The 57,671-nt window shown below is 43.7% G+C and carries 44 protein-coding genes, 1 pseudogene and 1 riboswitch (1 of these 46 running past the window's edge); of the genes and pseudogenes, 19 read left to right on the forward strand and 26 right to left on the reverse strand.

Going from position 1 to position 57,671, the window contains the following annotated elements; all coding sequences use genetic code 11:
• Positions 1–52 precede the first annotated feature (52 nt).
• Together AB6E08_RS03530 and emrD are read right to left on the reverse strand one after the other, a co-directional pair.
• Positions 53–1,924, reverse strand: a pseudogene (locus tag AB6E08_RS03530) (S9 family peptidase); the annotation flags it as partial.
• A gap of 331 nt (positions 1,925–2,255) precedes the next feature.
• Complete coding sequence (gene emrD, locus AB6E08_RS03535; protein ID WP_371707376.1) at positions 2,256–3,461, reverse strand: multidrug efflux MFS transporter EmrD; 1,206 nt, start codon at positions 3,459–3,461, stop codon at positions 2,256–2,258.
• Between the two features lie 513 nt (positions 3,462–3,974).
• On the opposite strand from emrD, the gene AB6E08_RS03540 reads away from it, so the two are divergent.
• Positions 3,975–6,092 (forward strand): methyl-accepting chemotaxis protein, encoded by a 2,118-nt coding sequence (locus AB6E08_RS03540; RefSeq protein ID WP_017097702.1) that lies wholly within the window; start codon positions 3,975–3,977, stop codon positions 6,090–6,092.
• A gap of 144 nt (positions 6,093–6,236) precedes the next feature.
• Here AB6E08_RS03540 and AB6E08_RS03545 read toward each other — a convergent pair whose 3' ends face one another.
• The 5 genes from AB6E08_RS03545 to dinG form a co-directional block, all read right to left on the reverse strand.
• Complete coding sequence (locus AB6E08_RS03545) at positions 6,237–7,370, reverse strand: cupin domain-containing protein (protein ID WP_102248925.1); 1,134 nt, start codon at positions 7,368–7,370, stop codon at positions 6,237–6,239.
• A 57-nt stretch (positions 7,371–7,427) separates the two neighbouring features.
• On the reverse strand, positions 7,428–7,598 hold the full coding sequence (gene rsmS / locus AB6E08_RS03550) for a pleiotropic regulatory protein RsmS (RefSeq protein WP_009846328.1): 171 nt from the start codon (positions 7,596–7,598) through the stop codon (positions 7,428–7,430).
• Positions 7,588–8,136, reverse strand: coding sequence for a primosomal replication protein (locus AB6E08_RS03555; RefSeq protein WP_009846329.1), 549 nt, complete (start codon positions 8,134–8,136; stop codon positions 7,588–7,590). The genes rsmS and AB6E08_RS03555 overlap by 11 nt, the downstream gene beginning before the upstream one ends.
• A gap of 23 nt (positions 8,137–8,159) precedes the next feature.
• A complete protein-coding gene (locus tag AB6E08_RS03560; protein WP_009846330.1) occupies positions 8,160–8,939 on the reverse strand; it encodes a TSUP family transporter in 780 nt (259 codons plus the stop codon).
• A 128-nt stretch (positions 8,940–9,067) separates the two neighbouring features.
• Positions 9,068–11,143, reverse strand: coding sequence for an ATP-dependent DNA helicase DinG (dinG, locus tag AB6E08_RS03565; RefSeq protein ID WP_102248924.1), 2,076 nt, complete (start codon positions 11,141–11,143; stop codon positions 9,068–9,070).
• A 513-nt stretch (positions 11,144–11,656) separates the two neighbouring features.
• Here dinG and AB6E08_RS03570 point away from each other — a divergent pair.
• Both AB6E08_RS03570 and AB6E08_RS03575 read left to right on the forward strand, forming a co-directional pair.
• Positions 11,657–12,607, forward strand: coding sequence for a porin (locus AB6E08_RS03570; RefSeq protein ID WP_102248923.1), 951 nt, complete (start codon positions 11,657–11,659; stop codon positions 12,605–12,607).
• Positions 12,608–12,702: 95 nt separating this feature from the next.
• Positions 12,703–13,365, forward strand: a complete 663-nt coding sequence (locus AB6E08_RS03575; protein ID WP_102248922.1) for a DUF2057 domain-containing protein — start codon at positions 12,703–12,705, stop codon at positions 13,363–13,365.
• An 80-nt stretch (positions 13,366–13,445) separates the two neighbouring features.
• Here AB6E08_RS03575 and AB6E08_RS03580 read toward each other — a convergent pair whose 3' ends face one another.
• Positions 13,446–14,174, reverse strand: a complete 729-nt coding sequence (locus AB6E08_RS03580) for a pseudouridine synthase (RefSeq protein WP_102248921.1) — start codon at positions 14,172–14,174, stop codon at positions 13,446–13,448.
• A gap of 339 nt (positions 14,175–14,513) precedes the next feature.
• On the opposite strand from AB6E08_RS03580, the gene AB6E08_RS03585 reads away from it, so the two are divergent.
• Positions 14,514–16,739, forward strand: a complete 2,226-nt coding sequence (locus AB6E08_RS03585) for an NADP-dependent isocitrate dehydrogenase (RefSeq protein ID WP_009846335.1) — start codon at positions 14,514–14,516, stop codon at positions 16,737–16,739.
• A 360-nt stretch (positions 16,740–17,099) separates the two neighbouring features.
• Here the strand turns inward: AB6E08_RS03585 and cspD are convergent, their stop codons facing one another.
• Positions 17,100–17,321 carry a cold shock domain-containing protein CspD gene (cspD, locus tag AB6E08_RS03590; protein WP_009846336.1) on the reverse strand — a complete coding sequence of 74 codons (222 nt, stop codon included), beginning with the start codon at positions 17,319–17,321 and terminating at the stop codon, positions 17,100–17,102.
• Between the two features lie 589 nt (positions 17,322–17,910).
• On the opposite strand from cspD, the gene clpS reads away from it, so the two are divergent.
• On the forward strand, positions 17,911–18,231 hold the full coding sequence (gene clpS, locus AB6E08_RS03595) for an ATP-dependent Clp protease adapter ClpS (protein ID WP_009846337.1): 321 nt from the start codon (positions 17,911–17,913) through the stop codon (positions 18,229–18,231).
• 39 nt (positions 18,232–18,270) lie between these two features.
• Positions 18,271–20,544 (forward strand): ATP-dependent Clp protease ATP-binding subunit ClpA, encoded by a 2,274-nt coding sequence (clpA, locus tag AB6E08_RS03600; RefSeq protein ID WP_012603605.1) that lies wholly within the window; start codon positions 18,271–18,273, stop codon positions 20,542–20,544.
• A 244-nt stretch (positions 20,545–20,788) separates the two neighbouring features.
• Here the strand turns inward: clpA and infA are convergent, their stop codons facing one another.
• From infA to aat, 3 genes are all read right to left on the reverse strand, one after another.
• Positions 20,789–21,007, reverse strand: a complete 219-nt coding sequence (gene infA, locus AB6E08_RS03605) for a translation initiation factor IF-1 (RefSeq protein ID WP_001040192.1) — start codon at positions 21,005–21,007, stop codon at positions 20,789–20,791.
• An 81-nt stretch (positions 21,008–21,088) separates the two neighbouring features.
• Positions 21,089–21,787, reverse strand: a complete 699-nt coding sequence (locus AB6E08_RS03610; protein WP_029223914.1) for an arginyltransferase — start codon at positions 21,785–21,787, stop codon at positions 21,089–21,091.
• Positions 21,787–22,497 carry a leucyl/phenylalanyl-tRNA--protein transferase gene (aat, locus tag AB6E08_RS03615; protein WP_102248920.1) on the reverse strand — a complete coding sequence of 237 codons (711 nt, stop codon included), beginning with the start codon at positions 22,495–22,497 and terminating at the stop codon, positions 21,787–21,789. The genes AB6E08_RS03610 and aat overlap by 1 nt, the downstream gene beginning before the upstream one ends.
• A 53-nt stretch (positions 22,498–22,550) precedes the next feature.
• On the opposite strand from aat, the gene AB6E08_RS03620 reads away from it, so the two are divergent.
• Positions 22,551–23,006 carry a glycine zipper 2TM domain-containing protein gene (locus AB6E08_RS03620; protein WP_012603608.1) on the forward strand — a complete coding sequence of 152 codons (456 nt, stop codon included), beginning with the start codon at positions 22,551–22,553 and terminating at the stop codon, positions 23,004–23,006.
• Positions 23,007–23,168: 162 nt separating this feature from the next.
• Positions 23,169–24,449, forward strand: a complete 1,281-nt coding sequence (gene aroA / locus AB6E08_RS03625; protein WP_102248919.1) for a 3-phosphoshikimate 1-carboxyvinyltransferase — start codon at positions 23,169–23,171, stop codon at positions 24,447–24,449.
• A 78-nt stretch (positions 24,450–24,527) separates the two neighbouring features.
• Here aroA and AB6E08_RS03630 read toward each other — a convergent pair whose 3' ends face one another.
• The gene (locus AB6E08_RS03630) at positions 24,528–24,773 is read right to left on the reverse strand and encodes a YciN family protein (protein WP_009846345.1); all 246 of its coding nucleotides are present in this window, start codon (positions 24,771–24,773) and stop codon (positions 24,528–24,530) included.
• A 439-nt stretch (positions 24,774–25,212) separates the two neighbouring features.
• On the opposite strand from AB6E08_RS03630, the gene topA reads away from it, so the two are divergent.
• From topA to AB6E08_RS03650, 4 genes are all read left to right on the forward strand, one after another.
• Positions 25,213–27,843: a type I DNA topoisomerase gene (topA, locus tag AB6E08_RS03635; RefSeq protein ID WP_012603610.1), complete on the forward strand. Its 2,631-nt coding sequence runs from the start codon at positions 25,213–25,215 to the stop codon at positions 27,841–27,843.
• Between the two features lie 552 nt (positions 27,844–28,395).
• Positions 28,396–29,625: a glucose-1-phosphate adenylyltransferase gene (gene glgC, locus AB6E08_RS03640; protein WP_080518005.1), complete on the forward strand. Its 1,230-nt coding sequence runs from the start codon at positions 28,396–28,398 to the stop codon at positions 29,623–29,625.
• Positions 29,615–31,069 carry a glycogen synthase GlgA gene (gene glgA / locus AB6E08_RS03645; RefSeq protein WP_372065308.1) on the forward strand — a complete coding sequence of 485 codons (1,455 nt, stop codon included), beginning with the start codon at positions 29,615–29,617 and terminating at the stop codon, positions 31,067–31,069. The genes glgC and glgA overlap by 11 nt, the downstream gene beginning before the upstream one ends.
• A 281-nt stretch (positions 31,070–31,350) precedes the next feature.
• Positions 31,351–32,148 carry an alpha/beta fold hydrolase gene (locus AB6E08_RS03650; protein WP_017097713.1) on the forward strand — a complete coding sequence of 266 codons (798 nt, stop codon included), beginning with the start codon at positions 31,351–31,353 and terminating at the stop codon, positions 32,146–32,148.
• Positions 32,149–32,277: 129 nt separating this feature from the next.
• On the opposite strand, the gene AB6E08_RS03655 is transcribed toward AB6E08_RS03650, so the two are convergent.
• The 5 genes from AB6E08_RS03655 to torD form a co-directional block, all read right to left on the reverse strand.
• Positions 32,278–32,595: a DUF2007 domain-containing protein gene (locus tag AB6E08_RS03655; RefSeq protein WP_102248916.1), complete on the reverse strand. Its 318-nt coding sequence runs from the start codon at positions 32,593–32,595 to the stop codon at positions 32,278–32,280.
• A gap of 62 nt (positions 32,596–32,657) precedes the next feature.
• A complete protein-coding gene (locus tag AB6E08_RS03660) occupies positions 32,658–33,338 on the reverse strand; it encodes a TVP38/TMEM64 family protein (protein WP_009846351.1) in 681 nt (226 codons plus the stop codon).
• Positions 33,339–33,492: 154 nt separating this feature from the next.
• On the reverse strand, positions 33,493–34,083 hold the full coding sequence (locus AB6E08_RS03665; protein ID WP_004736448.1) for a TfoX/Sxy family DNA transformation protein: 591 nt from the start codon (positions 34,081–34,083) through the stop codon (positions 33,493–33,495).
• Between the two features lie 127 nt (positions 34,084–34,210).
• A riboswitch (cyclic di-GMP riboswitch) is annotated at positions 34,211–34,296 on the reverse strand.
• Between the two features lie 170 nt (positions 34,297–34,466).
• Positions 34,467–35,471 (reverse strand): HTH-type transcriptional repressor PurR, encoded by a 1,005-nt coding sequence (gene purR, locus AB6E08_RS03670; RefSeq protein WP_065204902.1) that lies wholly within the window; start codon positions 35,469–35,471, stop codon positions 34,467–34,469.
• A 316-nt stretch (positions 35,472–35,787) separates the two neighbouring features.
• Positions 35,788–36,435 carry a molecular chaperone TorD gene (gene torD, locus AB6E08_RS03675; RefSeq protein WP_004736450.1) on the reverse strand — a complete coding sequence of 216 codons (648 nt, stop codon included), beginning with the start codon at positions 36,433–36,435 and terminating at the stop codon, positions 35,788–35,790.
• Between the two features lie 285 nt (positions 36,436–36,720).
• Here torD and torR point away from each other — a divergent pair, with 285 nt between their 5' ends.
• Complete coding sequence (torR, locus tag AB6E08_RS03680) at positions 36,721–37,434, forward strand: two-component system response regulator TorR (protein ID WP_372065301.1); 714 nt, start codon at positions 36,721–36,723, stop codon at positions 37,432–37,434.
• Between the two features lie 91 nt (positions 37,435–37,525).
• Here the strand turns inward: torR and elyC are convergent, their stop codons facing one another.
• Positions 37,526–38,332, reverse strand: a complete 807-nt coding sequence (gene elyC / locus AB6E08_RS03685; protein ID WP_032500870.1) for an envelope biogenesis factor ElyC — start codon at positions 38,330–38,332, stop codon at positions 37,526–37,528.
• A gap of 115 nt (positions 38,333–38,447) precedes the next feature.
• Between elyC and cmoM the strand changes: the two genes are divergently transcribed.
• From cmoM to mukB, 4 genes are all read left to right on the forward strand, one after another.
• A complete protein-coding gene (gene cmoM / locus AB6E08_RS03690; protein ID WP_372065298.1) occupies positions 38,448–39,233 on the forward strand; it encodes a tRNA uridine 5-oxyacetic acid(34) methyltransferase CmoM in 786 nt (261 codons plus the stop codon).
• A 125-nt stretch (positions 39,234–39,358) separates the two neighbouring features.
• Positions 39,359–40,696 (forward strand): chromosome partition protein MukF, encoded by a 1,338-nt coding sequence (gene mukF / locus AB6E08_RS03695; protein WP_009846358.1) that lies wholly within the window; start codon positions 39,359–39,361, stop codon positions 40,694–40,696.
• On the forward strand, positions 40,677–41,483 hold the full coding sequence (mukE, locus tag AB6E08_RS03700) for a chromosome partition protein MukE (RefSeq protein ID WP_135383949.1): 807 nt from the start codon (positions 40,677–40,679) through the stop codon (positions 41,481–41,483). The genes mukF and mukE overlap by 20 nt, the downstream gene beginning before the upstream one ends.
• Entirely contained in the window at positions 41,480–45,934 is a 4,455-nt protein-coding gene (gene mukB, locus AB6E08_RS03705) for a chromosome partition protein MukB (RefSeq protein WP_372065294.1), read from the forward strand. The genes mukE and mukB overlap by 4 nt, the downstream gene beginning before the upstream one ends.
• A gap of 317 nt (positions 45,935–46,251) precedes the next feature.
• Here the strand turns inward: mukB and AB6E08_RS03710 are convergent, their stop codons facing one another.
• From AB6E08_RS03710 to AB6E08_RS03740, 7 genes are all read right to left on the reverse strand, one after another.
• Positions 46,252–48,144, reverse strand: a complete 1,893-nt coding sequence (locus AB6E08_RS03710; RefSeq protein ID WP_372065291.1) for a methyl-accepting chemotaxis protein — start codon at positions 48,142–48,144, stop codon at positions 46,252–46,254.
• Between the two features lie 364 nt (positions 48,145–48,508).
• Positions 48,509–49,468, reverse strand: a complete 960-nt coding sequence (locus AB6E08_RS03715) for an alpha-L-glutamate ligase-like protein (RefSeq protein ID WP_012603623.1) — start codon at positions 49,466–49,468, stop codon at positions 48,509–48,511.
• 3 nt (positions 49,469–49,471) lie between these two features.
• Complete coding sequence (locus AB6E08_RS03720; protein ID WP_009846363.1) at positions 49,472–50,977, reverse strand: inactive transglutaminase family protein; 1,506 nt, start codon at positions 50,975–50,977, stop codon at positions 49,472–49,474.
• 17 nt (positions 50,978–50,994) lie between these two features.
• Positions 50,995–51,735: an ATP-dependent zinc protease gene (locus AB6E08_RS03725; protein WP_009846364.1), complete on the reverse strand. Its 741-nt coding sequence runs from the start codon at positions 51,733–51,735 to the stop codon at positions 50,995–50,997.
• A gap of 265 nt (positions 51,736–52,000) precedes the next feature.
• Positions 52,001–52,972, reverse strand: coding sequence for a tRNA 5-methoxyuridine(34)/uridine 5-oxyacetic acid(34) synthase CmoB (gene cmoB, locus AB6E08_RS03730; protein WP_009846365.1), 972 nt, complete (start codon positions 52,970–52,972; stop codon positions 52,001–52,003).
• A gap of 182 nt (positions 52,973–53,154) precedes the next feature.
• Entirely contained in the window at positions 53,155–53,883 is a 729-nt protein-coding gene (cmoA, locus tag AB6E08_RS03735) for a carboxy-S-adenosyl-L-methionine synthase CmoA (RefSeq protein ID WP_009846366.1), read from the reverse strand.
• 139 nt (positions 53,884–54,022) lie between these two features.
• Positions 54,023–54,928, reverse strand: coding sequence for a DUF72 domain-containing protein (locus tag AB6E08_RS03740; protein WP_372065286.1), 906 nt, complete (start codon positions 54,926–54,928; stop codon positions 54,023–54,025).
• A gap of 314 nt (positions 54,929–55,242) precedes the next feature.
• On the opposite strand from AB6E08_RS03740, the gene aspS reads away from it, so the two are divergent.
• Together aspS and ruvC are read left to right on the forward strand one after the other, a co-directional pair.
• Positions 55,243–57,021, forward strand: coding sequence for an aspartate--tRNA ligase (gene aspS, locus AB6E08_RS03745; RefSeq protein ID WP_122046860.1), 1,779 nt, complete (start codon positions 55,243–55,245; stop codon positions 57,019–57,021).
• Positions 57,022–57,190: 169 nt separating this feature from the next.
• Positions 57,191–57,671 carry the 5' portion of a crossover junction endodeoxyribonuclease RuvC gene (gene ruvC, locus AB6E08_RS03750; protein WP_009846369.1) on the forward strand. The gene runs 41 nt beyond the window's last position, so 481 of the gene's 522 nt are visible here — the first part of the coding sequence; the start codon lies at positions 57,191–57,193; the stop codon falls past the right edge of the window.

The following is a 57,671-nucleotide window of genomic DNA, read 5'->3' on the forward strand; positions in this document are numbered from 1 at the left end:
TTTATCGCCCAAACTGGTTAAATTTTAACAGTGACAACTATCCTGCCAGAGGGGGGTAGCTTTGATCCTTCACATTGTCATATGGTGAGTAACCTAGCATGTAATCGTAATAGGTTTTATCGTTCGGGTTGCCCCATTCATCATACTCGTTGGTGGTGAGAGGAATCGATTCGTCAAGCATGGTTGTGACAACGTCTACAAACGGAACATGTGCTCCGATGCCACGGTACAGTTCTGGTGCTTGGTTGATGATTACGCCCATCAATAGACCGCCAGCAGAACCACCAACGGCGAACACTTTATCTTGTGCGCCGTAGCCTTCTTCAACCAGCCCTTTGGTCACATCGATAAAGTCGTTGAACGTATTTTGTTTGGTCAGTTTTTTGCCATCTTCATACCAAGGGCGACCAAGCATTTCTGAACCGCGGATGTGAGCTATCGCAAAAACAAAACCTCTATCCAGTAGGCTTAGGCGAGTTGAGCTGAAGGTAGGTTCAATCGTAGAGCCGTAAGAGCCATAGCCGTATTGGTAGATTGGGTTAGTGCCGTCTTTCTTGAATAAGTCCTTACGATAAACCAGAGAGACAGGTACTTGCTTACCATCGCGAGCCGTTACCATGATTCGCTCTGATTGGTAGTTATCCGCTTCGAAATCACCCAATACAGGTGTTTGTTTCATGACTTCGGATTCTCCTGAACTTAGGTCGAAATCATAGTAAGTACCTGGCGTGGTTAAGCTGCTGTAATAGACGCGAACTTTTGAGTTATCTAATTCATAGTTACTTGTTAGGTAAGCAGCAAAAGCAGTGTCGTTAAATTCGAGTGGGAACTCTTTCCCTGTTGAGAGTTGACGAACTTTCACTGTAGACAAGCCATTCGCACGTTGCTCGTAAACCAGATGGTCATCAAACAGCTCGAAGTCAACAAGCTGAGTATTCTCGTCAGCAGGAATGACATCGACCCACTTAGAGCGGTCATGCATCTCTTCAGCAGTGACTTTCATTAAACGGAAGTTGACCGCTTGGTAGTTGGTGTAGATGTAGTACCAATCACCTAGCTTAGCGATGCTGTACTCGATACCCGTTTCTCGTGGGTAGAAAGCTTCAGCTTTAGCGTTTGGGTTGTTGGCATCTATGACTGAAACACCGCTGGTTTCTGTACTCGAGTGCCAAATGTAGACCTGTTCACCATCTTTGCTTTTGCTCAAAGAGGTGTAGTAAGCGCTGTCGGTTTCTTCGTAGATTAACTCATCGCTTGTCTGAGGTGTGCCCAAAACGTGACGGTAAACTTGATAACCAAGTAATGTTTGTGGATCTTTTTTGATGTAGTAAAAGGCTTGGTTGTCGTTTTGCCATGCAATCGCGCTCGAAGCCCCTTCAATTTCATCTGTTAGGTATTCACCTGTCGTGAGGTCTTTAATCTTGATGGTGTAAATACGGCGGCTCAGCGTGTCTTCGCCATAGGCCAACAAGTTTTCGCTTGGGCTGATCGTTAAGCCACCAATACTGAAAAATTCATGGTCTTTTGCTAGTTCGTTAATATCTAAGATGACTTGCTTGTCTGTACCTAAAAAGTCATTTTCACGCAAGTGAACTGGGTATTCGTTGTCACCTGTGACTTCATTCGAGTAATAGTAGCTGCCTTTGCGAACTGGAACCGAATGGTCGTCTTTTGCGATTCGGCCTTTGATCTCTTCAAATAACTGTTCTTGTGATGCTTCAGTGTGTTTCAGCACGGCCTCTGCGTACTGGTTTTCTTGCTCAAGATGCTGCAAGATCTCTGGGTCTTGGCGCTCATCATCACGCATCCAGTAATAATCATCGATTCGGGTATCACCATGAATCGTCATTGCATGAGGGACTTTCTTAGCTACGGGAGCTTGGGTTTGATGTGCGATGAGTTGCGATGGAGAGTTGTGGTCCATGGTTGTTATTCCTTGATTGCTGCATCCGGCGACAAGTGCGGCCGATACGGCTAATGTGGTTAAAGCGAAACGCATCTGTATATCCTATTGTGTACCTTACTCGTTTTAATGCCAGCATCCTTTAGTGGTTAGTTTTCTTCAAGTGATGTTATTTATAATTGGATTCTGGATTGGTACTTTCAGCGTAAGTGTCTGTTATTGTTTTCAATAAATCAAAGTAATGGTTAATGGAATCGATGGTAGATGTGAGCTGGGGGAAAACGTGCAATGAAAAAGGGACACACTTTTCAGTCTGTCCCTCTTCGTTGTTTGAGCTGAGGTAGAGTTTACTTTAGATAGCCAATGGCATTTCGTTTGAATGGTCAGGTTTACGATTAACCCAACGTAAACCAAGCATGGCGATGAATGACATTGCAATCATCAAGCAACCGAGCGGAAGTTGGTCTTGAGCTGGGAAGAACGAGGCCAGTAGTGTTGCGATGCCAGCACCTAGGTTTTGCATACCACCCAAAATCGCACCTCCAGTACCTGCGTGGTACGGGAATGGCGAAAGCGCCCCTGTTGTTGCCGCCGGGAATAAGATACCAGCGCCCAAAAAGTAAATCGTAGCACCACCAATCAAAGTTAATGCTGTTGTTTGACCAAATAGACCTGGTATCAACACCACGGTAGACCCTACCAAGATAGCAACTAGTCCAACATTCAGAGCGCGACGCTCAGAGCGACGTTGTGCGATGTAACTGGATAGGCCAGCACCGACTAAGTAACCTGGAATAGGTAATACAAACAACAAGCTTACTGTGGTTGCAGGCAAGCCAAGTACACCGCCAAGCAATACACCTGCCGCAGCTTCAAATACCGCTACACCTGCAAATGTTGCGACCAATACCAATAAGAAACCTTGAAAACGTTTGTCAGATAGAACGAATTTGTAGCTGTTGGCAACCGATTCATGTTTGCGTCGTTCTTTTGGCAGAGTTTCCATCATGCTCGTCATCATGGTGATCACCACTGCGATACCAAACAGCGCCAGGAACAAGTAGCTAGAACGCCAACCGAAAGCTTCTGTTAAGTACCCACCTAATACAGGAGCCATCAATGGTGAGAAAATCACACACATGCTAATTAAGCTGTTTGCGCGGTGCAGTTCTGCGCCTTCAAAACAGTCGCGAGTCAATGTACGAGACATCGCACCACCACAACCGATGCCCAAACCTTGTATAAAGCTACCTGCTAAAAACCATTCATATTCGTGAGCAAACAATGCCACCAAAGTACCGATGATGTAGATGAACAAACCGACGACGATGATTGGTTTGCGACCTAGGCGATCAGAAAGTGGACCGTATGCAAATTGCGACAGACCATAAGGGATCAGGTAGCACGCCATCACAGCTTGAAGCGAAGATGCTGAAACCAAGAACTCACCCGCCATATGACCGATAGAAGGCACGTACATCGTTTGAGTCATTTGACCCACGGCAGTCAGGATAGCGATTAAAAAGGTAAGTTTCGCTAATGGAAACGTGGCGGACATTTGCGTATCTCTCCAAAAATTAGGACGTAAAAAGCCTTGGCGTTCCATTAAGGAGAGCCAAATAAGTAAAGTAACCTGGGAATCTAGGCGCGAGATATTAGAGATTGAGCGTCTACTTAGCAACCAAAAAGTGTGAAGTTGATCAAGATAAAAATCTATAGCTTGGATTATAAAAACTAATCCGAATTTATTGAGGTTATAAAATAAAAAGGAGTCATTGGCTTCCTTGAAATGTTGCAATTGCTCTGAATCAATTTGCGTTATTCATGACCGGAAGCTTAGGCACAAAGAAGCCTAAGTCTGACAAGCTGAAAGCTCTTGAAATCAAAGCAATAACAGACAAAATACACGATTTATTAACATTTCTATAAACTTTCGTTTTATATGCACGTAATTTGTGCTGTAATTATCCGCTAAGCTATTCGTCTAACTCATTCACATTGTGCATAGCAGTTTGTTACTAATGTGATGGTTACGGTTATGGAAGTCTTTTGGCTTAAATAAGGATATTAAATGCGCTCTCTATCAGTACAGTGGAAAATAACCCTCTTAGCAGGTTGTTGTTTAATCATTACGTCACTGTCTCTCATTGGTTTCTCGATCTACAACGCGACGAGCAATCAACAGGTCATAAAATCTCAAAGCTCAGAATCAGTGATTAACAAAACTCAACAGTTGTTGGCATCCGTTTCTCAGCTTAATGCTCAGGAAACTCAACGTTATGTCGATGAAGCTATTTATCGAGCAGAAATGTTGGCTTCTAGTGCTCAGTTTCTAAAGAACAACGCAGACGAAAACTTTACCCCAAGTGAAGAGCTTCGTACTGCGTTAGATGAAATGGTTCGTCGTTCTGTTTTGAACTTTGATTCTATTCAAGGAGCTTACCTAGTCTTCAAGCCCGATTTACTTGATGCTGAAGATGCGAATTATGTCGATGCGGATTATGTCGGCTCGAATGAAAGAGGGCGTTTTGCTCCTTATTGGAAGGTCGCAGATAATGGCGAGAACGTTCTTCCAAACGTGTTATCAGAATCAACATTGAGTGATAACAGCAATAGCGAACGCTTTTTCTGTCCTTTGTCATCTGGACAAACGTGTATTAGTACGCCAAGAGTTGTGAGTAGCGGTGGTCAAGAACTGCTTACGTCTTCGATTTCGGTGCCTATCATCGTTGATGATGTGGCGATTGGTTTCTTGGGCATCGACTTAAGGCTCGATGGTTTAACCAATGTTGTCACTCAATCGGATCAAAGCTTGTTTGAAGGTGCAGGCGCGGTTTACGTCGTTAGCTTAGACGGTTCCGTTATCGCTTCTGATGATCAAAGTATTGCGGTTGGTTCGAGTTTTCAAAGCAACAATACAAGTAGTGATCTAATGACGGACTTTATCTTTGGTGGCGAAGTCACGACTCAATGGAGTGAGAATGGTGAGTGGTTACTCGCATTTGCACCTGTTGTTGCCGCCAACCAAACTTGGGGTGTGCTGTTTGAGATTCCAAGAGAGAGTGTGGTTGCTGACGCGAATCAATTGGATGCCATTATTAGTACTAAGCTAAGTGAAGGTATTAAGACTGAAGTGATTGCGGGTATTAGCTTTATTCTTTTCGGTCTAGCGATCATCGCTTTTGCTTCACTGTCCATTGTTAAGCCTATTCGACAGGTGGTTGAGAGACTGAACGATATTGCTTCTGGTGAAGGTGATTTAACGCAACGCTTGGAAGTGAAATCTCAAGACGAAATTGGTCAGTTGTCACAAGGGTTTAACCTGTTCTTAGACAAGCTTCAACACACGATTAAAGAGGTGATTCAGACCACTGAGCAAGTGGCGAGCACGACAAGTCAAGCGAAGGCCTCGGCATCAAGCACTCGTGAAAGTAGTGAGTCTCAGTTTAAAGAAGTAGATCTTGTGGCGACCGCGGCAGAAGAGATGACTCAGACTTCGGGCTTAGTGGTACAAAATGCTGAAATAGCTGTTGATGCGGCTTGCGAGGCAAATCGTTCTGCTCAGCAAGGCCAACAGGTTATCGAGCTTTCTGCCGGTGAAATGAGAAAGCTGGTGGATCGTATGTCGAGCGCCGTGCCTATTGTTGAAGAGTTGGCTAAAAATAACGGTAACATCACTGAGATCTTAAGTGTGATTGAAGGGATCTCTGAGCAAACCAACTTACTGGCATTGAATGCCGCGATTGAAGCGGCTCGTGCAGGTGAGCAAGGTCGAGGTTTTGCCGTCGTTGCTGATGAGGTAAGAAATCTCGCAAGCCGCACACAGTCATCGGTTGGTGAAATCAGAGCGGTGATCGACAAAGTCCACGCGGGCACTCAAGATGTCGTTGAAGCGATACAAGAAGGTAATATTCTCGCTAACGACACGGCATTACATGTTCAAAAAGCGGTCGAAGATCTGGGTTCGATCTTTACTTCTATAGAAGCGATCAGTGATATGAACAACCAGATCGTGAGAGCGGCAGAAGAGCAACAATCGGTTTCCGGTGAAGTGAACCAAAGTGTCGTTAATATCCGTGATTTGAGTGCGAAGATCTTGGATCAAGCCGCAGCTTCTGAACAAGTGGGTAGCGAAATTGACCAACTGTCCCAACAGCAGCAGAAATTGGTTAATCAGTTCAAGGTTTAGTCTAGTTGTTCACTGTATAGCTTTTAAGCTTAGTTAACAATTGAATAGAAAAAGGGACAAATGAAAATTTCATTTGTCCCTTTTATTTTTCTTGGGTTCTAACGCTCTAGGGCTTGGCGATATCCGCGAAACCGATTAACGAAGTTAGTCTTCGATAAACCAGTAACCTTTATTCACCAATTCCGTCACGACGGTTACACCTGAAGGAGAAAGATTAGTTGTTGAGTTAATTACCGAATCATCACACAGTACGTTTAGTAGCGAAGAATCAGCCTGTTCAACTTTAACGACTTCTCCATTGATGTAAGCTGTGTTGCTTTCATTCTCATGGTATAGCGCCTTTAACCCCGATACTCGACAGATCTCGCCTTCTGACTCTAAGTGTTGGGCGATCTCTTCTTCTGTCCATAATGGATCAGGAGCGACGATATCTAGCTGGTGGCGTGATTGGCTTAGCAGACACCCCATGAATTCACTGATGGTTTCAGGTTGCTCTAGTGCAGATTTCAACATGTCAGTGAGATTGCTTAAATCCGATGAACGAATTTTGCCGTAGCCTTCTTGCGTTTTGAACTCTGGATCATGCAGGTGAACATCACCCATATCATGAGCAAGTACAAAGTCGGCAAAGTTGCTGATCAGCTCTTGTTCTTTAGGGGAGCGGTAGCCAATAGAGTAGCTCATTGACGGCTCTAAAGTATTCCCTTCATGCGGGAAACCTGGTGGGATATAAAGGATATCGCCTGGCTCTAAAGTTTCATCAATGATCGGGTCAAAACCTTTGATTTGACGAAGTGCAGAAGCTTGAACGGTCTCTTTGTATTGGCCAATATCTTTTGCGCCGACTTTCCACTGGCGTTTACCTTGGCCTTGAATGATGAATACATCGTATTGATCAATATGGGGGCCTACGCCGCCTTCTGGTGCTGAATAGCAGATCATTAGATCGTCGAATAACCAGTTTGGTAACGCTTGGAACGCTTCAGTCAGCTGATTGGCACCCTGATGCCAGTGGTTAGCCGCTTGAACGATCAATTGCCAATGTGTTTCAGTGAGTTCGCCAAACTTCTCTTCTGAGAATGGACCATGTTCTGCAGTCCATTGATTGTCGAGGTTAGAGACAAAGCGAGAATCCACTTCTTCTTCCATCGATAAACCAGCAAGTTCTTCCGGCGAAATTGGGTCGACGAAGTTTTGGAAGCCACCTTTCAAGATGGTTGGTTTTTTATGCCAGTAGTTTTCAAGAAATTCGGGCATAGAAAAGCTAAGTTGGTACATGTGAATCCTGTATGTTTTTATGCTAGATGCTAGATGCTAGATGCTAGATGCTAGATGCTAGATGCTAGATGCTAGTTTGGCTTGTAAATCTTGTTGGACAATCTTAATTGCTTCTAACGCAACCTTTGGGTCGATTTCGTTGCTTTCGAGCAGATAGATCAGGTCGACAGCTAACTTAACTTCTTCTGGGGCGTTATCCAGTGGTGATGATGGGTTATCAGTGTTCATTTCGCTTGGGGTTCTCTAAGTTAATCAGTCTCTCAATATTTTTCATTGAGTCTTCGCAGCGTTCTAATCGTTCTTTTGCTAATTGCCAAGCCTCGTCCGCTTTTTTCTTACTGTGGCGAGGCGCAGAATCAAACGCTAACTTGCGTACTCGTACTAAATCGACCAGTCGCTTTTGCCAATCCTGGTGCTGAGCGAGTTCGTTGTATAGGTCGTTAAGGTTTTTTCCTGACTTACTTTTTCGATCTAACCTTAAATCATGGTTGGCTAGTTCTCTTTGGATTGCAGCTATCTGATTAGTGAGTTTTTCTGTCAGGTAGTTGGCCCGAGAAGCAGTAAGTTGGTTTGTCGCTTGTTCTCGAACAATAGTGTTGTACGTTGCCTGAGTTTCGAGTGCGTAGGGCAGTAAAATAGAAGAGCTGCACTTAAACAAGGTTCTATCGAACAAGGCTTGATGATAAGCCCCTCGAGATTTATCAACCTGCGAGCAATGGCCAATTAAGGTATCAATGACGCTTTTTAATTTAGAGAAATGATTCATTTTACTTACCTTGGGCGACTGGGCTATAAGGTTACAAACCACGCTTCGTAAGCCAGCTTAATCGCAAGTACGCTTACAACAGTAACAAAAACAGGTCGTATAAATGTAGCACCGAAACGAATAGCAGAATGTGCCCCAACAAATGCTCCAGCCATCAAACAAAGACCCATAGTTAAACCAAGAACCCAATCAATATGACCAAGAATTGCGAAGGTAACCAAAGACGTAAAGTTACTGGTAAAGTTCATGGCTTTAGATAGACCTGAAGCAAGTAAGATATTGAGACGATAAAGCGCCATCGAGCTCACAGTCCAAAAAGCGCCGGTTCCTGGGCCTGCAACACCATCATAAAAGCCGAGAATGAATCCTTGGTACTTTTGCTTTCTCTTGAGTACCGGGCACGGTTTAGGAGACACATTATGGCTCACATCTGGAGTCTTATGAAAAATGGTATAGACAGCAGCGGCAAGAATAACTAATGGCAATACCTTCTCTAACCACTCTGTACTAATGGCATCAACAGTCAGGGTGCCGATTGTTGCACCTATTAAAGTAGATATGAAAGCATTGACCCAACATTCGGGTTTGAACAGCTTCTTGCGATAGTAAGTAAAAGCGGCTGTTGATGAGGCGAATGTTGCGGCCAGCTTATTAGTACCGAGTGCAATGTGTGGTGGTAAACCAAGCGATAGCAAAGCTGGTACAGTTAACATTCCTCCGCCACCGGCGACAGCATCAATAAAGCCTGCAGCAAATGCAACCAAGGCAAGTATGACCAACATGGTTGGCTCAATCATTTCCATAAATAGCTAGTGTTCTCGTTATCGGCTGTTCGGGCAGCCACATGAAGAATCGAGGGATTAGTCATGCTGGGTTGTGAATGCAAGGGCCTAGTGATGGCAGGCCCATAACTACCACGAGGGTAGGAAAATTAGTATTTTATTGTTCTTTTAAAAGGCGGTAGCGAATCGAGTAGGGACTTTCCGTATCGCTTCGTGACTATGCGTCTATCAAGGATCGTGACTTTACCAGAATCTCGTTCTTTACGCAGCAATCTACCCACAGATTGAATAAGCTTTTTACTCGCTTCTGGAACAGTAATCTGCATAAAAGGATTACCGCCACGAGATTCAATATATTCTGAATGTGCCCGCTCTACAGGTGAGGTAGGAACACCAAAAGGGATCTTGGTAATAACAAGGTTTTCAAGTAGCTCGCCAGGCAGATCAAGACCTTCAGAAAAGCTACCCGTTCCAAAAAGAACGCTGGTTTTACCTTGGTCTATGAGCTTTTTATGTTTTTTTAGGATTTCAGTTCGTGAGGTATCCCCCTGAACCTGTAACGCCCACGACTTTTTAACGAAATCTGTTGCCAAAGCTTCTGCCACTTGGTTCATTTGCCAATAAGAAGAGAATAGAATGAGATTGGCTTTGTTGTCTTCTATTACCTTAGGCAAAATTTCAATAAGATATTCGGTAAACTGAGGTGCTTGTGGCTCGTACTTCATTGCTGGCACGATTAACTCCGCTTGGTTCTGATAATCAAACGGCGATGCCAAAGCAAGAAATTGTACGCCATCTTCTGCTTTTTGACTGATACCTGATTGATGACAAAAAAAGCTGAAAGAGTTGAGTGCTCTCATGGTCGCAGATACTAACACTGCACCAACACAACGACTCCAAATCTGTTGGTCCAGTTGCCAACCGACTTCTAATGGTGAGACATTAACAACAAAGTCTCCCTCGCTTTCTTTGCTTAATTCAAGCCAACGAGCCAAAGGCGCCCCTTTTTCTCTCTTAGGTTCAGCCATTAATCGCCAAACTTGAGCAAGGTTTTCTGTTCTTTGTATATAAAAGCCAATTTCGGCAAGCGCAGGCTCTGCAAGCTTTGCTGAAAGCTCTCCGTCTTTAACTCGTTCTGCAATCAAGTCTGCAATTTTTGCTACGGCTTGGCTCGCCTTTTGCGTTAATTGTTTGAGATCTTTCGATTCGCTTTCTAACCATTCAGGTAAGTCACCATGCTCGAAGCGATACAAGCCATCTTCGAAGTGGCTAGCGTCAAACTGTTTGCTCATTTTAGTCAGAGTCGGGATCAGTTGTTGTACTGAGTCTTGCAACTCATTTCTAAATCGATGAACACGTTTCTCGTCTGCTAGCCCCGAAAGCTTAGTGATCGATTGATTCAAACGCTCTAACCAAGAGGCAGCACCTTTTAAGCTTGCGGCAGCAGAGGAGTGATCTCTCGCTACGTGTGGCAAGTGGTGAGCTTCATCAAATATATAGATGCTATTTTCTGGTTCTGGCAGTATCACACCGCCGCCTAGGTCCGCATCAGCCATCACTAAACTGTGGTTGGCGATAATCACGTCGGCTTTATCTAGCTCTGAGCGCGCTTTTTGGAAAGGGCAGTCTCTGTGCGTAGGCATACTGTTGTTACAGCTGTGCTTATCACTGACAATCATCTGCCAAATCATGTTGTCGATAGGTTTTGGCCACGAATCACGGTCACCATCCCATTTACCTTGGGTGAGGCTGCGGTACATGGTTTGCAGTTGCTCGATGTCTTTCTTTTTTGGTTTGGACTCGAACATCGCCATTTGACCACCATCAACCCCACACGCAGCGGCCAACTTCTCTGTACAACAATAACGCTGCCTTCCTTTCGCTAAGATGAAAGAAAACTCTCTATCAGTAAGTCGTCTATATAGAGGGAGATCTTTATTGACGAGTTGTTCTTGTAGCGCAACGGTCGCTGTTGAAATGACGATTTTACGATTGTTGAGCACGGCGACAGGAATTGTTGCCATTAAATAAGCCAGTGACTTCCCGATCCCGGTACCTGCTTCAGCAACAATCATGCGATTACTTTTGTGGTATTGACCACAAAGTGTCTTCGCTATTTCTGCAACAAGGTAATTTTGAGCACGTCGAGGTACAAAGTTATCCAACTGATCTTGGAGGTTTTGATAACTGGTGCGTATAGAATTTTGAATTTTAGTAGTTAGCATACTGTGACCTACGTAACGGAGCGAGGATAGTAGCACATATCACTAGTCGGTACATTTACCGCAAAATAGCTTGCTTTTGAATCAAAGGTAGATCTCGTTCACAAAAAAAAACTGAACCTTCAGGAACTTAACGATTTTATTTATGTTACGAAATATATATATTAAAAAATCGCACGATGCAGGCGTTAAGTTCTGTTAATTACGATTTAAACCTAAATTAGTGGAGTATTATGCTGAGTTGTTCTTTATTTGGGCTATTATATTTCCCTTTAAATTTAAGGGTAAGTTGCTCGTAAAATGATGAAAAAAAATGTAAACCTATGATTTTTATGTATTTTTGTTTTTTTTAGGTTTGTTTTTAGTTTATTTGACACGCAGGATAATCTTTTGCAATCTAGACCACGAAATTTAGTGGCGGTGATTAACTACCAAAGAGTAGTAATGACCAGTCATAAAAAATAAAAGGGAACCGGGCAAGGATCTCCCATTCTTAGAAAAGGCAGTGGATTTATTATGAAAAAGACTCTATTAGCTCTAGCAGTTATGACAGCAGCTGGTTCTGCAAACGCAGCAATCGAACTTTACAACCAAGATGGTGTAACGGTAAACCTGAAAGGCGACATCGAAGTTGTTTACAAGAACTCTCTAACGACTAGTTCAATGGAACAAAGAATCGAAGACGCTGATTTCGGTTTTGACATTAAATACATGGTTAATGATGAGTGGAAAGTTGGCGCTTACTGGGAATTTGACGGTTCTCCGTCTACCAACTCAAAGAAAGCTCAAAGCGGCGATGCTTATGTTGCGGCATACCACAATACTATGGGCTCTATCAAGTTTGGTCGTACATGTACAGCTGTCGATGACCTAGGTATCGGTAAAGATGAAGCGTTTGGTATTGCAACACTTTTAGACGCAGCAACAAATGAGTGTGCTGACGAAGCTATTCGTTACGATTACGACAATGGCGACCTGTACGCGACATTAGGTTACGTTCAAGATAAAGTTGATAACGATACGAAGAAAGATACTGCAGCGACAAACAACACATATTACGACGTTCGTGTTGGTTACCGTTTTACTGATATCGACCTTTCTGCTTTCGTTGCTAACCTGGACGCTGACAAGGCGAATATGGATCACCAAGGTTACGGTGCTGAGCTAGTATTCTCTGGTATCGAGAACGTTTACCTATCTACAGCATACTACGGTGTAACGTCTGATAAAGCTAACGATGACACTTCAACAATCGCATTTGCTGCTGGTTACACTATGGGTCTTTGGGGCTTCAACACTGGTTACTCAATCGGTGACCATGATGATAACGCTAAGGACGCAGATGTTTGGTTTGTAAACTCAACTTACGCTGTTGCGCCTAACACTAAAGTGTACGCAGAAGTGGGTGGCTCTGATGTTAAAAATTCAAAGACTGGTTTAGCTCTTGGTGTTGAAGCATCATTCTAATTGACCTAGTCATTTAGCCTTAGAAAAAAAGCCACCTTAGGGTGGCTTTTTTGTTAGGATAAAGAGCAGTTTATTCGATTTGAAAGAGAGATATGATGAAGAAAGTAATGTTAGCTTTGGGCTTGCTTACAAGCGTTATTGGCAGTGTAAGTGCGGCAACCCTAACGCCTCAGAAAGGCGTATCAATTCTGTACATTAATGGCCAAGCTGCTCAAAATAAAATCAGCGAAAACCAGATTAATGAAGGTTTTAACCAGGTTTTAGTTCGCTTTGATAAAAAATTTGGTAACAGCGGCGTTTACTCTTCGGCCCCTTATGTTTTGAATTTTGATGTTACTGGTGAAGAGGTTGAAATTAAGTCTCCAAAAGTACGTAGCTATATGGAAGCTGAGAAAATCTTTGAAGCTGTGAATCCATCATGGGTCGTTTTGCAGGATGAAGTCGCCATTAAATATCAACAAGATGTTATTAAACGTAAGCCCGGTTTTGCGCCGCTTGGCGGGCTAGAGTCTCGACTGGCTGAGCACAATGAAAGTAAGGCAGTATATTTCAAAGATGGTGTGTTACTTGATAAACCAGCGGAAGCTGTGGTTTTAGCTTCTGTGGTAAACGATACGGCCGCACAAACAAGTAGCAAAACTCAGAAACCAGTGAAACTGGCTGACACACATAATGTTGAGCAATTGCAGGCTTGGTATATCAAAGCTTCTAAGCAAGAACGCAAAGAATTCCGTAAATGGATGATTGACCAAGAGTAATCAATCTTCATCTACAAAAAAGCGAGACTAATAAGAGTCTCGCTTTTGCTATATTAGTACTTTTTCTGTATCAGTAAGAGCTAAATCTCTTTCCATTCACCTGGCTGAAGCTGACCCACGTTCATATTGCCCATTGAGTAGCGGATTAGACGCAGGGTAGGGAAGCCTATGTTTGCCGTCATTCGTCTTACCTGGCGGTTACGTCCTTCGATGATGGTAATCGCTAACCATGTTGTTGGTATCGCCGCTCTGAAGCGCACAGGAGGAGTTCTTTCCCAAACCTGAGGTTCTTGCATCACTTCTACTTCTGCAGGTAATGTCATACCATCTTTTAGCTCAACACCTTTTCTCAATTTATCTAAATCTTTCTCAGAAGGCGCACCTTCAACCTGTACCCAGTAAGTCTTGGTCGATTTTGAGTTCGGCTGAGTCAACTTAGCTTGAAAGATGCCATCATTGGTCAAGACCAATAAACCTTCACTATCGCGGTCTAAGCGACCAGCAGCATAAACATCTTTTACGGGAATAAAATCCGCTAGCGTTTTTCTACCTTCGCCATCAGTGAACTGGCTGAGAGTATCGAAAGGCTTATTGAACAGAATTACTTTGCGATCTTCGGGTGCTACCTTAGGCTTTGCGTTGGTAGGTTTGCCTTTATATCGGTGTTTGCTGGAGTGCGGTTTTTTGTGTGAACTGCCAGTGTCATTTTTGCCACTGTGTTGATTCTGTCTATTACCGCTTTGTTTTAATGTGGTACCAGAACGAGCCGGTTTGTCTGAACGAGATGCGCTGCGTGAGCGAGTAGACATGTTAACTACCTTGCAAAAATGTAAACGAAGTGTGCCGAAAAGTTTTCATAGAAACGGAATTGAGCTATCATTTGCGCGCCTAAAAGACACAAAATAGAACAAGTTGATGGACTCTTAAGCCTGATTTGTTTAATTATACCTTCGTGTCTTATTATAACTGGCTCTTTTATTAAAACAATGCACTCACGGATTTGGCTCATGCTGTCGTCAAGATTGCATGAAAAATAAGATAGAGTACGACTATCGAGTAAGCAGTTTTCACTCTTAGAGTGGCTTACTGGTCAATTTATAACACTCTCACTGCTTTAAGTGAGCTTGTAAGAACTATAGGGAAATTTCATGCCTACTGAAAAACCAACGATCATCTATACCATTACTGACGAAGCTCCAGCGCTAGCAACTTACTCTCTGCTGCCTATCATTCAATCTTTTACGGCTTCTTCTGGTATTAACGTTGATACTCGCGACATTTCACTTGCAGGGCGCATTATTGCCAACTTCCCTGACTACCTGAACGAAGAGCAACGTATTGGTGATGCATTAGCAGAACTAGGTGAATTGGCTAAGACACCAGAAGCGAACATCATCAAGCTTCCAAACATCTCTGCATCGGTTCCTCAACTTCAAGCAACAATCAAAGAGCTTCAGTCAAAAGGTTACGCACTTCCTAATTACCCAGAAGAAGCAAACACTGACGAAGAGAAAGCCGTTAAAGCGACTTACGATAAAATCAAAGGCAGTGCTGTAAACCCTGTGTTACGTGAAGGTAACTCGGATCGCCGCGCTCCACTTTCTGTTAAAAACTACGCGAAGAAGAACCCACACTCAATGGGTGCTTGGTCTGCGGATTCTAAGTCGCACGTTTCAAGTATGGACGACAAAGACTTCTTCGGCAGCGAAAAGTCAGTAACAATTGAAGGTGCTACAGAAGTTAGCATTGAATTCGTTGGTAAAGATGGTGCGAAGAAAACTCTGAAGCCCGCTTTTGCATTGCAAGATAAAGAGATCATTGATGCGTCAGTGATGAACAAGGCCGCTTTGGTTGCGTTCTTCGAGAAAGAGATCGCATCAGCTAAAGAGCAAGGTGTACTGCTTTCTCTTCACATGAAAGCGACGATGATGAAAGTATCTGACCCTGTGATCTTTGGTCATGCAGTTAAGGTTTACTACAAAGACGTATTCGCTAAGCACGGTCAACTGTTTGAAGAGCTTGGTGTTGATGTAAACAACGGCATCGGCGATGTATACGCAAAAATTGCTGCGCTTCCTCAAGAGCAGAAAGAAGCTATTGAAGCTGACCTACAAGCGGTATACGAGACTCAACCACCACTAGCGATGGTTGATTCGGATCGCGGCATTACTAACCTACACGTTCCAAGCGACATCATTGTTGATGCATCTATGCCTGCAATGCTGCGTTCTTCAGGTCAAATGTGGGATCCAGAAGGTAAGCAGAAAGACACGAAAGCTATGATCCCTGATCGCAGCTACGCAAGCATCTACCAAGCAGTTATTGATTTCTGCAAAGAGAATGGTGCTTTCGACCCTACAACGATGGGTAGTGTACCAAACGTTGGCTTGATGGCTCAAAAAGCCGAAGAGTACGGTTCTCACGATAAGACTTTTATCCTTGAAGCTGCTGGTCAGGTTCAAGTTGTTGACGCTTCAGGCGTTGTGCTTCTAGAGCAAGACGTAGAGGAAGGTGATATCTTCCGTATGTGTCAGGTTAAAGATGCACCGATTCAAGACTGGGTTAAGCTAGCGGTAACTCGTGCTCGTGCTTCGGGTGTTCCTGCAGTATTCTGGCTAGACGCGTCTCGCGCGCATGATGCTCAGCTTATTAAGAAAGTTGACGCTTACCTTCCTGAATATGATACCGATGGTCTTGAAATTAAGATCCTTGCTCCTTTAGAAGCAACTCAGTACTCACTGGTTCGTATCAAAGAAGGCCTAGATACTATTTCGGTTACAGGTAACGTATTACGTGATTACCTAACGGATTTGTTCCCGATTCTAGAGCTTGGTACGTCAGCTAAAATGCTATCGATTGTTCCACTTATGAACGGTGGCGGCCTGTTTGAAACAGGTGCTGGCGGTTCTGCGCCTAAGCATGTTCAACAAGTAGAGAAAGAAAACCACCTGCGTTGGGACTCTCTTGGTGAGTTCTTGGCACTAGCGGCATCTCTAGAGCACCTAAGCGTAGTAACGGGGAATGCTAAGGCACAAGTTCTCGCTGACGCGCTTGATAAAGCGACGGGTGAATTCCTAGATAACAACAAGTCCCCTTCACGTCGAGTGGGTGAGCTTGATAACCGTGGTAGCCACTACTACCTTGCAGCATACTGGGCGAAAGCGCTGGCTGAGCAAACGGTTGACGCTGACCTTGCTGCTGAGTTCGCAGGTGTTGCAACTCAATTGGCTGAAAGTGAAGAAGCTATTGTTGCTGAGCTGAATAACGCTCAAGGTCCAGCTGGCGACTTAGGCGGTTATTACCTACTTGATGATGCATTGGTTTCATCACTAATGCGCCCAAGCTCAACGCTAAACGCATTTATTGACGCATAGTGATTGGACTCATCGTTAGTAAGTCATGAACATGATTTACTAACGAGTTGCTTGGTCTGGCAGTTAAGTCACAGATAAAGTCAAAACGAAAGACGCTTTAATGATAACGTTAAAGCGTCTTTTTTTATTCATAATGCTTCCTAGACCTAGACCTAGACCTAGACCTAGACCTAGACCTAGACCTAGACCTGCTAAAGGGATCTCTCGGACGATTTGTACTGGTGAATAGCTTTTAGCTCTCAGATCGAAAAACCGCCCATTTAAGCCTGTATTACAGGTATGAAATGAGCGGTTTCAATGTTCTGCTTACCTGACAGTCGTTTATTAAGACTGATAGAGGTCTACATGTTTGGCAATCGCCTATTTTACGGCGCTGCCTTCTACAGGAACAACGGAGCTAGCATGGGAGCCTTTAGGTCCACTTTCTACTTCATAATCGACCTGTTGACCTGCCTTTAAGGTTCGATAACCTTCCATTTGTATTGTGGAGTAGTGCGCGAAAATATCGCCATCTTCACCTTCTGGACAAATAAAACCAAACCCTTTGGCATTGTTAAACCATTTTACTGTACCTGTAGCCATGCTATACATCCCTCATGCATTTTGTTACTAACGTTGTTATATCAAATCAATGTAAGTTCGATTGATATTATTCCTATCAACTAAACAATTTCAGCTGATAGCTTGAATCTCATACATTGCTTACGGAAATTAACGCTACCCTGCGTAATTATTCCTTATTATAAATTTTTAACGCTTATTACTAGGTTTAGAATCGTGTTACGAAGTTGTATCAGAAAAACCTTTTAGCTCCAATGTAGCTAATGATTGAGTACAGTCAATAGCAAATTGGTATAAAAATGATCAATTTTAATAACAAATCACATTCGAGATTGGCTGCATACTATTAACTAAATAGTAACTTAACGACGATCTTATCGTCACCATCAATAGTTGTGGTGTCTTTTTAATCAATCACATATGTTAATCCTGTTAATCGAGATCTTTTATTTGCAGCGATGGAAATGGTGGATTAGGCTCAGTATAGAGGAATATTTTTTGGTACTGTTTCTTGGTGCAGTTTCTTAGTACACCGTAATGCGTGAATGTGGTAAATTTGAGTTAACTAAACATTCACGACTTCCGAAAAATAACCCTTAGCAAAGCTAATATGAGCAGAAACTTTGAATGGGCATCTCCAGGCTCAGATTTACTGGAGAAAGAGAGAACTAAAGTAAAGCCACCGGCAATGTATAACGTTGTATTACATAACGATGACTACACGCCCATGGACTTTGTAATCGAGATCCTAGAGCGATTTTTCTCACTAGATATCGAAAAAGCAACGGAAGTGATGCTCAAGGTTCATTATGAAGGTAAAGCTATTTGCGGCACATACAGTGCTGAAATAGCGGAAACAAAGGTAGCGCAGGTAACGATGTACTCAAAGGAAAATGAGCATCCGCTACTATGTACAATGGAGCAAGTGTAAATTGCTCGAACAACACTGTTGTTCCCTTAGGAGGTACTTATGCTAAATAAAGAATTAGAGACGAGTTTAAATGGCGCATTTTCTCGTGCGCGAGACAAGCGACATGAATTCATGACTGTCGAACACCTCCTACTAGCATTATTAGAAAATGATGCGGCCAAGGAAGCGCTCCAAGCTTGTCAGGCTGATCTCGATGCTCTTCGCAATGAGCTCGATATTTTTATCGACCAAACGACCCCACTCATCCCTGAAAGCGACGAGACTCGTGAAACCCAGCCCACGCTGAGCTTTCAACGAGTACTTCAGCGCGCTGTTTTTCACGTTCAATCTTCAGGTCGCAGCGAAGTAACAGGTGCAAATGTACTTGTGGCTATTTTTAGTGAGCAAGAATCTCACGCGGCATATCTTCTTAAGAAAAACGACATCAGCCGCTTAGACATAGTGAATTTTATTTCACACGGTATTACCAAAGGCAGCAATGAAGGCGATAGCGGTTCATCTCCTGATTCATTTGGTGGTGCAGAGAATGCCGAAGAAGCTAACTCAGAAGATCGTCTAGAAAATTTTGCGACCAACCTTAACGAAGTAGCGAAGCAAGGTAACATTGACCCACTAATCGGTCGTGACAAAGAGCTAGAACGTACCGTTCAAGTTCTGTGTCGTCGTCGTAAGAACAACCCTCTATTAGTGGGAGAGGCGGGTGTGGGTAAAACTGCTATCGCTGAAGGTCTTGCATGGCGCATCGTTGAAGGCCAAGTCCCTGAAATCATTCAGAGCAGCGTGATTTACTCTTTGGATATTGGTTCATTGCTTGCGGGAACGAAATATCGTGGTGACTTTGAGAAGCGCTTTAAAGCGATTCTGAAGCAACTCGAGAAAGAAGAAGACGCTATCCTGTTCATCGATGAGATCCATACCATTATTGGTGCGGGTGCAGCATCGGGTGGTCAGGTGGATGCGGCAAACCTAATTAAACCGCTATTAAGCAGCGGTAAATTACGTTGTATTGGCTCAACCACTTACCAAGAGTACAGCAGTATTTTTGAGAAGGAGCGTGCTTTATCTCGTCGCTTCCAGAAAATCGATATTGTTGAACCATCGCTAGATGATACAACCAAAATTCTGATTGGCTTGAAGCCAAAATACGAAGCTCATCACGAAGTACGTTACACCAACAAAGCGTTACGTGCCGCTGTGGAGTTGTCTGCTAAGTATATTAATGAACGTCACCTTCCAGATAAGGCGATTGACGTTATTGATGAAGCGGGTGCTCGTAGTCGTTTGGCGCCTGCAAGTCGTCGTAAGAAAACGGTAAGCGTGGCTGATATTGAGTCAATGGTTGCGAAAATGGCGCGTATTCCTGAGAAGTCAGTATCGTCTTCAGACAAAGATACGCTGCAGAAACTGGATGACCGCATGAAAATGTTGGTATTCGGACAAGACCCAGCGATCGATGTATTGAGCGAAGCGATCAAGCTAACTCGTGCAGGGTTGGGAGCAGACAATAAACCTGTTGGTTCATTCTTGTTTGCTGGCCCTACTGGTGTCGGTAAAACAGAGGTGACTGTTCAACTGTCTAAATTGATGGGTATTGAGCTTCTGCGCTTTGATATGTCTGAGTACGGTGAGCGTCACTCGGTAAGCCGCTTGATCGGTGCGCCTCCTGGTTATGTTGGTTATGATCAAGGTGGTCTGCTAACCGATGCTGTTATCAAGAACCCACACTCTGTTGTGCTACTTGATGAGATCGAGAAGGCACACCCAGATATCTTTAACTTGTTATTACAGGTGATGGACAACGGTACGCTAACCGACAACAACGGTCGCAAAGCAGATTTCCGCAATGTGATCCTAGTGATGACGACCAACGCTGGTGTTGCAGAAACCGAGAAGAAATCGATCGGTTTGATCCAGCAAGATCATGCGCCAGACGCAATGAGTGAAATTAAGAAGGTATTTACTCCTGAGTTCCGTAACCGTCTTGATAATATCATCTGGTTCAACAGCCTTGATCCAAGTGTGATCAGTCAAGTTGTTGATAAATTCATTGTTGAGCTTCAGGTCCAACTGGACGCTCGTGGTGTATCTTTAGAGGTTTCTGAGGATGCTCGTCATTGGTTAGCTGAAAGAGGCTATGACAAGACCATGGGCGCTCGTCCGATGGGACGAGTGATTCAAGAGAAGCTTAAAAAGCCTCTTGCTAATGAGTTGCTGTTCGGAAGTTTGGTTGACGGCGGTACGGTTAAAGTATCTCTGAAAAAAGACGAACTGGATTTCATCTATGTTGGTGCGAAAGAAGAGGTTATGCATTAGGCATACTTCTTAAACACTAACGGCTTATAAAGAGCACTGGGTACAGTTAATTACGATATTAAACGCATGACTTCGGTTGTGCGTTTTTTATGCTTGCTAGATGCTAGATGCTAGATGCTAGATGCTAGATGCTAGATGCTAGATGCTAGATGCGAGGTTGGTGTTGTTGGAGTGGTAAAAAGTTCAGGCGATAAAAAACGGAGCCTTGAGGGCTCCGCTTCTTATCGTATTCGGTAATTAAAAATTAACGAGCACGGAAGACGATGCGGCCTTTAGAAAGGTCGTATGGAGTCATCTCAACAGTTACTTTATCACCAGTAAGAATACGGATGTAGTTCTTACGCATTTTACCAGAGATGTGTGCTGTCACTACGTGACCGTTTTCAAGCTCAACACGGAACATTGTGTTTGGTAGAGTATCAAGGACAGTGCCTTGCATCTCGATTACGTCTTCTTTAGCCATCTAATCCTCTTTCGAAATTTGGCGGTTTTCAACGGCTTGATTGTGCCGTTAAAATCAAAATATGTAAAGTTGTCGCGTATTCTACCCTCGCCACCGCTGATTTACTAGCCTTTGATGACGTTGAAATCGTACTTTATAGTTCATCGCAGGGCATTCATCGATTTGATAACCCAAATATAACCATTGTTTTTGTTCTTTCTGGGCATGTTGGATCTGGAATAGAACGCCAAGAGTTCCCATGGAAATGTCGATATCAGGGTCGAAGAAGGTATAAAACGCGCTCGTACAGTGAGACATGATGTCTGTAACGGCAATGCCGACTAACTGCCCCTCATCATAGATGTGCATGAACTTTGTAGCAAGCCATTCATTTTTAGAGAAATGCAGAAACTCTTCTTTCTTCGGTGGATACATGGTTCCCGAACGGTGGCGAGCGGTTATATAGCGGCTATACAAGTCAAACCAGTTGTCATCCATTTCATCTTTCAGCTCCCAACGCAGCGCTTTGGCCTTGTTGAGTATTCGTCGTTGGCTCTTGGAAAACTTGACCTCGGGAATCGACAGTCGAATCGCTTGGCACGATGAGCAATTATCGCAATGTGGTTTATAAATGGTTGTTCCACTGCGGCGAAATCCATTCGCAAGTAGAACTTCATAGTTATCTGCGGTGTGCATGTGTTCATCAAGCGTGACTGCCACTCTTTCTTCGAGGTGGGGTAAGTAACTGCAAGCGTGATTGTCTGTTAATCCAATTCTGATTTGTTGTAAATCTGGATTCATTAAGGCATTTCCTTTAGCCATTGTTTTTTAAAACATGCATCGTTAACGGACGTTTCTTTGAGTAATCGAAGAGAACTCAGGAATTCATCCCTATCAACCTCGATAGCGCCCAAGGATTCCAAGTGTGGGTTCATGACTTGGCAATCAATGAGTTGTCCGCCGAATTGTGTAAAGTGCTCGCAAAAGTACCATAGCGCAATTTTAGAGGCATTAGTCTTCAGGCTGAACATCGATTCACCGCAAAAGACTTGGCCTCTTTGTAACCCGTAAAGTCCGCCGATCAGTTCATCATCTTGCCAAACCTCAACTGAGTGGCAGAACCCTAATGAAGCGAGTTCACGGTAGGCTGCTTGCATGTCATTGTTTAACCAAGTTTCCTCTTCGGGTCTCAGTGAAGAGCAATAACCAATTATTCTGTCCGTCGCTTGGTTGATGCTGACACGGTAATTATGCTTTCTTTGAAATTTTTTAAGACTTTTTGATGGTTCGAATGTCTTAGGATTAAATACCGCTCGCGGTGCAGGGCTCCACCAAAGTATAGGCTCTCCTGGGCCATACCATGGAAATATACCTTGGCTATAAGCGTTCAAAATTCGCATCGGTGACAAATCACCACCGAACGCGAGTAGACCGTTGGGTTCATCAAGCGCGTCGAAGGGCGAAGGAAACTCTATACTAGTAGTATCAAGTTCGGTTAGGTATATAGTCATAAGTACCGCATTACAGATTAATCACTGACCAAGAGGTCTTTAGGAGTTTTACCATGAAGAAGTTGCTTTGGATTTTACTTGTTTTGCCCATGTTGGCAAATGCAGCTTACAACAGAAACCAAGCCAGACCAGTGAATGAGGTCGTTTACGGTGAGGTTGATACGGTCAGGTACATTACCCAACAGGAGATCGTAGAGTCGAAAGCGAATGGTTGGGAAACCTTGTTGGGTGCGGCAATTGGTGGTTTGGTTGGTAATCAGTTTGGTGGCGGCACAGGTAAAGAAGTCGCAACGGCGGTTGGTGCTGTAGCGGGGGCGGGGATCGCTCGTAATCGCGGCAATACGCAATATCGGGTGGAATATAAACTCGTTGAATTATTGGTTAAAACCAAGGATGACAATCTGGTTAACATCATTCAAGACGTTGACAATTCGATGTTGTTCAATAGAGGTGATGATGTGCGGATTCTCTATTTTTCGGATGGCGTTCGAGTTGATCTAGCGTACTAGTATGCAAATGTGTTTGGTTGGCTAATTAATCGCCTTTATCGAGGGGATTAGCTCTGGAGTTCGTTGGAAAAGTTCGTTAGTCTGCAAGTACGAAGAATTATTCATCACCCGAAAATAAATACGCGCCAGTGACTTCGGGTGGTACAAGGACTATAAGAACTAATGGAAAGCCTTACGTTACAACCAATTCAGAAAGTGAGCGGGGAAGTTAACCTACCTGGCTCAAAAAGTGTTTCTAATCGTGCGCTTCTTTTGGCTGCACTTTCAACGGGAACAACTCGCCTAACAAACTTACTAGACAGTGATGACATTCGTCATATGTTGAATGCATTAACACAGTTAGGTGTTGATTATCAGTTGTCTGCAGACAAAACAGTTTGTGAAGTGACAGGTGTTGGTGGTGCATTTTCAAGTGACAAAGCCCTAGAGCTTTTCTTAGGTAACGCGGGTACAGCAATGCGTCCATTGGCTGCTGCACTTTGTTTAGGTCGCGGTGAATACGTTCTTACTGGTGAACCACGTATGAAAGAGCGTCCAATTGGTCACTTAGTGACTGCACTGAGAGAAGCCGGTGCCGACGTTGAATACTTAGAAAACGAAAACTATCCACCATTGAAGATCACAGGTACCGGTCTGAAGAGTGGTACGGTTTCTATCGACGGTTCTATCTCTAGTCAATTCTTGACGGCATTTTTGATGGCTGCACCTTTAGCTGAAGGCGAAGTAACCATCAAAATCGAGGGTGAATTGGTTTCTAAGCCTTACATCGATATTACGCTGCATATCATGAAGCAATTTGGTGTGGATGTTATCAACAATGACTACCAAGAATTTGTGATTCTAACCGGGCAATCTTACACAGCACCCGGTGATTTCTTGGTTGAAGGTGATGCATCATCTGCGTCATATTTCCTTGCAGCCGCTGCTATCAAAGGTGGCGAGATTAAAGTGACAGGTATTGGCAAAAACAGTATCCAAGGTGATATCCAATTCGCTGATGCACTTGAGAAAATGGGTGCTGAAATTGAATGGGGTGATGACTACGTTATCTCTCGTTGTGGTGAGCTAAAAGGCATTGATATGGACTACAACCATATTCCAGATGCGGCGATGACAATTGCGACAACGGCTTTGTTTGCTAAGGGAACAACCGCAATCCGCAATGTTTACAACTGGCGTGTGAAAGAGACGGATCGCTTAGCGGCAATGGCAACAGAACTACGTAAAGTAGGCGCTGAGGTGGAAGAGGGTGAAGACTACATCATTGTTAACCCTGTGGCTGAACTGACGCACGCGGCGATTGATACTTACGATGATCACCGCATGGCGATGTGTTTCTCATTGGTTGCTTTGAGTGACACCCCGGTGACGATCAATGATCCAGGTTGTACATCCAAGACATTCCCTGACTACTTCGATAAGCTGAAAATGCTGAGTCTATAAAAATACTAAGTCTATAAAAATGATAAGTATATAAAGGTCCAGGAACAAAAAAGCTTGCCTAGATGGCAAGCTTTTTAATTATTGCTGAATTGTAAATTCTTTCGAAAGGTGATGCGCCAAGTACTTAAACATGTTAAATACCGCGGTTGTATTTTCTGTCGGCATTCCGTTGTTGTCTAAGAAGTATTCACCTTTGAAAATGAGTACATCGTCTTTTTCTACTACGCTGTTTGCGCGCATGCCTTCAATGTAGTCATCATGTGATTGGATAATTTGGTTTGCGATAAGCAGTAAATCAAATTCTGCTATTACTTTCTTTGTCATGAGTTTATCTCTGATAACTGAATATATCGTTGAGTTTATGGTGTCGAACTAGAAATTCAATGATTTCACAACCGATTAAGAGAGTCTTTTCAAACATCCACAATTTATTTTGTGATTTATGACAAAAATAATTGAATGGGGCTCGCGTTAGATTCGCCGACAAGCTTAGTATGAGCGCGTTTAGACGTAATGCCTGATGAATAGGCTCTTGCAAGTATTCTTAGTGAGTACTTTATAGCTTCTTTATATTGTGACTCTTTTCTCTATGAGTCGTCGAATTGTCGAGCGATCAGATCCAATTTTGAAAAAAGCGGTTGATCTTCTAGTAATCTCGCACAATAGTAAAAAAAGAAGCAATGAATTTAGAATATCATGCGTAAAAGCCCACAAGTAAAATTGTTGGTGTTGAAGCATCGTGATTAAGGACGTTAGAGTCAATATGGGTAAATCGCTCGTTATAGTGGAGTCGCCAGCCAAGGCTAAAACTATCAATAAATATCTTGGCAAAGACTTTGTCGTTAAGTCGAGTGTAGGTCACGTTCGTGATTTACCAACGGCGGGTCAAAGTACAGGTCAGAAGGCTGCTGCAGTTTCAACCAAGGGTATGAGCCCAGAAGATAAAGCTCGTATCAAGAAAGAAAAAGATCGCAAAGCGCTTATTAAAAAGATGGGTATCAACCCTTATCAAGAGTGGGAAGCGAATTACCAAATCTTACCGGGCAAAGAAAAAGTCGTTGCTGAATTGCAAAAACTGGCTGAGAACGCAGACCATGTTTATCTCGCAACCGATTTGGACCGCGAAGGAGAAGCTATCGCATGGCACCTTCGTGAGATCATCGGTGGTGATGAAACGCGATACAAACGAGTGGTTTTTAACGAAATTACTAAAAATGCTATTCAGCAAGCTTTCGAAACTCCAGGTGAGCTAAATATCGACGGCGTAAACGCACAACAAGCACGACGTTTTATGGACCGTGTTGTTGGCTTTATGGTGTCACCACTGCTTTGGAAAAAAGTAGCACGAGGCCTATCCGCTGGCCGTGTTCAATCTGTAGCTGTAAAACTACTGGTTGAACGTGAGCGCGAGATCAACGCTTTTATCCCTGAAGAGTTCTGGGATGTGCATGCTGATACCAAAACGGCAGAGAAAACAGATTTCAGACTGCAAGTCGCTCAAAAAGACGGTGTTGCGTTTAAACCTGATAATGAAGCGCAAACACAAGCTGCAGTAAGCGTTTTAGAAAAAGCGCAATACGAAGTATGTAAACGTGAAGACCGCCCAACTAAGAGTAAGCCGTCTGCACCTTACATCACGTCGACTCTGCAACAAGCGGCGAGCACACGTCTTGGTTACGGCGTAAAGAAAACCATGATGTTGGCTCAACGTTTGTATGAAGCGGGTTACATCACTTATATGCGTACTGACTCAACTAACTTGAGTTCAGAAGCTGTAGAAGCCGCTCGTGAATATATTGGTTCTGAGTTTGGCGCACAATACCTTCCACCGAAGGCGCTTGTATACGGCAGCAAAGAGGGCGCACAAGAGGCTCACGAAGCGATTCGTCCTTCAAGTGTAGATGTTAAGTCTGAAGACCTAAACGGCGTAGACGCAGACGCACACAAGCTTTACTCGCTGATTTGGAATCAATTTGTTGCATGTCAAATGACACCTGCGCAGTACGATTCAACGACGGTAAGCGTTAAAGCGGATGAGTACACGTTAAAAGCGAAAGGTCGTATTCTTAAATTTGATGGTTGGACTCGCGTTCAACGTCCAATGGGTAAAAATGAAGATACGATTCTTCCTGCTGTACAGGTTGGTGAAAAGCTAGACCTAATCGCATTAGACCCTAAACAGCACTTCACTAAGCCGCCAGCCCGTTTTACTGAAGCGGCGCTAGTTAAAGAGCTTGAGAAGCGTGGTATTGGTCGTCCTTCAACGTACGCATCAATCATCTCTACGATTCAAGACCGTGGTTATGTAAAAGTTGAACAGCGTCGTTTCTATGCTGAGAAGATGGGTGAAATTGTTACTGACCGTCTAGATGGCAGTTTCAATGACCTAATGAACTATGACTTTACGGCTCGTATGGAGCAGAAGTTAGACCAAATTGCAGAAGGCGAAGCAAGCTGGAAAGGCGTGCTAGATAACTTCTTCGAAGACTTTACAGGCGATTTGGAAAAAGCCGATTTAGATGAAGACGCTGGTGGCATGAAGCCAAATCATATCGTTGAAACCGATATTGAGTGTCCAACTTGTAGTCGTAAAATGGGTATTCGTACAGCTTCGACTGGCGTATTCCTAGGTTGTTCTGGTTATGCACTTCCACCAAAAGAGCGCTGTAAGACAACCATCAACCTTGGCGATGAAGACGGTATTATCAACGTTCTTGAAGAAGACGTTGAAACCGCAGCACTTCGAGCGAAAAAGCGTTGTCCGATTTGTGAAACGGCAATGGATGCTTATCTGATCGATGATAAGCGTAAGATGCACGTGTGTGGTAACAACCCTAACTGTGAAGGTTATGTGGTTGAACACGGCGAATTCAAAGTGAAAGGCTATGATGGTCCGCTTGTTGAGTGTGACAAATGTAGTTCTGACATGGTTTTGAAGAATGGTCGTTTCGGTAAATACATGGACTGTACGAGTGAAGATTGTAAGAACACTCGGAAGATTCTGAAAAATGGTGAAGTAGCGCCACCGAAAGAAGACCCAGTGCATTTCCCTGAACTCCCATGTGAAAATTCAGATGCATACTTCGTACTTCGTGACGGGGCTTCTGGTCTGTTTATGGCCGCGAGTAATTTCCCTAAATCACGTGAAACACGTGCACCATTAGTGGAAGAGCTGGTTCGTTTTAAAGACCGTATTTCACCTAAATTCCAGTATCTGGCATCAGCACCGGTTGCTGATCCTGATGGCAAGCCGACAGTAGTTCGTTTTAGTCGTAAGACAAAAGAAAACTACGTTCGTACCGAAGTGGACGGTAAACCTTCAGGTTGGACCGCTTTGTACATCGACGGTAAGTGGGAAGTTACGGATAAGCGTAAAAAGCCTAAAGAGAAGTAACTGAATGTGTGACCCGATCTGATATGGGTTGGCATTTTATTGATGAAAAAGCAGCCATTAGGCTGCTTTTTTTTGATCTAAATATGACTAATTATGCTGTCTCTCGATCGTCGGCCTTACCTGTGTCTATTTGTTAAATTCAGGTCATGAAATAAATGAAATGGATAATAATCTTTAATTATGCAACTTTAATGTGATTGTAACTTAATTAAAATATTGTAAGTCACAGATCAGGTTTTAGTTGTATACCTGATGTATTCCGAGTGTTAACTTAATGTTTCATAAAAACAGTGTAATGTGAGCTGCTTTAAGTCTTAGGAAAGCAATCGGCTTACATAACACAGAATGGCGTATTAAAAATTGAAATCGGCCGGAAAGTCGATAACGTATATAAAACCAAGTGCAAACAATAGTGCACACTTAACAACGTTTGGCTTAGGATATTTTCACTGCATGTGAATGGATATTCGTTAAGTACCGAAATAAGTGTTGGTGCTCATCCCCCAGAGGAAGATACCTCTTAGAGCACTAACATCGACAAGCTATAAATATATGGAGAATAAAATGGCTGGTGTATTGGGAATGATTCTTGCTGGTGGTGAAGGCTCTCGCTTAAGACCTTTAACTGAATCTCGCAGCAAACCCTCGGTTCCTTTCGGTGGTAGTTACCGCTTAATTGATTTCGCTCTGAATAACTTCGTTAATGCTGATCTAATGAAGATCTACGTATTAACACAGTTTAAGTCACAATCACTGTTCCATCACATGAAAAAAGGTTGGAATATCAGTGGTATAACCGACCGTTTTATCGACCCAATCCCTGCGCAAATGCGTACAGGTAAGCGTTGGTATGAAGGTACAGCAGATGCTATTTATCAAAACCTTCGCTTCATGCAGTTGGAAGAACCTGATCAAGTTTGTATTTTTGGATCAGATCATATTTACAAAATGGACATTAAGCAGATGCTTGATTTCCATAAAGAGAAGAAAGCGGCTTTAACCGTTTCTGCATTGCGTATGCCGCTTGCTGAAGCATCTGAATTCGGCGTTATCGAAGTGGATGCTGAAGGCCGTATGATTGGTTTTGAAGAGAAACCGGCTAACCCGAAACCAATTCCAGGTGACCCGGAGTCTGCGCTTGTGTCTATGGGTAACTACGTATTTGAAGCTAACGAGTTGTTCGCAGAACTTGTTGAAGATGCAGATAAAGAAGACTCGACACATGATTTCGGAAAAGACATCATTCCAAACATGGTTCCGCGTGGTGATGTGTTTGTTTATGACTTCAGTACTAACCGTATTACTGGTGAGAAAGAAGAAGTTTATTGGCGCGATGTAGGTACGATTGACGCGTACTGGCAAGCTCATATGGATCTTCTTGAGAAAGATGCGCCATTCTCGCTATACAACCGCAAGTGGCCACTACATACATACTATCCGCCACTACCGCCGGCTACGTTTACTGATTCGGCAAACGGCCGTGTTCAGATCATCGATAGCTTAGTGTGTAACGGCAGCTATGTACGTGGCTCTCGCATTGAGAAGTGTGTATTGGGTTTCCGCAGTAATATCGCATCAGCGTGTGATATTAGTGAGAGTATCTTACTCGGTGATGTGAAAGTGGGTGAAGGTTGCGTACTTCGTCGTGTCATCGTCGATAAAGATGCAGATATCGCACCTGGAACACAGATTGGCGTAAACCTGAAAGAAGATAAAAAGCATTACCATGTCTCTGACGATGGTGTAGTAGTTATTTCCAAAGGAGCTCGAGTTGGTTACTAAGACTCTCTCGGTACTTTTTGTAGCGTCTGAAGTTGAAGGCTTGATTAAAAGTGGTGGCTTGGCTGATGTAGCCAAGGCACTGCCAAAAGCGTTACAAACACTCGAACAAGATGTTCGAGTGACCATCCCTGCTTATAGAAACATTCCAAACATTGATTCAGCTGAAGTGATTTTGTCGACCGAGCTCGATCATTGGCCTCATACTGCTTATCAAGTCAAAAAGTTGAGTGTCGAAGGTGTTCAAATCTTCGCTATTGAATGTGACAAGTATTTTGACCGTCCTGAAATGTACGCAGAGAACAATCAAGCGTATGCTGATAACGGAGAGCGCTTTTCGTTCTTCAGTACGGCTTGTTTGGATATGCTTCCTAAGCTCGCGTTCCAACCTGATATCATTCATGCAAATGACTGGCACACAGGCTTTGTGCCTTTCTTGCTTAAATCACGTTATCAACAACATGATTTCTTTGAAAATACGCGCAGTGTTATCTCGATTCACAATGCAGTTTTCAAAGGGGTGTTCGCATACGATGAACTGCAATGTCTGCCAGAGATGCACAGTTACAATGTGCCAGAAGCATCTGTAAGTGACACGCATGTCACCATGCTAAAAGCAGGGGTGATGTGTGCCGATAAGGTCAATGCAGTAAGCCCAACGTATGCGGAAGAGCTGAAAACGGAGTTAGGTAGTCATGGCATGGCAGCAGAGTTCCAACATCGTTCGGCCGACTTATTTGGTATTCTCAACGGTTGTGATTATGGAGCTTGGAACCCGGAAACAGACGCTTCCCTTCCTCGTAAATTCAAAGCAACGAAACACAGCATGACTCGTGGAAAATCTGCTTGTAAGCAAAAACTGCAACAAGATGTTGGTTTACCCGTTACCGATTGTGCGGTTTATGGCATGGTTTGTCGTCTGACCAACCAAAAAGGCGTTCATTACTTACTGCCTGTCATCGAGCAGTTCTTGAAAAACGAATTGCAGATCGTGATTGTCGGTACTGGTGATCCGGTTTTGGCGAGTCAATTGAAAGAGTTATCAGCACTTCATTCAGACAAGTTCTCATTCGTAGAAGCCTACAATAATGAACTAGCGCATTTGGTTGAAGCGGGCTCTGATTTTTTCTTGATGCCTTCTGAATTTGAGCCTTGTGGCTTGAACCAAATCTACAGCATGGCTTACGGCACTTTGCCTATTGTGCGCTCTGTTGGTGGTTTAAAGGACAGTGTGAATGATTACGATCAGGATCCCGAGATAGCAACAGGCTTTGCTTTTGAAGAACCAACACCGCAAGCATTACTAGCGGTATTACATCGCTCATTACTACTTTATGCTCAAAATCCATCTGAAATTAAGCGCGTTCAACTTTACGCGATGCAACAAGATTTTAGTTGGGAAGATGCGGCAGAAGAATATCTTGCGATGTACCATTCTGCATTTTAACTTGTTGACTTAGCTTTAAAATATAGTTGTTGAATAACAACTGTTCATAATAAAAGAAGGCGCTCTGCTGATAGAGTGCCTTTTTTTTCTGGTCAGATCACATCACGTTTCCAAAGACAAAGCTTGCAAACTCATTTTAGTCAGGTAGAAAAGGTGGTCAGGTATTCACATGACTAGTGTTGGGTTTGACACTATTATCACTTAAAATTCTTAATTGCGTGATATCCTTAGTCATCGCCTTGTGATGAGGCTTAGCTCCATAAATAAATTAAGCGATAGGTATGTCTGAGAGTTTATTATTTCATAAAACATTTACTCACCCTACGAGTGATCAGTGGGTTGTGTTTGTGCATGGCGCAGGGGGCAGTTCCTCCATTTGGTTTAAGCAGATCAAAGCGTATAAACAGCATTTCAACTTGCTTCTCATTGACTTGAGAGGGCACGGTAAATCAGACAACATACTTAAAGATCTGATTTCGAACCGTTATACGTTCAAATCAGTAACGCTCGATATTCTTAAAGTGTTAGATCATCTAAAAATCCGATCCGCACACTTTGTTGGTATGTCTTTGGGTACAATTATCGTTCGTAACGTGGCCGAACTGGCGGCAAGCAGAGTACGTTCGATGGTGCTTGGTGGTGCTGTCACTAAACTCAACACTCGATCTCAAGTCTTAATCAAATTAGGAAACCTGAGTAAGCACATCATTCCTTATATGTGGCTATACAGCCTTTTTGCTTATGTTGTGATGCCGCAAAAAAGTCAGAAAGAATCACGTCACCTGTTTATCCGCGAAGCGAAAAAGCTGTGCCAAAAAGAGTTCAAGCGCTGGTTTATCCTCACGGCTGATGTGAACCCATTGATGAAATACTTTAAAGACAGGGAGTTGCCGATTCCGACTTTGTATTTGATGGGCGAGCGCGATTACATGTTCATAAAACCCGTTAAAGAAATGGTCGAAGCGCACGAGTCGAGCGAGTTGGTAGAAATTGCCAACTGTGGGCATGTATGTAATGTAGAAAATCCTGAAGAATTCAATCAACAATCTATCGCTTTTATCCAAAAGCAAATTCAGTGATTCTCTGGGTTGGTTATCAGGCTCGATGATCCAATAGAATTAAAATAAAAACGGGAAGCTAATTTAGCTTCCCGTTTTTATTTGGAGGAGGTATTTGACCGAATCGTGTCTGTAATAACTGAAACTTTGCTATTCAGGCGAAGCAGCGCCGCACTGCCAACAAGACCCGAATTGTGCTTCATTGATTTCATGACACTCACCACAACGCCACTCTTCATAGATGATCGAATCTTGCTGTTTTTGGTAGTCATTGACGATCGTGCGGGCTTTACTAGCGAGTTCTGGCTCATGTAACCATACGTAAGGGTCTGTATCTTCGGTAAATGGGATTTCACCTTTTAAACCAAACAAACCCTCACCACGGACTTCACACGCAATATTCTCACTTTCTAACAATCCACAGATGATATGAGCTTCTGTCGGATTCGATGCACTGAAGATTTTCATTGAAATAGAACCTTATTTGGCTGTATGCGTTACTTAGTTTCTTAGTTATTTAGCTATATACGTTACTCAGCGACAGGTGCTGAGCGAAATTTGTTCATCAACCATTTAGCAATAATTGGGAACACACCCAGTAAGGCAAATGACAACAGTACTGAGGGAGACACGATGCCCGAAAGTGAATCAATTTCTGCGAGTTGAGTTCCGGCATTCAAGAAAACAGCGGTACCCGGCAACATACCGATTTGGCTAGTAATATAGTAACGACTCACCGACATCGGTGTTAGACCCATCAATAGATTGATAAGGAAAAATGGGAAAACAGGAATTAGACGTAGCGAGAATAAGTAAAATGCACCGTCTTTCTCAACGCCCTTATTGATGGTGGCTAACTTGTCGCCAAACTTGGTTTGGATCCAGTCACGTAACAAGTAACGGCTACTTAAGAAGGCGAGGGTTGCGCCAATAGCGCTCGCGAAAGACACCAGCAGTAAACTGTTCCAAAACCCAAACAGCGCAGCGCCTAACAGCGTAACAACGGCAGCGCCAGGAATTGAGAAAGCCGTAATCATGACATACGCGACAAAATAGATAGCGGCAGCGGCAATGAAATTGCTCTCGATGTAGTCATTCAAAACAGCTTGCTGGGCTTTTGCATTTTCAAGCGTTAAGTACTGGCCGAAATTGACGCCTAACAAGACGATGGTTATGACCAACACAATACCCAATATCATTTTTTTACTCATTGATACTTCCTCTAAATTTTCAATGCATACCATTAGTTTTTCAATGTATACCACTAGTATAGATAGACAGGCAAAGCATAGAATAACTTTCACCAGATATAAAAAAAGCCGCAAAAATGCGGCTTAGTTATCTATATAGATTGCACTGACAATGTTAATTGACGCGATTGATAAGCTCTTCACGACGCTGCTGCGGTATAACAGACCAATGTGTGCCATTGATCGCGCCTTCTAACGCCCAAAGTAGTTCAATACTGACAGAAGACGCATGTGATTCTTTGATGGCGTTAAATGCGTTTACAGAGCCAGATTCATATAAACGTTCTACGGAATCGATCCCTGCTTTTTTCAACATACGCTCAGTGGCGAGTCGAAGGTTGGGCAGATCTTTGAGTCGAGTAGGCTTAGCTGAAGATTGCTCAGCTTTTTCTTCTTTAGCAAAACCCAGAGACGTCGTTGCAAGCTGCAAGATTTTCTCTTGGTCTTGCCACAGGCCTTCAGGTAAAGCGAAATATTTAGTAACGACAGGGAAACCACGTTTTTTGTAGACGTACGGTTGAAACCCTTGTTGTTCGAACTGTTTCGTTGTGCATTTGTCTGCTCGTATGTGCAACTGGTCATTTACAACCAGAGCAAACATAGTGTCATCAGCAAAAAGACCGAAGCCACCAAACATCGAGCGTGATTTTATTTTTCCTAGGGATTCAAATAATTTCATTGAATCCTTTAGTATCGGTTTATCCATGTTATTTATCTCGGTGTATTTGAACTACGCCACCAAATAAGCAGGTCCGAGAGATTAGCAAAATGTTGCAATTAAATTGTCAATTAGCCGTAAATTACTAAATTATTAGTAGTTACTGCATTTTGCCATCGGTAACCCCGCTACCATACCAACGAGTGGTTTAGGCCGGAAGCTTTGCGTCTCACTCTTTCAAGTGATTTGCCCTGTGCGTGACTGATTGAATAGAATAAAGTTTTTGTTGAATGAGGCTCACACTTGTTATTTCAAAATGTGATATTGCTTCAATTAATGATCTTTCCAGTATGATACCAGGTTCATTCGTGTTGTTGATAAAAAAAGCGCACCTAAAGGTGCGCTTAATTATATTAAACTGAATTTATCAATTAATTTAACGTTTTAACTGTGCTTCGCTCAACAATTTCAGGATGCATTTCGAACACACGCTTTTCATGGTCTTTATCTTTAATGCGTTCTAACAAAATTTCGAAAGCGTTCTTACCAACACGACGTTTGGGTTGGTGAACCGTTGTTAACGGCGGAGAGAAGTATTCAGCCAACTCGATGTTGTCATAGCCGATCACTGAAATATCTTCAGGGATACGAATTCCTTTCTCTTGCAATCTGCTCATTAGGCCGAGTGCCATCGTGTCGTTAAAACAGAATACGGCCGTTGGGCGATCTACCATCTTAATGATTTTCTCTGCAGCAAGAACCGCAGTATCACACTCGAAGTTACCTTCAATGATCATGTTATCATCGGTAGCAATCTTAGCTTCGTTGAGTGCGCGTTTGTAACCCGCGATGCGTTCAACACATGCCGCTTTGTCTAAGTGGCCACTTAAACAAGCAATCTTGGAATGACCGTGCTCAATGAGGTATTTGGTCGCTAGGTAACCACCTTCCTCAGAGTTGTCGATGATCTTATCTGCTTGAGAACTCTCAGGGCCCCAATCCATAATCACTTTAGGGATGTCTGCATGACGGTCTAACATGCCTCTTAGTTCTTCAGTTAGGTCAGAACACATAACTAAGATGCCATCTACACGTTTCTCTGCAAGCATTCGAATGTAGTCACGTTGCTTCTCATAGATACCGCCCGTATTACACAGAATCAAAGTGTAACCTTGACGGTAGCAGTAGCTTTCAACACCATCGATAACTTCAGAGAAGAATAGGTTAGTTGATTGAGTAACTAGCATGCCGATAGTGCGGGTTGTATTGCACTTCAAACTACGAGCAACGGCACTTGGTGCATAGTTCAGTTCGTCTACGGCTTTATTTACTTTTTCTTGCGTCGCTTCTGCAACAAAGCGAGTTTTGTTGATTACGTGAGAGACGGTTGTTGTTGATACGCCTGCTAAGCGAGCGACATCTTTTATAGTGGCCATGGTTTTATCCTATTAGAAGCTACTTTCCCAAAGTACGGAATGAAGTAGCCGTTAAGCTACCTAACTAAGAGCTTAAATTTGTAGGGCTCTTTGGGTACTAAAGTGCTAAAAAACAAAAAACCGCTATTGAGCGGCTTGTCTTAACACCGAAATGCTCAAAACTATAATAAGCATAGCATTTCGTGAATGTTTCATATTTTATCGTTTGCGGTCACAATTTTAGACTGACTAGAAATTACTCGCAATAAAATTCACCCGGAAATCCGGGTGAATTGTCACATTCTTCTGAATTTATTTAACGAGTCATCCAATAAGCTTATTCACCAGCGAGGTATTGGGTGTCCAATTTGCAGAATGCAAGTAGCAGAGATGAGACTGATGCGTAGAAACCGAATTCGTCAACGTCATGACATTTAACGTTGAACTTTGGTACCCAAGTAAGAAGTTGTTGCTCGATAAATTGCTGTTGAACAATGAACGATTTTTCTAGCTCTTCTTCAAGTTCCGTTTCATTAGAACGGATGATCAAATTGCCAAGGAAGTCGAGTTCGATAGCGATATGGTCAGCGGGTTCTTTTAGGTCTTGGTTCACCACTAAGTTGTGCTTAGCCATGATCTCTTCCATATCTTTTGCTGGCTTATCATTCAAAAGGCCAGTCTCACCGATATACATAGAAGCGTAAGGAAGTGCGCCATGCTTATCTGTTTTTAAGAATAAGTCACAGAAGTCTGCAGACAATTCTAGTTGAGCATCTTCACGCGTTTGTAGGCGGTTTAGCGCATCCACTAGGCTATCGATCGCCGGCTTTAGTGTTTCATTTTCGCCTAAACCAGTTAGGAAAGAACGAATTTCAACAGAGTGGTAGTGATCGAGTTCTTCTTGAGTGATCTCTTTAGCGAATAAGCTTGATAGCCACCAGTATATTTCTGCTCTTTGCTCGTTGAACGCTTTCGTATCTTTCATTTCTTAGATCCTGATTTAGTCTTGTGGTGTTACTTATATACATCTTGAAGTCACTAGTGCATAAGCACACCAAGGCTGAATAACAAGGTTATTTGCGAAAGGCAAAGTTACTCGTTAGTAGTAATACCTATATTGAATTGCGATGGACGATAAATAGCAAGGTTTAAGATTGTCTTGTATCAAAAAAGATCCATGTTTCTGGCTTTTATCTTGTGTACCACTAGAATTGTTACGAGTTATGAATAGAATAGTCACTGAAACTATTAAATAAGAAAAGTGGTGTAGATGAGCTATCACGTATTAGTCGTAGAAGATGATGTGGTAACCCGCAGTAAACTGGTCGGATACTTCCAGAACGAAGGTTACACAGTAAGCGAAGCAGAAAGCGGCGCTCAAATGAGAAGCGTGTTAGAAGAAAACAACGTTGACCTCATTATGCTGGACATCAACTTACCAGGCGAAGATGGATTGATGCTAACTCGCGAATTACGCAGTCAATCAGACATTGGAATTATTTTAGTTACTGGACGCACGGATAGCATCGACAAAATCGTTGGCCTTGAAATGGGCGCAGACGATTACGTTACTAAACCCTTCGAACTTCGCGAGTTGTTGGTTCGAGTTAAAAACCTCTTGTGGCGTATTTCGGCTGCTCGTAAAACTGCAGCGGTTGCGGTAGAACAAACAGAAGACGAATCTGTGGTTCGTTTTGGTGAATGGACGTTTGATATACCTCGCCGTGCGCTAAGCAAGAACAGCGAGCCGGTGAAATTGACCAAAGCTGAATATGAACTATTGGTTGCACTCTCTTCTTACCCTAACCAAGTATTAAGCCGTGAACGTATTTTGAATATGATCAGCCATCGAGTAGACGCGCCGAATGACCGCACTATCGACGTGTTAATCCGTCGTATGCGTGCAAAAATGGAGTTTGACCCTAAGAACCCACAAATTTTTGTGACGGTTCACGGTGAAGGTTACATGTTTGCTGGTGACTAATTTCCCGTGGAAAGCTGATTTCAGTAACGATACTTGAACGTAAAAAAACCGAGACATCAATGATGCCTCGGTTTTTTTGTTACTGAACTTTTTAATTGTTTACCGTCGGAGTAGTGCTCTCGACAGGGTCATTACTTGTGTCTAGCCAATCTCGCAAGCTTTGCCAAACTAATCCCATCGTCTCATGCCAATAGCGCTCAGTCTGCTCGAGATAGATAGCCTTAGGCATATACTTATTCCATGGTTCAACAATCCCTTCTTGTGCAAGGTAGTTGGTTGGTGCTGGTAATGGTTTCATGCCCGCGGCATTGAATTCATTAAGGGCGCGAGTCATATGGCTAGCTGATGTCACGAGCACCATTTTCTTATTCTTAACAAATGCAGCGGCTTGGCGAGCTTCTTCCCACGTATCTTTCGCCGTTTCAAGCAAAATGATATCGGGTTTTGCCACGCCGAGTGCTAGCGCTACTTTAGCCATCATTTTTGCGTTGCTCACCTCAGTGCCTGCGCCATAACCAGACAAAATGAGTTTAGCTCCAGGGTAAAGACGTAAGATACGAATCCCTTCACTTAAGCGCATCAGACCGGTGCGGCTAAGTTCTGATGTTGGTGGGATTTGGTCATCTACAACGTGACCACTTCCAAGAACCATAATGTAATCGACGGTATCATCGATAGGTAAAAAAGCGGTGTGTTGCCTTTCCATTGGCATTAAAAGTTGACTAGAAACAGGCTGGAAAGCGATTAGGAAAATACCACAGAGGGCTGAAAGGGTAATTAGGCAACCTGTCTTCCTTTTTGCAGTAAACATCACTAGGGCTAAACCCAGAAAAGCGAGAATTAACATTGCTGGCAGTGGCATCAGTAACGAAGACACTACTTTTTTCAGCTCAAACATATCCGAATAGTCCGAAAAAACATCACTTAGTAGTAAAAAGAGACATCGCCTCTTTATTCCTGAAATTCCTGTGACAGAATAGCAGGCACGATAGGACATAATAACTCAAGTAGCCGTGACTGAAGACCGTAATTTCGACGATATTGCCCACAAATTTGCAAAAAACATATACGGCTCTGACAAAGGAGAGATCCGTCAGTGCATCGTATGGGAAGATTTAGAACAAGCTTTGAGCAAGTTTGAGCAATCCGCTTCGCCGTTGCATGTCCTTGATGCAGGCGGTGGACTTGCACAGATGTCACAAAAAATTGCGACACTAGGCCACAACGTTTCTCTGTGCGACCTCTCCTCTGAAATGTTGAAGCTCGCAGAAGAAAGTATCAGCGAAGCGGGTTTGCTCGAGCAATATCGATTTATTCATTCTCCGGTACAAAAAGTGGCAGAGCATCTCGAAGAGAAAGTCGATTTTGTGATGTTTCATGCCGTAATGGAATGGCTAGCAGACCCCAAACAGGCACTTGATTTACTGTTGGAACAAGTAAAACCCGGTGGTATTGCCTCGATAATGTTTTACAACCACCATGGTTTAGTCCTGAAAAATGTGATTTGTGGCAACATTCCTCATGTATTGAATGGGATGCCACATCGAAAAAGGTTTAAGCTGCAACCACAAAAAGGCTTGAAGCCTGAAGAGGTTTATCAATGGATAGAAGACGCTGGTCTAGATATCTGTGGTAAATCAGGCATTCGCTCTTTCAGTGACTACATAGGTAATATGGAGTACATGGGTGATTACCAATTTGAAGATGTGTTGGAACTAGAGAAACAGCTATGTCGCCAAGAGCCATATCTGTCGCTAGGCCGTTATATTCACGTTTGGGCTCAAAAACCTGCGCAATAACAGCGGTGAATGTGGTAAAAGAAGCCACAACAATGCGCTATGCCATCGTAAGAAGCCGCGTCATAAAGAAATAGGCGTCATATCTAATACGTTCGATATGACGAACAACAGTAACAGGAACCACAATGAGTGAAATGACTCAAACTGCCGAAGAGCAGCCAATTGATGAGTTGGTGGGCTGGGTCAAGCAGCATGATTTTTCATTAAACTTGCCACCAGAGCGCTTAGCATTTTTGATAGCTATCGCCGTACTAAGCAATGAAAGGTTCGATGAAGAGTTGGGCGAGGGTGAACTGCACGACGCATTCACTATTGTCACTCGACTGTTTGAAGATACTGGCGAAGCGTCTGCGTTTCGTGCCAACAACGCTATCAATGAGTTGGTTAAACAGAAGTTGATCAGCCGCTTTACCAGCGAAATCACAGATGGTGCAAGCATTTATCGCTTATCGCCATTGGCGATTGGTATCTCAGATTATTACTTACGTCACCGCCAGTTTTCTAAATTAAAACTGTCTATCCAGCTTTCTATGGTTGCCGATGAAATGGCAAAAGCCATTGAAGCCGCCCAGAAAGGTGGAACTCCGGGACATTGGAGAAGGAATGTGTACGGCGTGCTCAAGTATTCTGTTGGCGAAATTTTTGATCAGATCGATCTCAACCAGCGGGTTATGGATGAACAGCAACAAACCGTCAAGCAGCAAATTGCGGATCTTTTAAATAAAGATTGGCGAGAAGCAATCAACAACTGTGAGTCTTTGCTATCGGAAACCTCAGCCACGCTAAAAGAGTTGCAAGACACCTTGCAAGCGGCGGGTGATGAACTGCAAACCCAGATTCTTGATATTCAAGAAATTGTTTATGGTGACGATGAGCTCGAGTTTGTAGGTGAAACCCTATTTGGTTTGCAAATGAAGCTAGACCGAATCACCAGTTGGGGCCAACAAGCGATTGATTTGTGGATCGGCTACGATCGCCACGTGCATAAATTTATCCGTACCGCGATCGATATGGATAAAAACCGAGCCTTTAGCCAACGCTTGCGTCAGTCAGTCACTGACTACTTTGATGCGCCTTGGTTATTGACCTACGCAGACGCAGAAAAACTCACGGATCTTCGCGATGAAGCACTTGTGCTCCGTGATGACGAAGTGATGGGGCAAGCCCCAATCGACGTAGAATACGAAGAATTTGAGCAAGTGAACGATCTACTTTCAGAACGAATCGCAGATATGTTGAAAGCTCACAAACAGCAAGGTGCGCCAATTGATCTTGGCCTTGTGCTGCGTGATTACCTCGCAGCGCACCCTCGCACACACCATTTTGATTTAGCCAGAATTGTTGTCGACCAAGCCGTTCGCTTAGGTTACTCAGAGTCTGACTATCAGGCTATTCAGCCAGATTGGCAGGCAATCAACGATTTCGGTGCAAAGGTACAAGCAAATGTCATTAACAAGTACTGATGATTACATGCCAGAGAAACTGGTAAAAGCGATAGCGAACCCATTGTTTCCTGCGCTAGATAGCATGTTGCGTTCAGGCAAGCATGTTTCAACAGAAGACCTCGATAACCATGCGTTGCTTTCTGATTTTGAAGTTGAGCTTCAGCATTTTTATCAACGCTACAATACGGAACTGGTAAAAGCGCCTGAAGGTTTCTTCTATCTGCGCCCGCGTTCTACGTCTTTAATTGGTCGTAGTGTGTTGTCTGAGCTCGACATGCTGGTTGGCAAAGTATTGTGTTTCTTATACCTAAGCCCAGAGCGTTTGGCTCATGAAGGCATCTTCACCAATCAAGAGTTGTTTGATGAACTGATGTCGTTAGCGGATGAGAAAAAACTCATGAAGCTAGCAACCAACCGTGCGTCTGGTTCTGACTTAGACAAAGAAAAGCTGTTTGAAAAAGTACGTACTTCTTTACGCCGTTTACGTCGTATCGGCATGCTGATCGTGATTGGTGAAACAGGTAAATTCCGTATCAGCGAAGCGGTGTTCCGTTTTGGTGCGGATGTTCGTGTTGGCGATGATATGAAAGAAGCGCAATTACGACTTATTCGTGATGGTGAAGCTGTTGTTCATACTCAAGAACCTAACCAAGGTAGCTTGTTGAATGAAGAGCAAACGGAAGCCGTATCAGAAGTTGAACTAAACGTGGACGAAAACGGTCAACAAGACATTTTTAACGATCAAGCTGACTTTGACCTTGAGTCAAACGATGGCGAACAAACAAAAGTAGAAGGTGAAGCATGATTGAAAGAGGTAAGTATCAATCATTAACCATGATCAACTGGAACGGCTTCTTTGCGCGTACTTTTGATATTGATGGATTGGTTACAACGCTTTCTGGCGGTAACGGTGCGGGTAAGTCGACCACGATGGCGGCATTCATCACTGCACTGATCCCTGACCAAAGCCTTCTGCATTTCCGTAACACGACGGAAGCTGGTAGCTCACAGTCGTCACGCGATAAAGGTCTTTACGGTAAGCTTCAGCCTGGCGCATGTTATGCCGCGCTAGATGTCGTGAACTCACGTAATCAACGCCTATTGTTTGCAGTAAAACTGCAGCAAGTTGCGGGTCGTGATAAGAAGGTCGACATCAAACCGTTTGTAATCCAAGGCCTTCCAAGCCATGTGAAGCCAACGGATGTATTGATCCAGAACGTTTCAGACAGCCACGCTCGTGTGTGTCAACTGAACGACGTGAAAGCAGCGGTAGCGCAATATGAAGGGGCGCACTTTAAAGCCTTTTCTTCGATTGTTGATTACCACTCACAGATGTTTGAATACGGTGTGGTACCGAAGAAACTGCGTAACAGCAGCGACCGTTCTAAGTTCTACCGTCTGATTGAAGCATCGCTTTACGGTGGTATTTCTAGTGCGATTACGCGTTCTCTGCGTGATTACCTTCTACCGCAAAATGGTGGCGTGAAGAAAGCATTCCAAGACATGGAATCAGCACTACGCGAAAACCGCATGACGCTAGAAGCGATCAAAACGACTCAGTCGGATCGTGACTTGTTCAAGCACTTGATCACTGAATCTACGAACTACGTGGCAGCAGATTACATGCGCCATGCCAACGATCGTCGCAACAAGCTTGATCAAACTATGAAGTTCCGTGGTGAACTGTTTGGTTCTCGCGAAACCTTGCTTGATCAAAACAACTTGTTGAACCGCGTTCAAGAAGAGCTTGAGCTGTTGGTGGATCAAGAATCGGCACTAGAACAAGATTATCAAGCGGCTTCGGATCATCTTCAATTGGTTCAAACTGCACTTCGTCAGCAAGAGAAAATTGCTCGCTACAGTGAAGATCTAGAAGAGCTTAATGAGCGTCTAGAAGAACAGATGATGGTAGTTGAAGAAGCTCAAGAACGAGTACTTCTTGCTGAAGAACAGGCAACCATTACTGAAGAAGAAGTGGATAGCCTGAAAACTCAGCTTGCTGACTACCAACAAGCGTTGGATGTTCAGCAGACTCGTGCGCTTCAATACCAACAAGCGGTTCAAGCATTAGAGAAAACTAAGCAGCTACTTGATGATGAGTCTATTACGGCAGAAAGCGCATTAACTCTGGTTTCTGAGCTAAAAGCACAAGAAGAATCAAGCACTCAAACGTTACTGTCGACTAAGCATAAACTAGACATGTCTTCTGCTGCGTCTGCGCAGTTCGACAAAGCGCTCGCTCTTGTTAAAAGCATCGTTGGTGACGCTGAGCGTAAAGAAGCGTCTAACAGTGCTAAGCAAGCGTTAGAAAAAGGCCGTAACGCAAAACACGTTGTTGAAAACGAACAACAGTGGCGTGCTCAGCACCGTGACATGGCTCGTGATGTGGCGCAGCAGCGTCAAGCAAAGGAGCTTGCGACTGAATACCAAAAGCAACACAACATCTCACTGACTGACGAAGCGGTTTTCGATGAAGAACGTGAACGCCATACAATGCAGATCGAGTCTCTTGAGTACGCTCAAGAAGAGCTGCGTGAAGCGAAGAGTGAGCAACGTCGTGTGCAACAAAACCAAGACCAAGAGATTCAAAAACTTGAGTCCATTGCTCCAGTGTGGATCACGGCGAACGATGCACTTGAAGCCCTAAGAGATCAAACAGAAGCTGAGCTAGAAGATAGCCAAGCAGTAATGACTCAAATGCAGCAAGTGCTTGAAGACGAGAAATCTCAAGCGGTAGCAAAAGATCAGTTGGCTACGCGCCGAGCTGAACTTGAGCAAGAGATTGAACGCTTAGCTTCTCCAGGTGGCTCTAACGATCCTCGCCTGAAAGGTCTAGCGGATACGCTTGGTGGCGTGCTGCTTTCTGAGATCTACGATGACATCACGATTGGCGATGCGCCGTACTTCAGTGCGATGTACGGCCCGGCTCGTCACGCAATTGTGGTTTCGGACCTTGATGGCATTAAAGAGAAGCTGGTGGATCTTGATGATTGTCCAGAAGACCTTTACATCCTAGAAGGTGATGTAGATGCGTTTGATGACAGCTCATTCAATGCCGATGAGCTTGAAGGTGCGGTGTGTGTTCAACTGAACGATCGTCAAATGCGTTACTCTCGCTTCCCTGAGATTCCATTGTTTGGTCGTGCAGCTCGTGAACAACGCCTTGAGAAACTGCGTGAAGAGCGTGATGTAGTCGTTGAAAACCACGCCAAAGCAGCGTTTGACTCTCAAAAACTGAATCGTCTATACCAAGCATTCAACAGTTTTGTTGCGAAGCACCTTCACGTTGCGTTCAACGCAGATCCCGAACAGGCGCTCGCGTCTATTCGCGATAAGCGTAACCAAATTGTTCGTTCTCTGGCAGAACTAGATTCTAAAGAGCAACAACAACGCAGTCAGCTTCTACAAAGCAAGCAGGCACTTGGTGCACTGGACAAACTGGCACCAATGGTTCGTATTCTTGAAGACGAAACATTAGCTGAGCGTCTCGCTGAATTAGAAGCACAACTAGAGCGTTTAAGCGAAGCTAAGTCTTACTTGAACACTCATGGCAAAGCACTTACTTCATTAGAGCAAATCGTTTCTGCACTCGATGCTGACCCAGAGCAATTCGAAGCTTTGGAAGCCGAGTATCGTCAGGCGGACAGCGCGTTACAAACTCTAAAAGGTAAAGTGTTTGCTCTTTCTGACTTAATCGAACGTCGTCACTACTTTGCTTATGCAGATTCTGTTGACCTGCTTAACAAGAGCAGCGAACTGAGCGAACAACTGAAAGCGAAGTTGGTTCAAGCAGAACAAGCACGAGCTAAAGGCCGCGATGGCTTGAAGCAAGCTCGCGAACAGATGAACCAGTACAACCAAGTATTGGCAGCACTGAAGAGCTCGCACCAAGCGAAGCAAGAGACGGTTCAAGAGTTCAAGCAAGAGCTACAAGAGTTCGGTGTTAACGCTGATGAAGGTGCTGAAGAGCGCGCGGTTCGTCGTCGTGACGAGCTTCAAGAGCGTTTGCATACTTCTCGTAGCCGTAAGAGTGAATACGAACGCACGATTACCTCAACTGAACTTGAGATGAAAGCGCTGGCTAAGCGTCTTAAGAAAGTTCAGAAAGAGTACACCGAGCTTCGTACCTTCGTTGTTGCAGCAAAAGCCGGCTGGTGTTCAGTACTTCGCTTAGCTCGTGAAAATGATGTTGAACGTCGTCTCCATAAGCGTGAACTGGCTTATTTAACGGCGGGCGAACTTCGCTCTATGTCGGATAAATCACTGGGTGCGCTACGTCTGGCTGTAGCCGACAATGACGACCTGCGTGATTCGCTGCGTCTCTCTGAAGACAACGCACATCCAGAGCGTAAGGTTCTGTTTTACATTGCGGTTTACCAACACCTTCGAGAGCGCATTCGCCAAGACATCATTCATACCGATGATCCGGTTGAAGCAATCGAAGAGATGGAAGTAGAGCTAGCTCGACTAACAGAAGAACTGACGCAGCGTGAAAACCGTTTAGCGATCAGCTCTGAGTCGGTAGCAAGTATCATAAAGAAAACGATTCAGCGCGAGCAGAACCGTATTCGTATGCTCAACCAAGGTCTGTCGAATATCTACTTTGGTCAGGTTAAGGGCGTGCGTCTGAACGTTAAGATCCGTGAAAGCCACGAGATCTTGCTATCAGGGCTAGCGACTCAACAAGATCAACACAAAGATTTGTTTGAATCAACGCGCTTTACCTTCTCTGAAGCGATGGCGAAGTTGTTCCAACGTGTCAATCCACATATCGATATGGGTCAACGTTCTCCGCAAGTTCTTGGTGAAGAGTTACTGGATTACCGTAACTACCTAGAGCTGAGTGTTGAAGTTAACCGTGGTTCAGACGGTTGGTTACAAGCGGAATCGGGTGCATTGTCTACGGGTGAGGCGATCGGTACGGGTCAGTCAATCCTATTGATGGTTATTCAGAGCTGGGAAGAGGAATCTCGTCGACTTCGTAGTAAAGACATCGTTCCATGTCGTTTGTTGTTCCTTGATGAAGCCGCTCGTCTGGATTCTAAGTCGATCTCTACGCTGTTTGAACTGTGTGACCGTTTAGGTATGCAACTTCTGATTGCTGCGCCAGAGAACATTAGCCCAGAGAAAGGTACAACCTACAAACTGGTACGTAAGGTCTTCAAAGACCACGAACACGTACACGTTGTTGGTCTGCGTGGTTTTGCTCAAAACAAACCGGTATCTCCTGTTCAAGAGCTTATCGAAACCCCTTAGAAGCGTAATCTATCTACCGTAAATTAATAGCCTCGAAGTATACACTTCGGGGCTTTTTTTGTTTGGCAGCTTCACGGGTCTCGTATTCTTTTGGTGAGGGTGAGGGTGAGGGTGAGGGTGAGGGTGAGGGTGGTATTCCTGAGCTATTTATAATGACTGACTGTGATTGGCATGACTCAGCCTGAACTTATTACCATATAAAAAACCGCCTTCTCAGAAGAGAAGGCGGTTTTAATTACGTTATCTTTTTTTAAGCCGAAGATTTTGATACTTAGGCTTTAACGTATAGGTTGTCGGTACGTTTAGCTTATCTAAGATTAGATCTTAAACATCTTTATCGTTTGATGCAGTTCGTCCGAAACATTATTAACATTTTGCGCTGTTTGAACATTTTGCTGGACGTCATCGACAGTCGCTCGCGCCAAATCATTTACATTCACTACATTTTCGTTGATTTCAACGGCTACTTGCGATTGTTCTTCCGCTGCCGCTGCAATCTGGTTGTTCATGTCTTGAATTGTCCCAATCTCATGCTGAATAGTATTCAGCATTTGACTCGCTTGATCTGACTTTTCACGAGTTACTTTAGCTGTTTCCGCATTTTCAACCATAAGCTCAACAGATTGTTTTGCTTGAGTTTGAAGTGATGAAATCATGGTTTGTATTTCGTTCGTGCTTTCTTGTGTCTTGTTAGCGAGGTTACGCACCTCGTCAGCCACGACGGCGAAGCCGCGACCTTGCTCACCCGCTCGAGCTGCTTCAATTGCTGCGTTTAATGCCAGCAAGTTTGTTTGCTCAGCAATACCTCGGATAACATCAAGTATGCTACCTACATTTTGAGTTTCTTTTTCAACACCAAGAATCGAATCTTGAACCTGCTCAATATTCGTTACAAGTAAGCTGATTTGCTGGTTCATGTCACCCACAGTCTCAAGACCTGACTGAGATGAAAGGCTTGCCTCATTGGATGATGATGATGCCTGCATCGCATTTTGAGCCACTTCCGCAACAGTCGCGGTCATCTGATTCATCGCGGTTGCAACTTGCTCTAGCTGCATCATTTGCTCTTCTGATGAGGTACTTAACTGATTTGACGAGGTCTCAAGAGATGAAGATTGTGATGAGAGAGAGTTTGAAGACTGCTCAATATTGCCAATAATGCCTTGGAGGTTACCTGCCATTTCAAGAGTTGAACGGTAGATCCCCGTTTCATCGCCATTTAATTTAGGGATGTTGGTCAGGTCTCCTGCCGAGATTCGACTAACAAGAGCCTCTATGTATTGTGGCTCCCCGCCAATAGGACGATACATTAATCGGGTGACTAATAAGAATGTTATTCCGGTTGCCATAACCGCGAAAATTAGACCAACTACAGTATTTATTTTCACCATCGCATTTGAAGGCGCTTCAATGTCGTCCCAACTTGCCCAAGCCCAAATATTCCAACCTAATGACTCAATTTGAGACGAAACGACATAAAAGTCGCCTTTATCTGGAACATTGTAAGAGTGCTCACTGGCCATCTTACTACCGTGTTCACGGTATGATGGTCGAAGATCGTAGATATTTTTACCAATAAAATCTTCATAGCTAGCGGCAACAAGGAAACCATCTTGGCGAGAGACAAATAAATTTGGAACATCAGATAACTCGTTTATGTAGTCTGTGATGTCACTCATTTTAAGACTAAGACCAATAACAGCTTTCGTTTCACCTCTGGCTTTGAAAGGGATAACAACTGACATAGTTAAATGCCCTGTTGTTGCTAGGTAAGGGTTGGTTACTGAGCGCTTTGCGCCAGAAAAGCCGAGATTGAACCACTCACGCTGTTTTTGTTTAGCATTAAAGTTGGGAATGATACCTTGATTTTTAACGTCGTAAGTTTTGCCATCAGGAAGACCGATGTAAATATTAAGAACACCAAGAGATTCTTTACTGTTCGTCATCATTTTCAACAGCATCGGGTTGATCATGATGTTACCGGATCTATCAGTATGGATACTGGTTGAAATGCTTTCCAAAGCGCCGAAATACGCTTCCATTTTCCCTTCGACAGCTTTGGCTACAAGAAACGATTTCGTAGACAAGTTATGACGGTAGTCATTCGTGGTGGCAGACTTAAATTCGAAATATCCTATCGTAGATATAACTAAAATCGTTAAACAGATTAGGCCGCTAATTGTTAGCATAATCTTATTTTTGACGGTCATCAGAGCATTTCCTTAACAGTTGTTGCTTATTTTATTGACTAAATTATCCGTATGCTAACATAGGGTTACAATTTATTTGTTGGTCGTTTTGTAAGGGAAAGTCGTTACAAATAGGCTGTATGAATACTTATGCGTGGGATTTACAGTGAATAGGGTATCTAAACAAATTTGACGGGTTTTAATTGATTTTGATGGTGCGTATTTTTCTACTTCCTAGGCGAAACTAGCACAAATAAGTACCTTTTAATCTATTTTTGGTGTGAATGTGTTGCTGAAGTAAGCGTATAGAAAGGGTTGGGATGTAAGGGGAGATAACCCCAAACACCCCAAATTTTGGCCTAAAACTTGAGTGACAAAATTTTGACTAGTTGTGGCCGAACTGTTTTGCAGCGTAAGCAACACGCTCCGCAGGTTTTGGATATTCTGCAGGCGTGCCAAGGTTTTCAATATGATGCAGTCTAGGAAGTAGCCCCGCGCCGTTCGCGATTTGGATAGCTAAACCAGGTCGAGCATTAAGTTCTAGTACCATAGGGCCTTCTTCTTGGTCTAATACCATGTCAGTACCCATATAGCCTAAGCCCGTCATTTCCCAAGCACTTGATGCTAGAGTTAACAGCTTTTCCCAGTGAGGAACTTGTAATAACGCGAGTTCTTTACCCGTATCTGGATGGTGTGTAACAGGCTGGTCGAACTGAACCGCTCGAACCGCTTTACCTGTCGCAATGTCTATACCCACACCAACAGCACCTTGGTGCAAGTTAGCTTTACCATCTGAATCTGAAGTGGACAGACGCATCATCGCCATCACAGGGTAGCCTTTGAATACGATGATTCGTACGTCTGGCACACCTTCGTAGCTGAAGCCTTCAAAACACTCATCAAACTTGATGAGGTTTTCAACTACGGCCACATCGTTCTTGCCACCCAGTGAGAAAAGGCCCGCGAGCGCGTTACTGATATGGCGCTCTACATCTTCTTCATTGATAGTAGAACCCGATGGTTTGGTGTAAACGCCATCTTTATGAGAGATCACAACAAGGATGCCTTTACCACCACTGCCTTGAGCGGGCTTGATTACAAAACCCGGCCACTCTTTAACCATCTTGTGGATTGTTTTTACTTCAGCTTGGTGACTAATAACGCCAATAAGCTTTGGCACTGTGGCGCCAGCCTGTTCAGCAATGATTTTAGTCTTAAGCTTGTCATCAACGAGTGGGTACTTGGAACGATCATTGTAGCGGCCAATATAACTATGGTTACGCTTGTTCATTCCCATTATGCCTTTGTCTTTCAACTTAAACGGTGAAGTAAATTGATCAAACATAACTTAGTCCTCCGCTAGCGGTTTAAAGCGACGAAGCTCGGTTAGACGGTAGCCTGTGTAGTTACCTAGTAACAAGATGGTCGCTAGAATAACAAGCTGTAAACCAATAAAGTTAAACGTTAAGTGCTGAATGAACGGGTTAGTCATACCTAAGTAAACAAGCACCGCGGTAAATAGAGAGCCGCCACCTTGAAGTACAACTTCTTTCGCGCCTTCTTCTTCCCAAAGGATAGACATACGTTCGATAGTCCAAGACAAGATAATCATTGGGAAGAACGTAATTGATAGGCCTTCTGTAAGTCCGATTTTAAACGCGACTACAGTAAATATCGAAATAATCATAATTACTGTAATAATTACAGCGGATATCCTGGCCACGAGCAATAGGTTGAGTTTGGATAAGTAACTTCGTATTACAAGACCGGTACCGACAATCAGTAGGAAGCCAACAATACCGGTAACCAACTGTGTTTGAACGAATGCCACGGCAATCAGAACGGGCATGAACGTACCAGAAGTCTTAAGACCTATGATGACACGTAGGAACACAACAATCAGAGCACCGATAGGAATCAGCATGATGGTTTTAAACATCGCTTGCTCTTCTAGCGGTAGACTATGAATGGAAAGGTTTAACAGTTGATCCGCTGATACTTTACTGTTGGTTGCTTCAGTTGGAGTAACTTCCTGAGCAATCATAGAGAAGTGAACTTTACTGTTCTGACCGCCAACCACGTCTAATAGAGATACATTTGATTCATCCCAAATTAACAGGTTTGGTTGAACTTGTTGCTCGCTAGATTCAGGAGAGAATAGAACCCACTGGTTATTATCCCAAATTTGGTTCATGTGTTGGATTGATTGGCGACGACGTCCGTCTTCCAGTTCAATAACACCGACGACTTTGTTGTGGATTTTAGCGGCAGAAAGTAGCTTGTGTGTCGCTTCCACTTTGGTCATGTTATTCAGAATCAGCGCTGAGTTTTGGCTGTCTGGATCGTTAAGCGTTTTGATTAACTCACGAGTAAAGGTGATGTTGTCTGCTGAGCGCTTGGTTGCTCTGTCAATCAAAGCAAGGGCCGCGGCTTCTTCAGGACCATCAAAGCTTGGTTGAGCCACATCACCTTCTGGAGGTGTTGAGGTAACGTTCGCTTGGCTATCGACTAAGAACTGTGTCTTGTAGTAGATAGTCTGCGGACCATCGGCGTGACGAATTGACCACTCAGCACGGCGACCTGAATCTGTATTCAAGTATGAAATGCCGTAGCCTGGTGATGAAGCTGACTCGCCGATAAGTGTAAAGTTAGACTGTGTGTGAGGTGCGGCTAGTGAAACTTTTGCTTCTTTGCCCACTGCATTGAATTCGATACGAGCTTCAATGTCCCAAACCTGATTAGTTTCGCCTGGAGTCCAGGGTACACCGTAGGTTGTATGTCTGAACATACTCAGAGTTATACCTGCCACGATGAGCAGGAATATAGAAATATAAAATGGAATTCTTGACGTCATAGCTTACCCTACTATTGTTATTTAACTTCCGTTTGTACGTACTTTTTACTTACATCTACTAGCGCTATGTCTTTGATAAATTCGCGCCCTAGTAATACAGGGTGACTCATTTGAGAGCGATCCGCCAATGTAAATTGCGCTTTTTCATGGATTTTTCCGACTTTTACCCATAATTCGATCACAGCTCGACGTTCTGTCTGATCATTGGTTGACTGACGGATTTTCACATAACGTACAACGGGCGCTTCGATCCATTTTTGGTCTTCTTTTGCTTGTGCTTTATCTGCCAAATGAAACTTAACCCAATCTTTACCGTTGCGTTCGAATTCTTTGATATCGACAGCATTTAAAGAAGAGGTGGTTGCGCCAGTATCAACACGAGCATCGAAGCTTTGTTTGATAGAGTCGATCGATACTTTTTCAATACCGCCTAGAATAGTCGGCTGTGATGTAGGAGCGGTAGGTGCAGCTGCAACGGCAACAGGCTCGGCTTCTTTTAGCTCTTCAATGACCCTGTGTTCCATACTGGTCAGGTGAACATCTAATTGACTAGAAAGAGTGGTAATTTCGTCTTCCAAGCTTTCAATATAATCACTTTGATTACTTAGCTGCAGTTCAAGATTTTGAACCTTGTTTGCGATGTTTGTCTCTGAGCGGGAAATAGCGTCGAGAGTTTCTTGATGGTAGGTAGCGCCGCTCGTGAGGGTGCAACCAGAGAGCAAACCAACCGCCACGATAGGCGATAATCGCTTAAACATATAAAAACCTTTGGAAATTAGAGAATAGTTCAGACTATTTAGAAGTTTATCCCACAAAAAAGGATGCGTGAAGCATCCTATTGTAAGAGTCTGGTCATATTGAATCGCAATGTGAGCGCTACGAAAATTATTGTCACTTAAGGGCGCTCACTTATTAAACATGAGCGCAACTTTTGTACAATTAGTTCTCTTTTTTATCAAAATTCCCACATATAAATAACGATGGCTGTATGACGACAGAGCTTATGGTTTTGTGTAACAGAGCTTAAGGTTTTGTCGCTACTAGAATCGCACGCCTTGGTGCAGGGTGACCTTCTACGGTTTTACTTGGATCATTAGGATCTAAGTAATCCGGTAAAGAGTTGTGTGTCATCCACTCTGTTGTGCGTTGTTCGCCAATCGTTGTGACATTTTCATCAACGATACGCACGTCTTCAAAGCCTACCTGTTCAAGCCAGCGTTTCAGTGCGCGTGCAGATGGGAAGAAGTAAACGTTTCTCATTTGCGCGTAGCGATCCACAGGCACAAGAACAGCGTTTTCGTCACCTTCAATCACTAACGTTTCAAGTACCAGTTCGCCACCAGATACCAATTGGTCTTTTAGTTGAATCAAATGATCAAGTGGTGAACGGCGGTGGTAAAGCACGCCCATGCTGAATACAGTGTCGTAAGCTTCAAGTTTTGGCAGTTGCTCAATACCTAGAGGTAATAGGTGAGCACGTTGGTCGTCGCCCATCAATTTACGAATGGCTTCAAACTGAACCAAGAATAAGTGAGAAGGGTCGATACCCACCGTCAAGCGAGCGCCTTCACCTAGCATGCGCCACATGTGGTAGCCGTTGCCACAACCTACATCGAGAACCGAACGGTTTTTCAATGGAGAGATATGTGGAAGCACACGATCCCATTTCCAGTCACTGCGCCATTCTGTATCGATATGAATGTCGTGAACTGTGTAAGGGCCTTTTCTCCAAGGGTGGAAAGTCTTCAGTAAGCTTTCTAACTTTTTAAGTTCACCCGTGTGGAACGGTGTAGAGCTGCCAATCGTCACTGAGTTTTTCAGATCAACTTGGTCAGGCACACCTTGCGGGATTTTATTCAGTGCACGCAACCAACGGTCGAAGTCGCCGTGTTCTGCATTTTGCCAATCCGTCAGCTGTTGAGGAAGAACATTAAGCCACGGCTGAAGGCGAGTGTCTTGGGCAATGAGTTGATAAAAATTGGCAAAATTAAACATAGTTTTTCACTGAGTTAATAGGGTCAATAAACCCTAAAATAGAAATTAAATTTGTCATTCCCTACAGTGAGGGACGAACATGATAGGGAGTCTCGGTTTATCGTACTTGATAGAGACCCCCAACACGCTCATTCCTCGCTCTTGAGGATGACATTTTAGTACGAGCTGACTGGGTATGTGCGCTATTTAATCGCGAACATTGAACCGAAGTTGAAGCATTGGAACCACACTTCGCTACTTGAGAAGCCAATCTTTTCAAAACGTTGCTTGTGAACTGTAATCGAGTCAGGACGCATCACGTTTTCAATTGCGCTGCGTTTCTGGCTGACTTCAAGCTCGCTGTATCCGTTTGCACGCTTGAAGTCATGGTGCAGGTCGATAAGCAGTTCATTTGAACTTTCGTCTTCGAATACGTACTTTTCAGAAAGGATTAAGATTCCGCCCGGGCGTAAGCCTGCATGAATTTTTTCAAGCAGAGCGTATCGGTCGTCAGGAGACAGAAATTGCAGTGTAAAGTTAAGCACCACAACAGAGGCGTCTTTGATTTCCACTTCACGGATGTCGGCTTCAATCACTTCTACCGGTGTGTCACTGCGGTAGGCGTTTACATGCAGCTTACAGCGTTCAACCATGGCTTCTGAATTATCGATAGCGAAAATCGTGCAGCCTTCTTGCTGAATGTGACGACGCATAGAAAGTGTCGCAGCACCAAGCGAGCAGCCAAGATCGTAAATATTTGAATGTGGCTTTACAAAGCGTTCAGCCAGCATGCCGATTGCAGAGATGATATTGCTATAGCCAGGCACCGAGCGTTGAATCATATCCGGAAATACTTCAGCAACCCTTGCATCAAAGGTGAAGTCTCCAATTTTATCAATAGGAGCGGAAAAGATATTGTCTGTGTTGCTCATGGCATTTTCTCTCGACAGTCAGCGTAATTGGCACAAAATTCATACCAAATAAAAGGGGACGTATTTTACGTAAAAAAAGCGCGGCTGTCACGAAAACTGAGATTGATGAAAGTGAACGCTTGTTAGTAGTTGTTTACTATCAAAACATCGAGATTTGGTGGTCGCCTTTTTGAGCAGGAAACTCCGCCAAATTAGGCAAGGTTATCTTTGTGTGTTCAGCAACTTGCGTCTGTAATTGCTTATAGATAGCAATCGCCAACTCAGGGGCGTGATTATTGTCTGGGGTGTGGATCATTAAATAAGGTTGTTTTCCTTCGTTTAACCAAGTCGGTAATTTCGCGAACCAAGGTTTAAAGAAAGCCAGATTGGGTTCCTGATCTGGATGACCAATAAAGCGAACCATCGGATTGTTTGCCGTCGCAATGGCATGAACCGGAACACGAGGTTTCTTTTGATGCGCGTCGATCACCGCTTCTGTGGTTGGTGGTGCGGAGAAAACAGGACGGCTATCCATAATGATGCGATTGATCCCTTCTTCTATTAACCAATGATTGAAACGTTTTTCGGCATTGCCTTTATCAAAGAAACCAAGGTGACGAACTTCAACGCCGAGCTGCATGTCTTTTGGAAACAAGGTACAAAATTTTTGCAGGGCGGGAAGCATGCTGGGTTCGAAGCTATGGGGCAATTGAATCGTCCACTGACCAATGCGCCTATGTAGGGGCGACATGGTGAGCAGAAATTCTTTGAGTTCGGCTTGGCAATGTTTTAAGTGCTGCTGGTGGGTGATGAACTTAGGCAGCTTAAAAGTAAACTTGAAATCATCGTGACTCGCGGCTTTCCAGTTATTGACCGTTGAGACACTGGGTGTCGCATAGAAAGTCGTGTTGCCTTCTACCGTATGAAAAACTTGTGTGTACTTCTCTAAGCGTTCAGCAGGTTTTGTTCCCTTACCATAGAACTGACTTTGCCACTCGGAATGAGACCACATGGTTAATCCAAGTCTTAGAGGTAAAGTTTCTGTTGTTATTACACGATCATCCATCTATTACACCGTTATTTATCACGCCATCAGTCATTACAAAAAGTTTTTGGTTTGAAACGAAAATCTACTTTACGAGAGTTTTGCTGATTAAGGTACTTTCGAGATATAATTAGCGCAATTTTTTCGGTTTTGATGAATCTTTGCGCACTTGATGGGCTAAAAAGCAGCAAAGCCAGATAAAACACAATAAATTCGAATGTGGAAGGTCGATTTTAAGCGAGTTTCCGCGTATAAATGTTCCTTTGCTCTGTTGTGTGGAATGACCACTGACAGCTTGGAAATTAGTAAATAATTAAGAGATTGGGAAATTCATTATGCGTACCCATTACTGTGGTAACCTGAACAAGTCCCTGGCGGGACAAACTGTAGAATTGTGCGGCTGGGTAAACCGTCGCCGTGATTTAGGCGGTCTTATCTTTATCGATATGCGAGATCGTGAAGGCGTCGTTCAGGTTGTTGTCGATCCAGATATGAAAGATATCTTCCCGATCGCTAACCAACTGCGTAATGAATTCTGTATCAAGTTTACTGGTGAAGTACGCGTTCGTCCGGACAGCCAAGTAAATAAAGATATGGCGACGGGTGAAGTTGAGCTTTACGCAACTGGCCTTGAGATCATCAACCGTTCAGAAGCGCTTCCACTAGACTTCAACCAAACGAACTCTGAAGAGCAGCGTCTTAAGTATCGTTACATCGATCTTCGTCGTCCAGAAATGAGCGACCGTATCAAGCTTCGTGCGCGTGCTTCTAGCTTCGTTCGTCGTTTCCTAGACGAGAACCTATTCCTAGACATCGAAACGCCAGTACTAACGAAAGCGACACCAGAAGGTGCTCGTGATTACCTGGTACCAAGCCGTGTTCACAAAGGTAGCTTCTACGCACTTCCTCAATCTCCTCAGCTGTTCAAGCAACTGCTGATGATGTCTGGTTTTGACCGTTACTACCAAATCGTTAAATGTTTCCGTGATGAAGATTTACGTGCTGACCGTCAGCCTGAATTTACTCAAATCGATATCGAAACATCTTTCATGACTTCTCAAGAAGTGCGTAACGTGACTGAGAAGCTTGTTCACGATATGTGGAAAGAACTTCTAGATGTTGAACTAGGTCAATTCCCAGTAATGCCTTTCTCTGAAGCGATTCGTCGTTTCGGTTCTGATAAGCCAGATCTACGTAACCCACTAGAGCTAGTGGACGTTGCTGACTTGGTTAAAGACGTTGAGTTCAAAGTATTCTCTGGCCCAGCTAACGACGAAAAAGGTCGCGTAGCGGTTATCCGTGTTCCAGGTGGTGCTAAGCTAACTCGTAAGCAAATTGACGGTTACGCTGAACACGTAAACATCTACGGCGCGAAAGGCCTAGCTTGGATGAAGGTTAACGACCGTGCTGCAGGCATGGAAGGTATTCAATCTCCAGTTGCTAAATTCCTAAGCGAAGACGTAATCAACGGTATTCTAGATCGCACTCAAGCTGAATCTGGCGATATCATTCTGTTTGGCGCAGACAAAGCGGGCATCGTTGCTGAAGCAATGGGCGCACTTCGTCTTAAACTAGGTACTGATCTAGAGCTAACAGACACATCTGCATGGGCTCCACTGTGGGTTGTTGACTTCCCAATGTTCGAAGAAGACGGCGAAGGTAACCTACACGCAATGCACCACCCATTCACATCGCCACTAGGTGTGAACGCGGAAGAGCTAAAAGCGAACCCAGCAGCAGCAAACTCTGATGCATACGACATGGTAATCAACGGCTACGAAGTAGGCGGTGGTTCGGTACGTATTCATAGCGCAGAAATGCAAACGGCTGTATTCGGTATCCTAGGTATTGAAGCTAAAGAGCAACAAGAGAAGTTCGGCTTCCTACTTGAAGCACTTAAGTACGGTACGCCACCACACGCAGGTCTAGCATTCGGTCTTGACCGTCTAGCAATGCTACTTTGTGGTACAGAGAATATCCGTGATGTTATCGCATTCCCGAAAACAACAGCAGCAGCATGTCTACTAACAGATGCGCCAAGCCTAGCAAACCCAGCATCACTGGAAGAGCTAGCAATCGCTGTTAAATTGGCAGAGAAGAAAGAGCAAGCGTAAGCCTGTTATCTTTCTCGTTGATGAAGAGATCCTAGTTGATAGAGAGCTCTTAATTAATTAGCCAAGATTTGTGAGTAAATTAGAAAATGCCCGTTAATTTGACGGGCATTTTTTTTTGCGTTCGATATACTAAGCTGAAAAGCATGTATAAATAATCAGTATTGAAGTTATGTCTATTATCTTAGGGATTGACCCTGGCTCTCGCATTACCGGCTATGGCGTGATTCGTCAAAATGGTCGCCATCTATATTACTTAGGTAGTGGTTGTATTCGTACTTCCGAAAAAGAACTGCCAGGTCGACTAAAACAGATTTATGCCGGTGTGAGCGAAATCATCACTCAGTTCCAACCGGATGTGTTTGCGATCGAGCAGGTTTTTATGTCGAAGAACGCTGACTCTGCACTTAAGCTTGGACAAGCTCGAGGTAGCGCGATTGTGGCAGCGGTGAATGCAGATTTACCTGTTCATGAATATGCGGCTCGTTTGATCAAACAAGCGGTGACTGGTAATGGTGGCGCTGATAAGTCTATGGTTCAGAATATGGTGATGAGCATGCTCAAACTACCCGCTAAGCCACAAGCCGACGCAGCCGATGCTCTAGGCGTAGCGATCACTCACGCTAACACCAATAAAACCTTGGTCGCACTTG

It is taken from the genome of Vibrio sp. 10N.247.310.24 (genome assembly GCF_041467175.1).
GTDB classification, from domain to species: Bacteria; Pseudomonadota; Gammaproteobacteria; order Enterobacterales; family Vibrionaceae; genus Vibrio; species Vibrio tasmaniensis_A.

Excerpts from the sequence above, each read along its gene's own strand:
- emrD (WP_371707376.1), bottom strand. The coding sequence starts at position 3,461 with ATGTCCGCCACGTTTCCATTAGCGAAACTTACCTTTTTAATCGCTATC.
- AB6E08_RS03540 (WP_017097702.1), top strand. The coding sequence starts at position 3,975 with ATGCGCTCTCTATCAGTACAGTGGAAAATAACCCTCTTAGCAGGTTGT.
- AB6E08_RS03545 (WP_102248925.1), bottom strand. The coding sequence starts at position 7,370 with ATGTACCAACTTAGCTTTTCTATGCCCGAATTTCTTGAAAACTACTGG.
- rsmS (WP_009846328.1), bottom strand. The coding sequence starts at position 7,598 with ATGAACACTGATAACCCATCATCACCACTGGATAACGCCCCAGAAGAA.
- AB6E08_RS03555 (WP_009846329.1), bottom strand. The coding sequence starts at position 8,136 with ATGAATCATTTCTCTAAATTAAAAAGCGTCATTGATACCTTAATTGGC.
- AB6E08_RS03560 (WP_009846330.1), bottom strand. The coding sequence starts at position 8,939 with ATGGAAATGATTGAGCCAACCATGTTGGTCATACTTGCCTTGGTTGCA.
- dinG (WP_102248924.1), bottom strand. The coding sequence starts at position 11,143 with ATGCTAACTACTAAAATTCAAAATTCTATACGCACCAGTTATCAAAAC.
- AB6E08_RS03570 (WP_102248923.1), top strand. The coding sequence starts at position 11,657 with ATGAAAAAGACTCTATTAGCTCTAGCAGTTATGACAGCAGCTGGTTCT.
- AB6E08_RS03575 (WP_102248922.1), top strand. The coding sequence starts at position 12,703 with ATGAAGAAAGTAATGTTAGCTTTGGGCTTGCTTACAAGCGTTATTGGC.
- AB6E08_RS03580 (WP_102248921.1), bottom strand. The coding sequence starts at position 14,174 with ATGTCTACTCGCTCACGCAGCGCATCTCGTTCAGACAAACCGGCTCGT.
- AB6E08_RS03585 (WP_009846335.1), top strand. The coding sequence starts at position 14,514 with ATGCCTACTGAAAAACCAACGATCATCTATACCATTACTGACGAAGCT.
- cspD (WP_009846336.1), bottom strand. The coding sequence starts at position 17,321 with ATGGCTACAGGTACAGTAAAATGGTTTAACAATGCCAAAGGGTTTGGT.
- clpS (WP_009846337.1), top strand. The coding sequence starts at position 17,911 with ATGAGCAGAAACTTTGAATGGGCATCTCCAGGCTCAGATTTACTGGAG.
- clpA (WP_012603605.1), top strand. The coding sequence starts at position 18,271 with ATGCTAAATAAAGAATTAGAGACGAGTTTAAATGGCGCATTTTCTCGT.
- infA (WP_001040192.1), bottom strand. The coding sequence starts at position 21,007 with ATGGCTAAAGAAGACGTAATCGAGATGCAAGGCACTGTCCTTGATACT.
- AB6E08_RS03610 (WP_029223914.1), bottom strand. The coding sequence starts at position 21,787 with ATGAATCCAGATTTACAACAAATCAGAATTGGATTAACAGACAATCAC.
- aat (WP_102248920.1), bottom strand. The coding sequence starts at position 22,497 with ATGACTATATACCTAACCGAACTTGATACTACTAGTATAGAGTTTCCT.
- AB6E08_RS03620 (WP_012603608.1), top strand. The coding sequence starts at position 22,551 with ATGAAGAAGTTGCTTTGGATTTTACTTGTTTTGCCCATGTTGGCAAAT.
- aroA (WP_102248919.1), top strand. The coding sequence starts at position 23,169 with ATGGAAAGCCTTACGTTACAACCAATTCAGAAAGTGAGCGGGGAAGTT.
- AB6E08_RS03630 (WP_009846345.1), bottom strand. The coding sequence starts at position 24,773 with ATGACAAAGAAAGTAATAGCAGAATTTGATTTACTGCTTATCGCAAAC.
- topA (WP_012603610.1), top strand. The coding sequence starts at position 25,213 with ATGGGTAAATCGCTCGTTATAGTGGAGTCGCCAGCCAAGGCTAAAACT.
- glgC (WP_080518005.1), top strand. The coding sequence starts at position 28,396 with ATGGAGAATAAAATGGCTGGTGTATTGGGAATGATTCTTGCTGGTGGT.
- AB6E08_RS03650 (WP_017097713.1), top strand. The coding sequence starts at position 31,351 with ATGTCTGAGAGTTTATTATTTCATAAAACATTTACTCACCCTACGAGT.
- AB6E08_RS03655 (WP_102248916.1), bottom strand. The coding sequence starts at position 32,595 with ATGAAAATCTTCAGTGCATCGAATCCGACAGAAGCTCATATCATCTGT.
- AB6E08_RS03660 (WP_009846351.1), bottom strand. The coding sequence starts at position 33,338 with ATGAGTAAAAAAATGATATTGGGTATTGTGTTGGTCATAACCATCGTC.
- AB6E08_RS03665 (WP_004736448.1), bottom strand. The coding sequence starts at position 34,083 with ATGGATAAACCGATACTAAAGGATTCAATGAAATTATTTGAATCCCTA.
- purR (WP_065204902.1), bottom strand. The coding sequence starts at position 35,471 with ATGGCCACTATAAAAGATGTCGCTCGCTTAGCAGGCGTATCAACAACA.
- torD (WP_004736450.1), bottom strand. The coding sequence starts at position 36,435 with ATGAAAGATACGAAAGCGTTCAACGAGCAAAGAGCAGAAATATACTGG.
- torR (WP_372065301.1), top strand. The coding sequence starts at position 36,721 with ATGAGCTATCACGTATTAGTCGTAGAAGATGATGTGGTAACCCGCAGT.
- elyC (WP_032500870.1), bottom strand. The coding sequence starts at position 38,332 with ATGTTTGAGCTGAAAAAAGTAGTGTCTTCGTTACTGATGCCACTGCCA.
- mukF (WP_009846358.1), top strand. The coding sequence starts at position 39,359 with ATGAGTGAAATGACTCAAACTGCCGAAGAGCAGCCAATTGATGAGTTG.
- mukE (WP_135383949.1), top strand. The coding sequence starts at position 40,677 with ATGTCATTAACAAGTACTGATGATTACATGCCAGAGAAACTGGTAAAA.
- mukB (WP_372065294.1), top strand. The coding sequence starts at position 41,480 with ATGATTGAAAGAGGTAAGTATCAATCATTAACCATGATCAACTGGAAC.
- AB6E08_RS03710 (WP_372065291.1), bottom strand. The coding sequence starts at position 48,144 with ATGACCGTCAAAAATAAGATTATGCTAACAATTAGCGGCCTAATCTGT.
- AB6E08_RS03715 (WP_012603623.1), bottom strand. The coding sequence starts at position 49,468 with ATGTTTGATCAATTTACTTCACCGTTTAAGTTGAAAGACAAAGGCATA.
- AB6E08_RS03720 (WP_009846363.1), bottom strand. The coding sequence starts at position 50,977 with ATGACGTCAAGAATTCCATTTTATATTTCTATATTCCTGCTCATCGTG.
- AB6E08_RS03725 (WP_009846364.1), bottom strand. The coding sequence starts at position 51,735 with ATGTTTAAGCGATTATCGCCTATCGTGGCGGTTGGTTTGCTCTCTGGT.
- cmoB (WP_009846365.1), bottom strand. The coding sequence starts at position 52,972 with ATGTTTAATTTTGCCAATTTTTATCAACTCATTGCCCAAGACACTCGC.
- cmoA (WP_009846366.1), bottom strand. The coding sequence starts at position 53,883 with ATGAGCAACACAGACAATATCTTTTCCGCTCCTATTGATAAAATTGGA.
- AB6E08_RS03740 (WP_372065286.1), bottom strand. The coding sequence starts at position 54,928 with ATGGATGATCGTGTAATAACAACAGAAACTTTACCTCTAAGACTTGGA.
- aspS (WP_122046860.1), top strand. The coding sequence starts at position 55,243 with ATGCGTACCCATTACTGTGGTAACCTGAACAAGTCCCTGGCGGGACAA.